We start from the raw sequence: 57,671 nt of genomic DNA on the forward strand, positions 1-57,671 counted from the left end.
TGGGGTATTTACGCAGCCATTGCATCCAGCTCTGTGTTGTTCAATTTACGTAAAAGTATACCTTTTCATCCGTGCAGAAAACAAAGCAATAATCCTCTATAAACCTCGAAAAAGTCAACTTTATAGAGTATTCTACAAATCTTTATCACGTTTAAAGACTTTTGAGGGTAGTATGCACTATGCCTATATCCGGGTGAGTTCGGTTGACCAGCACGTTGATCGCCAGAAAGAGGCGCTGTCTGCATCCGGTATTGAAATTGACAAAATCTATATCGAACAGGCCAATGCGAAAAACATCAACCGGCCACAGCTTCAGGACATGCTTCAACAGGTCAGAACCGGCGACACGATTGTCGTTCACTCCATCGATCGGTTATGCCGCAATATGATGGATATGTGTACTCTGACCCTGCGTTTACGCGAACAAGGTATTACACTGATCTTTCTGAAAGAGCCGCTCACTTTTAGTGCCAACGAGAGTACGCCTATGCAAGAGTTGCAACTGCATATGATGTCGGCCTTCAGTCAGTTTGAACGGGCACTCATTCGAGAGAGGCAAACCGAAGGGATCGCCGCGAAAAAGCAGCGTGGAGAACGAACGGGCAGACCGCCTGCGGAAATCAGTAAATTGCCTCAAATAGACGCGTTAAGAGCGAAAGGTATCAAGTTAAAGCTGGCTCGCGATAACGTGGGATTAGGTGTTTCTACGTATTATAAATTGCGTCACCAGCTAAAAAACGGGGAAATACGGTAGCTACAACCCCGGGAGGACAGCACCATGCAAATTAGGTGACGAAACGGAGCATTCTTGGACAGAAAAGATTGCTGCATAAATGTCCCACGGTTTTTTATGCTATCCTGAATGCCGTATTCAGAGTACAGGAGGGAAACAGGAATAAGACTATTAGAGATTTTTCTGACAGTAATTCAGATGATCTTATTGTTAGTTATACGCCATCGGAAGCGGTAAAGTCAGATCTTAGAAAGAGAAACCTTCTTTCAGAATTCCCATGCTTAACGTTAAGACTAATAAAGCATATTGACCGAAATGGTGAATATATTCTTGCCACTACTCTTGTTGAACAAGGATATTATGAAGTCGAAGCTTTTCATGATTTATATCACCTTAGATGGAATATAGAAGAGTTATATAAATTGTCCAAGTCAATCCTTTGCATTGAGGATTTCCATTCACAGAGTGAGAAAGGCGTAAAACAAGAAATCCAGGCGCATATATTATTACTGAACCTGGCAAGGATATCGGAAAATGATATTAATCACAGAGGCAACGATAGCGACTGCATTGATAGCAGAGAAAATAAACAGAAATTGAATTTCAAAAACTGTTTATTTCTCGTAGTAAGACACTTGTCTTTGCTGATTCAGGGGATAAAAAAACATTTAAAATCATTTTATTGTGCTCTTTCAGAGGGACTTGCCGGAATGACTCACCGGGTGAGGCCTGGGAGGCACTATCCACGAAAATCTATGCGTCCCAGAACCCGATGGAACTCTTTTGATGCCCCGGCAAGAGTTTAACCGAATGTCATTGATGGGCACGGAACCCCGAATACGTTCATGTAGTTACAAATTTGTATGGTACATTACCGGAGTTAAATCAAGGAGATTATGAAAAATTATGATTTCCACTCAATTATCTATATGATTATGGAAAATTTTCGGTAAAGGATGTGTTATGTTATTCGTCGCCATGCTTTTTATGTCAATTGTAACTTTTTTCTTTTTAACCATAATGGTTAGTTATTTCTTTATATTGGAAAGGAATGTAAAAAAAACAATATGGACGTCGTTATTAATGACATTTGTTTTTATATTAAGTCTACTTATTCCACAGTTTTCTTATCAATATTTATTTTATTTATTTTAATGGAGTATTCGCCCTTGGTTGCTCATTGCATGAGCAACCAAGGGATTGTTTTTTATCCTTACGGTTTTCTATTCTTAAGAAGTTGCATTAATCTATTTTCCTGAATTTGTCGGCTAACTGGAAAACTGACATTTTCTTTCCATTCCCCTGTGATATCAAATGGCTTTCCTCCCACATTAATATCCTCTTTCACCCAATTAAATGTGTCGTATGGGTCAGTAAATTTATCATATAGTTTATAATTTATTGTACCAGATACATTATATACATCACCCACTTTTTCAACACTCACATTTGTAAGACTGCCACTGACCGTTGCACCTCCAATACCCCAAAGCGGATCGTAAATCGGGACTTTTTTTCTAGACCAAAATTATACCTATTTTCAAAATCAACTCGTTCACCACTCTGAATCTGTGAAACAAAACGAGACTGAATACTGCCTTCTGGCCTGCCAAATGCACCTGGTTTCTGCATCAAGCCACGAACTTTATCATGTACACCGATTTCAGAGAGTGTCAGTTCTCGGCCTGATTTTCCGAAAAAATGTTGCAACATGCCGAATGAACTCATGCTGGGTTTGCTATTTTGAGCTTTATCGAAAAACCCTTCATTCGAACCAGGACCACCCCTACCAAAGTTTGCTTTTCTAAGCGGAAGCATTTTCAACACATGTAATTTTTTTACCTTCGTCATATCCCCTTGGGTGTACGCCTTCATTATGTCTTCAATTACTTTGCCCCCTCTTTTATCTCTTGGATATGGACAATCTTCTTCACCACATACTGGACAAATATTTTTCTCTAATCCTTTCAAAAAATCCATGTTAATTTCATTTTCTTTCGACATAAATATCCTTAATTAATGTTAATTAATTCCACTATTTTTACAGATGAAATGCTTTTTAATAAACTAATTTGTATCAATAAAAATTTTGTTAAATATGTGTTTTTATCGACATAAATTAATTTTACATTTTCATTTAATACATAAATACCGAAATAACATGTGTGGTTATTCTTACAGTTATATACCCGCTTAACTTGAAGATGCAAGATTCAAAACCTGGAAGTTGTCATTAATACAGCACGACAGGTTCCCGGCAAGTTCCGGTAATCTTTCCGTAAAAAAGCGATGGATTGCCTGCCTGAACAAGGCCGTCGAGGTGAAATAATGGTTATTTCTGACTTGTTCATTCATCACCTTCCACAGCCTTTCTATCGGGTTCAGATTCAGGCTGTATGGACCAGCGGTTGAGTAGACCCGCCGGTTACCCAGACGGGCCCCTCCTCAGAACCGGACGTGCGGAACTACCGCATCCGGCTCCCGACAGATCAGTGTCCCTACACATATTCAGCGAGTCCAGAGTATTGATCGGGTTTTCCATTTCGTTGGATAACCCAGCATTTTCAAGATCAGATTCAGCTTTTTCCACGTCAGTCGGCGACGACCACTTTTACGGTTGAACCATCTATAGATTATTCGCATACTTTGGTAGATAAACTGCCCAACTCGTCTCTAGGTTATCAGATATGCCGTGATAATTTATCCAGCCTCTGATCACTCTGATGACGGTATTCAGGATTTGCCGTTTGTCGGTACTCAGATTCTTCCATAGAAAGTCCCTGAGTCCCTTCAATTTAGCGGCGAAACGGTCTTTTCGGCTGGTAAATTTCAGTCGCCAGAAACCCTTTCGCGTTTTCCCCCAATAGCAGGTAAATCCCAGAAAATTGAACGTTGGCAAGCGTTTTCCTGACTGGTTAGCTCGCATTGCCGCAATGTGACCCGCAGGAATTAATTGCGATTTGTCTTCATGCAACTCCAAGCCGTACTTATTCAGTCTCTTAGGTAATACCTTGTAGAAACGTTTAGCTTCACTGGGATACTGGAAAGTAAACACCATGTCATCAGCATACCTCACCATCTCTGCCCGTCCATGTATATGGGAACGGCTGATTTCATCAAACCATTCGTCTATCACATGATGCAGGTAGATATTGGCCAGCACCGGCGACAGGATTGAACCTTGCGGACACCCACGCACATTGCTGGATGTCTCTTTACCCACTATGACGGGCGCCGTGATTAATACCTCGATCAATCTGAGGAAACGGCGATCTGATATTTTCTTCCGAAGTAAATTCATCAGCTCATCATGAGGTATCATGTTGAAATACTTATTCGCAAAATGAGATTATGAATATTCTCATCAAGGTGTTCACCGTAAGCGGCTTTTGTCATGCGATCAATACCCACAGCTTTACTCCCGTCAAGCCGCAGGAATTGCCCTTTCAGCATGTCACTGTTTAACAGGTGCCCCAAGTTATTGAACACCCGTTGTTTGTTACCTGCTGATTTCTCGCCTATACGCTCAAGTTTTGTTAACCATGATAGTCCGTCGTTGCTGTGTACGGTCATTGTTGCCCTCTTACGTTCGATCTGTCTGCCCGCCCTTCGCTCCACGGTCATTACTCGCTTCATTACTACTATGGCTGACTCCGACTTCCGGAAAGCCATTTCTGTGGCCTTGTGTTTGGCACTTGTGCCACAGATACCCAGTTCCTCAGGGAACCCTCCGGATCTCCTGTGTTCCGTCATTCATCTCTGCAAACTCGCTGACGCCTGCGCCCCCGGTGGTTGGTTTCCTTTGGCAATTTGCCAGTATGGCCTCCGGTAACCTGTTGCCTGCCAGGTGCTCCAACCTGTTGGCTCCCACAATTAGTTCATATTTCGGGGGTATCACGTTCACCCTTTGGTTTCGGCTCGAATGCTTCGCTGTCTACGCTTCACCCTCCAAGTTACCCAGGACGGCGCAAGACTCGCTATCCGGTGGCACTGGCTATGCCTTCCGGAGCAGGACTTTCACCTGCAAGATAAATGCAGCTTTTCACAGCGCACGGAGCATTTGAACAGAAACTTACGGTTTTGCCCTTTCGGTAGTCTCTGTACCGTAAGGTTCTCCATCAACAAAATAAGTGCCATTGGGTAATACGTGTTTATAGGGTAGTAAAGAGATATGGGCTAATACGTCATCATCTATGACTTCACCATTTTCACGTAACTCGTTAATAATATTTATTATTCTTGATGTGTTCCAGTACAGGATTGCATTGGATACCAGACTCAGGGCGCTGGCCTTATTCATGATTTCTTCGTAATCACCGGTTGTGAATTCGTCCTGGTTTGCAAAAAAGATCCATCGGGGCAACTTATGCCGGTATTCGCCTTTATTGAGCTGAAGCTGAACCGTACGACGTAAATCCTGGTCGGCCAGATAGCGCAGAATATATTCCGTCTTAATCAGTCGTCCCAGATTAGTGAACGCCTTAGAAAGACGATCAGATGGAAAACTGTTGGTGAGCTGTTCTACGATGACATGGGCCGGTGCTGTACGTTCTTTGAGAGATTGCGACACATGAATCATTGCATCCCATTGTTCCTCAATAATATCCAGATCTGCCGTTTTATTCAGTAATGGTGTGAAAACACCATAATTTACTGTGCGATCAACCCGATAGAGTTGCTGATCTTTTAAATCTCTTATCCGCGGCATAAAGTAATAGCCAAGCAGATAACACAGCGCAAAAATGATTTCGGTATAACCGTGAGTGTCTGTAGTATGTTCTCTGATCTTCAGAATCGTGTTAATTACAGGAAATCGCTTTGGTGCTGTACACCGAGTATTGATCTGATACGTGTGTATATATATCGCCTTTTCGTAATAGCCATAATAGCGGGGATAATAGGCTGCAAGGAGGCTGTCAGCCCTGATCCTGAAACGCTGCGCATCAGAAAACGACAATTGCCCTGAGCCGTGTACCTGACTGAAAGGAAGCTGATGATGCTGATTTACAATTTCCGCACTGGCGGCTTTAATCGTGTCTTCCCGGACGTAGAACTGCAATACATGCCGTAGCATATCGACGCTGATGTCGTTAACGCTGGTACTCATAGCAACCACGCCAAGATTGGTTGCCTGTGATATCAATGCGGATATGAGGGTCTTATAAAAGTGTTTTGGCCTGCTGTTGTGCTGCTGATCGGGAATGAAGTGTCTGCTGAAATGAGTTTGCTGATCAACTTCCATTAGTAATTGTTCTATGCGAATAGAGGGCATACTGGCATCTATGACCTTTTGCAATCGGGCGACGGCCTCAGGAATTTCGGCCTTATCATCCCGTTTAAGCCACAGACTACCCCCCTCTGATTTCAGCAAAAGAGTCAAGTTCAAACCGTTTTTCAGCCTCACCAGCTATCTGATGAAATTCAAGTATCAGTGCTGTCTTAACGTTTTCCTGAGTTGGCTGTTGCAGCTCGACATAAGCCGCTTCCCGGGTTGCCTGCCAGTGATGTTGATCCAGCATCAGCTCCCAGAACGAGACATGTTGTTTGCTCTGAGGGACAAAGAGATCGCCAGAACGAAGCGCATCTTTCATGGCGATGGCCACACCGAGTACCCATGCGTTTCGTTGTACTTTTCCATCCTTCCCTCTCAGTATCCGCTGTAGCTCGTATGGAACAAAATGTGTCGGGACATTGACTGGCAGTCTTTTTAAATGACGCGCTTTTTCAATTTACGCGGCTCGCTACACCGGTCACTACCCCTAATTGGTAGCTTATAGTTAATACATATATATTAACTATAAGGCGTCCAAAGGTAGTTCTGGTAGAGCTGTCAGGACTTGGCCGGGGGCCATTGCTGGGCAGCATGGAGCACGCGCAGCACAACAACCGTACCACTGTCCTTGATGCGATAGACAATCACATAATTATGCCGTACGACGATTTCACGTGTGCCGCGCATGCGGCCGGGGCGGTACAGTTTAGGCTGCTGCACAGCGAGTTCGATTTTAGTATCAAAGTCTGCGTCAAGCTCAAGCGCGGCGTTGGGGCTGTTTTGTGCGATGTAATCAAAGATACGTTCCCGATCTGCTTCCGCGATCTTTCGCCAAATGATTTTCATGCGCGACCCTGTACAATGCGTTTACGCAAGGCTTCACGTTTGGCGGCAAATTTGGCTTTGACATCAGAGTGAGGGATACCAGGTCCAGGTTCGTCTATGGCTTGCTGCACTTGTTCACGAAACCACGCATCATAGGCTGCGGCCTCGTGGGTACGCTTGAGCGCTTCGGCACGATCTGGCCTTGAGGTATTGGGGGTGTCGGGGGCGTAGTTTGATGAATCCACGTCGAAGCGGTCAATGCCAATTTTTTTTAAGTAGGAAACCAGCGTCTCGAACTTGCGAAACAGCCGTACATTACGGCTGCGCTGTGCGGCCAGTGGTCGCTCGTGCATTCCATAGCGCACCATTACGGCCCAGCCACCTGGCTGGCCTACTATGTGCGCTCCTCTTACGGCACCGGCCTCAACAAGATGGGAGAGGGTGCCGTGGTCGATAGTTTCAGCCATGTTGTTACCTCGCAGTTTCTGAATATTTCACAATAGGACTATTGTAATTTATAGTGCGAATTATAGTAAAATGCAATGTATTTAATTATTAATTTACTCAATGGCTGAACATAACGCCTGTTAGATATAGCTTGAAGTGTTAAATAAAGTGAGTTTGACTTATACTAAGAGTGGGTATTTTACCCTTCGTAAAGTTTTAACTAGAAACCCGTACGTTGCCGCGTCGGGTTTCTTCTCTATTTCAAAATGAAATAATTAGTAAAACTATAGTTGACAATGATTTGACATGATGATGGATTTGAATATAATTCAGAATTTGTAAAGTATTTTAAGAGGTAAATGTGAAGATTAGACGTATTTCACAATCAGATTGGGATCTTATTTATCCAGCATTAGAACATTTGTCTATAAAAACCATTAAAACAGCACATGATATATTAGTGTGTGGTAAGACACTATCTGATGTGTCAAAAGAGGAGAGCATAAAAAACCGTGGGGCACGATGTTAAATCGGCGATAGAATGAACAACTAAGTGCACTTATTAAGTCCGATATTTCACCATGAAAATTTATATCGTGAAAGTCGCCCTTCGGGGTATCAGTCCTATGGTCTGGTGCCGATTCAGATTATCAGGTGGGACTTCTTTAGCGACTTTTCACTATATCATTCAGATCTCTCAGGGATGGCAGGATGATCACCTTCACCAATTCCGTATTTATGGCAAATATTACGGCATTTCCTACTCTGGCGGGATTGCATTTCCTGATAACCCTGACAAAATCGCGCTGGATGACTTTGAATTTGATGCCGGTGATCGCTTTACTTATGAGTACAATTTTTTTGAGCACTGGCTTCACGATATCCGTATTGAAACTGTTCTCGAAAACTCTAATCTGAAGTCTCCTTTTTGTTTGGCCGGAAACAGAATGCCCGGGGCAACGTTGGCCGATGAAACCGCTAAAACACTGGCACTATTTAACGCGATTATTCATGCTGATGAAACAACAACAGTCAGAGAAATTCGTCCATTGATAGATGATCTTGATACTGTCAGATTCAACCGGCCAAAGGTTAACCGCCAATTAAATAGACTTAACCTTGATTCACCAGAACTTGAACCCATCGTGATATGGCTGTAGTAGATAGTGATGATCGATATCCATAAAGGTATACTTTTAGAGAGTCCAGTCTAAGCCTTGCGAATAGTTAGGCGTGTAAAAATCATAGTTTTTTAATAACTGATTGAGTCGATAGCAGTTAAACGTGACGCGATTGAACTCGTCGATGAATTCTTGGATGTCACCAAAAGTGGTATTGTCATCACTGTCAACAATAGCTTCTAAGAGTTTAATGGTCGCTTCTGTTTCATCATATTGGGTGACATCAGGCATACCTTGTTGGGCATAATTTTCCTTTCACCATGATGATAAAGCGCACGATCATACTAATTGATGAAAGGGGATACCCCACAGATTTTTATGCTCTCACCCCCCCCTCAAATGGTGACAGGTTAACGCAATTGCCCCTAATGATTTATGCTCTTGCATTGATTCAGATATTGATGCAATATTGCATCAATATCTGAATCAATGAGGTAATCAAATGCGAACTACTGTCACGATTGATGATGTGCTGTATGCACAGGCGCTGGAAATGGCCGATCCTAGCATGGACAAAGCTGATATTTTCCGGGAAGCGATGAAAACGTTTGTTCGGGTGCAGGCGGCAAAGCGGCTCGCTTCGCTCGGCGGTACATCGCCTGAAATGCAGATGATTCCCCGCCGCCGCGAGGAGCCATCCGCATAATGACTATTTTGGTTGATACATCCGTCTGGGTTGACCATTTCAAAAACCGGAATGACGGGTTGATTCAGTTGCTGAGCCGGGATCTGGTTCTGATTCATCCAATGGTATTGGCAGAGATAGCATGTGGTAACCCTCCGGCTCCAAGACTGCGAACACTTGGTGATCTAGGTCTCTTACCACCGAGCCATCAGGCCAGTATTGCCGAAGTGATGGCGTTTATTGAAAACGAAAAACTGTACGGGCTTGGATGTGGTTTTGTTGATATTACGTTGCTGGCATCAACCTTAATAACGCCAGGAGCAAGACTTTGGACATTGGATAAGCGACTTGAGAGATTGGCTAAACGTCTTAATGCGAGTTATCAGCCGATTCATTGACCGGAAACTTATAATTATTTTTTCAGCGGGGTTTGAGGAGTAACGGAACCATAAGTACTGATAAGTGGTTAAATAGAATGGCTAATATTCATAAAATCAAATAATTATGAGTTTTACATTACCTGTTATGAATATACGTCCAAGATGAGTATAGGTTATTTGGCTATCGTAGATAGGCAGGCTAAAAATAGCAATTCACGATGTAAGTTGGCTACCCAATTTTTGGCTATTTAAATTGACCGCTTAACGGTGTTTACTGCTCCACTGCTCCCGAAACCCCGAGTCAGCTCCTAGGGGCTGTTGACGTTTTGAGAGGAATTATTGAACAGCATGATGATTTGGTATAATCGTTTTCGCCAAAAAATAACCAGACCTCACCATCATGCTGCGAACTACGTTAACAGATACACAATGGAATAAGCTATCTGCATTCATGCACCATACTGGATTTATTTACCACAAAACAAAACATCGTCAGGCGCTTGAAGGCATTCTTTATCGTATGAGAACAGGCATTCCGTGGCGCGACCTGCCTTCCGAATTCGGAAAATGGTTAAGCTAAGATTTTTTGCGGAAAGAACAACATATGAGAGAGTATGTCGATGATTACGCTATTAAGCATAAAGAAGAAATTAGCCAGAATACGCGTCTTGCCGTGTTATCAATAAGGGCTTTAGGTGAAAAATCCCAGTGTAAAGCATTTTTCAGATCGTCGGAATACTCCTACATTCGATGGAAGTTAACAGCGTTTTGAAAGGAACCCATCAGGGTTCCTTTCTTGATGAGACAAAATCATGCCTTTACATGATCAATCCGGCTGTAACGTTGACCATCCGGGCTGACAGAACGGATCAACACATTTCCTTTTACCTTCGGACGTTTATGATTGTCATAAATTTTCCAGCTATTACCGCCATCAGTTGAGTACTGAATAACCAATCCTGGCAAAGCAATATTGGCTTTCAGAACACCGCGTTTTACTTTGGCTCCAGGTACTGGTAAACGGTAAGCAATTCCTGCCCTATCCAGTTTAACAAGCTCACGCTGCCCTATCAGGTTAGCAAACCGTACCCAGTCACGATTCAGTGCATCTATATCAACTTTATGCGTTTCTCCTCGCTTATATTCCTGGCCTGGAACATAATCCTGTTCCCAACCAGCCCGGTGCCATGCCCGTTCTGCCAGCGGTAATAAACGAGGATAAAGCATATATTCCATCTGCTCATCAGTACGGACCGTTTCACTCCATGCTTGCCCCGACAGCCCATAAGCGCCCGGCCACGGTTTGTCACTTTTCGCACGGAATGCATTACCATCACGGTCAACGGATGTTTCAGCATTTTGCGGCATATTATTTGGCGCAAAACCAAAGATCTTGGCTTCATCATTAAAACGGGTTGCCCAATAATATCCACGTTCCTGCGGATGAACTTCATATGGCATATCCAGATAAACATAATCCGGGTTGGATATAACCACTTCATAGCCCTTGTTCGCCCAATCATTGACTGAATCAAAGCCACCCCAGTAGAGAGCATCCCAGAAGTTCACACCCACGCGTTTGGTCGCAAAATCTTTAGCGCTGTCAGCATGTTTAAGACCATCCTGCCACGCCTGCATCTTCTCGATACCATTAGTATTCACAATTTTGCTCACTTCAATGGCGAAGTAGCTGGCAAGATGCTCAATATCTTTCACCACGCCCTGCTCCACCAACTTCTGGCAAACCTGAGATTTAGCCCACGGCTTATCTTCTATACTCTTATCAATGATGCCTTTACCCGGTACTATAGGGCCATTCTTATCCTGGAACCCTTCTCCCAAACGAATATTCTTCGCTTCATCACCACCGAAATGCCAGGTCTCCAATGGCAAGCCAGCTTCTTTATGCATAGCGGCAATTTCACCAATAACTTTCTCAACAAATCGTTTTGAAGAATCCATACATGGATTCAAATAACTGCGACGGTCATAGAGCTGCACAGAGGTTGCCCTGGTGGTATCCGTTGGGTCCAGCAAGCGGTATTCATTCGCGCCTTTCACATTACCCTGATCCATCAACTTCTTATAACGGGCTTCCATAGAAACCACTGCGGCACGAGCATGAGCCGGCATATCAATTTCAGGAATAACGTCAATATAGCGGGCTTTGGCATATTTCAGAATGTCGATGTAGTCCTGACGACTGAAGAATCCACTCCCCATATTGTTGTTATCAGGGCCAGACCCCAGTTGTGGTAACAAGCATTTGGTTTCACTCAAATCATGACAACGCTGGCTACCCACTTCCGTTAGCTCAGGTAATCCGGGAATTTCCAAACGCCAGCCTTCATCATCGCTCAGGTGGAAATGGAATTTATTCAGTTTGTAACTTGCCATTTGGTCAAGCAAACGCAGGACCGCCTGTTTACTGTGGAAATTACGCCCGACATCCAAGATAGCGCCACGATACTCAAAACGTGGGGCATCTTTTACCGTCAGAGTAGCAATCTTTCCACTGCCATCGACAGGAATCAATGACAGCAGAGATTGAAGACCGTAAAACACACCAGCTTGATCAAAAGCAACAATTTGAGCGCCATTCTGGGTAACATTCAGGCGGTAAGCCCCTTTAACCTTCCACTCTCCGGTAAAATCTGAAGAGACAATCTGAGTCGCAACCAAATAGCCACTATTCTCTAATTTAATGCCTTGATCGGTAAAACGTTTTCTCGCAAGAATAACCGCCTCGTCATTCAAACCGCCAAATTCCAGTCTGACCCCCCCAGATAAATCAGCATCCTCTGAATAAATCTGAATTTCTTTTGGCGTCGGGATTATTTGCCCACGTAATTTTTCTGACTCGACTTTTTTAACCTGCAAATTCTTCACATAACGATTTTCAGGCGTCATCAGAATGTTGTTATCCGCTGTTGTGCGTTTCCATTGATCACCGGTGAAAGCAGATAAAAATTGGCTCAGATCTTCTGTATCCGTATTCACAAGGACTTTAGGTTTCGCATCGCCTGACGTTACATACCAGCGCGGCAAAAAGTCAGTGCTGTAAATCTGCCAGTACTCTCCGGTAATAGGCAGTTTTACCTGCTGATTCGCTTTAATACCGGTGAATTTCTCAGTTGGTTCCAGTTTATGTAAATCACCCGTGATACGCGTAATTTTAAACTGCTCATTATCGACACTCAGGACCTGGCGGATACTGTGGAAATAAATCGCCCAATCAGATGAGTTAATGGCCTGGTTACCATTGGTTAAAGTAATATCGACCCGATTACAAGTGGCCCAATCCGCCCCCAATACCGCACAATTAACACCATGATCTCCAGCCTGATTATCAACAACCTTATAATTAACTTTCAATTGACTCAGTGAATCAACCAATTGCTGCGCTGTATTATTGGCATAGACAGACCCCATCAGGCCAACAGTCGCTGTTAGCGCCGCCAGTGTGCACAATTTAAATTTCTTCATTGTCGCCTCTTTCAAACACAAATGTTATGTAAGGTAAGCCACTGCCCAGAAATATAAAAACAGCGGCAACAAGCCATTAGAAGACAATAAATGGCATGATGATGTTGAATTTAATCTCTTTCTCATCCCGGAAAAATTCCAGGCAAATCCTTGAAAACACACACTCTGGTCATAGATTGGATTAGTGCTGATTTTTGTACTATGTGTAACCATAAAATTAATTACTTTTTAATTAAAATAAATCACGACCAAAAATGTAAATCTATCCGTAAAATAAAAATTTCAATTGAAAAAGAAAATTAAAATCATCTGATCAACATATACACAGATTATTTTTCACATCACGAATTATCAATGGTAAAAAAGGGATTTTTTACAAAACATGACAAAGAACACATTACAAGAAAAATACATTAATAGTTATACATCATATTGATATTAAAAAGAACAATACGACCATAAAAACTTAACAATATAAAATACACATTAAAAAATAGATTGATTAATATAAATGTTTTTCAACTAAAATAGATGCAAAATTATTTATCAATGATAATATTTTAGAAACTATCCTGGTAGTCATAATTATTGCTAGTCGTTCTTTGAATAAAACGGTGAACACGGACAACGCGAAAAACCTGGGCATACACGTAGTGCGTAAATAGCTTGTATAGGAAAAACATGATAAAATATAATAAATTAAACAAAAATCCCTATCATAATAGTTCATAAACAAATTACCGGGGTATTGCCAATAGGCTTTTTACCCCGGTTAGATAATTATCTGTTTTTAAATACAATCGACAAAACCCACATCATATGTATCTAAACATTAATCATACCGCCATCAACAATAATGTCAGTTCCCAACAAAAATCTCGATTCATCTGAAGCAAAGAAAACAGCCGTATCGGCAACGTCAGCTGGGGTTCCCAGACGTCCAACTGGGATCTTCAAAGTTCTTCACGAACTGCCAGCCCCAGGTTTTGCAACATGGGTGCATTCTCACATGCAATATAGAATGCTTCATCAGTGGTACTGCTATTTGTATGTTGATGCCATGCCCATACAGGCACATATATTGCGTCACCTGCTTTCCATAAAACATGTTGTTCACCAATGAGTGAATACCCCTCACCATTGACGATATATATTATGGTTTCATAACTGTGCCTGTGTTTACGCGTGGATTGTCCAGGCTGTAATCCCCCCAGAGTCATACTGAGAACTTTACTGGGTAAATTAACCATAGCGACCTTATGGCGCCTTTCATTTGAGAAACTTACATCTTGACTGACTTCAGAATTCAATACATTTTCATGAATTAATTGAGTCGGCTTATCTTCAATTAACTCTCCTGGAACTCTACTGAAATCGCCAGATGAAAAGAAAGTCTTTTTCATTATCATCACCTCTAATATCACACCTTATTTTACGGTTTGTATTTTCTAACTATTTTAAAATAACGTTCAAGATATTTTATCTTAAAAGTATTTTAATCATCGCTTCTGCCGAAAGTTTTTCATGTTCTTTATTATCCCGACAATACCATGTATTCATGCGGATTTATCCTGGTATTACTTTGATATAGCTCATTTAGCATCGCCATGCGAAAACGCACCATCTCTTCACCAACGGCAATAACATCTGCCCTTCGGTGAGGGTTTTCTTCAATCATTCGATCAATAATTTTCCTCATCACTATTGCATGATCTTCGTCCTCCTCAACATGAATTTTGAAGAAATATAATGCGTCGTCAGAAGCTTTTATTGATCGCAATGCATCTAAAATGGGACCATAAACCAGAGGTACAATTGCCTCAGCACCTAAACACAAAGCCGCCAGCCCTCTTAGAGAATCATCACTCCGGCAGTGGCGAAACATAGCGTTAATCAATTGCTGAGTACTTTTAAGTATCGCGTCACTTTTAGGAACAGCATCGATAGCTGCCATCGCCTTTTTATATAACTCTGCATGAGAGATCTTTGCAGCATCAGTTCCTGTTAGCTCTTCCAGCAAATTATGAGAAAGCGATACAAAATCTTTTTGATCTGCTAAACCTCCCATTAATGAACACAAATATCGAGTAAAATATTGTGAATAGTAATGGTGCTGAATCATGAACTTTCTCAGTAAACTCTGGTTGGCCTGCCCAGAACGACAAGCCACCAGAAATATATTCGAATTAAGTTCTTCCAGTAACCCTTTAGAAAAAATGTCTTCCCACAACGGTGATAAGAAATAACCAGTTTCTTTTTTAGGTTCGTTTTGAGTGTTGATAGCGAGTTCCATGATAAACCCTTTTAGTAACATTCAACTGATGAGATCTATGATATACAGGCTCTTATCAAGCCAAAGATATTAGCTCTGCGTTTATGCACTCATATAAATTTTTCAACAGAGATTGCGGATTTAGATTTTGAAAAACATTTCTGCCAATACATAATCCGCTAGCCCCAGCTGAAATAGCAATATCCTCTTCTTTAAATTTTCTCAAAGTGATAATATCATTAGAGTAGATATATTTATTTTGATTTGTATCTAAAAATTTGAATAAAGCTAAATATTCACTTTCTCGAAATTTAATAAGCTCTTCAGATGTCTTAACCCTCAGAATTATCTGCATTATTTTAGGTATTGCATCAATGAAAGCTGAGATATTATTTAGATATAAAATTATACCACTATAAAAAGAATTTATTACCGTGATGAAAATAATGTCATCTGGCCTTTGATCTGACAGTTTGTCTATATCAAACCAAATCACCGGACCATTTAAAGTTTCACGTTTAGAACTTTTATTTTTACTTGAATTGTTTAATCTTACAGATGTTCTCTTGGTAACTATTTCGGCTGTTTCAAAATTATCGGGTGGGATAGTGACTGCTTCCTTTTGCACGCTAATTATATTTTTACTCATATTCACAATCCCCTAAAAAATAAAGAATAGTTTTTCAATTGGTAATTTTTCTTAATTAATATCAATTTATTATTATCATATCCTATTTTTTCGTATCTATAAGACATCCAGACTGTAATTTTTTATTTCATAACCCCAAGAATCAGTATAGTGATATTTCACAAAACACATTGTTTATTATTTTTCTAAAATGAATAAATGTGTGAAAAAACCATACCATCGCACAAGCACAATAGATAACTTCAATTACTATCATAATTATGAAATAAAAATCCACAAATCAAAAGATAATCGATATTCAATAGTTATGTAATTAATGTCAATCCTTCAAGTTTCATTGCCAATCCATTTTTCTGCTACCGAAGGACGGTTATCTATATTATTAATATGATTAGTAAATAAAAAAGCCATTACTTTGAATCTATTATTTTTATTTGCTTTCGCGGTGGGATTTTACTTTCCTCAACAAAATAAATACTAAGATTGTGGTAATGGCTGCCGCTACTGCAAACACAATAAATTGATATCGAAATGCCTCTTCATATACTTTATAAGGCAATGATTTATCTAATAAAGGATGAATCGCAACCGTGTTATTTAAATTACTCGATCTATCTCCTTTCATCCGTCAGTAAAAGCATATCCCGATTCGAAGAGAAATTAGGTGTACGTCTTTATCCGCTTTTGCGACTTGTTATCCACAGATAGAACTGGAACTAGACTTTAGTGATCGATTAGTTGATCTCATTAATAAAGGTTTCAATACCGTGAATAGCAATATTTAGCAAAAAAACTGCACCTCAACTTGTTGGCCTCATGTCCAACTCGTTGGGTACAGTTCATTTTCTCAATTAATCCTGAGAAATTTTTGTCCAGGTATCACGCAGACCAACAGTACGGTTAAATACCAGGCTTTCTGCACTGGAATAACAACTATCAGCACAGAAATAACCTTCACGCTCAAACTGATACGTTTTTTCTGACTTGGCATTCGCTAAACTTGGCTCAACAAAGCCCTGACGGACCACCAGTGATTCTGGGTTAATTGTCGCCAGAAAATCATCCTCTGCACCAGGATTTGGTACACTGAATAGACGATCATACAGACGGAATTCAGCAGGAACAGCATGGGACGCACTGATCCAATGAATAACACCTTTCACTTTACGGCCATCTGCTGGATCTTTATTCAGCGTCTGCTCATCATAGCTGCAATAGATTGTCGTGATATTGCCGTCAGCATCTTTTTCAACACGCTCTGCTTTGATGATATAAGCATTACGCAGACGAACTTCTTTACCCAAAACTAAGCGTTTATATTGACGGTTAGCTTCTTCACGGAAATCTGCCCGGTCAATATAGATCTCACGGCTGAATGGCACTTCACGGCTGCCCATCTCCGGTTTATTTGGATGATTAGGCATGTTCAGTATCTGCTCCCCTTCCGGCCTGTTTTCAATCACCAGCCTGACCGGATCGAGAACAGCCATTGCACGAGGGGCATTTTCGTTCAGATCATCACGGATACAGGACTCCAATGCAGCCATTTCCACATTATTGTCTTGCTTAGTTACACCAATACGACGGCAGAATTCACGAATGGAAGCGGCAGTATAACCACGACGACGCAAACCTGAGATAGTCGGCATCCGTGGATCATCCCAACCTTCAACAATCTTGTCGGTCACCAATAGGTTCAGCTTACGCTTGGACATCACCGTGTATTCAAGATTCAGACGCGAGAATTCATACTGACGCGGATGACAATCAATGGTGATGTTATCCAGCACCCAGTCGTACAAACGACGATTATCCTGGAATTCCAATGTACACAGCGAATGTGTAATACCTTCCAGCGCATCAGAAATACAGTGAGTAAAATCGTACATCGGATAGATGCACCATTTGTTACCAGACTGATGATGTTCTGCAAATTTAATACGGTACAAAACCGGATCGCGCATCACAATAAAAGGTGATGCCATATCAATTTTGGCTCGCAGGCAAGCTTTACCTTCACCAAACTCACCGGCACGCATTTTTTCAAACAGGGCCAGGTTTTCACCAATACTACGGTCACGATACGGGCTGTTTTTACCTGGCTCTTTCAATGTGCCGCGATATTCACGGATCTCTTCCGGGCTCAATTCATCAACATAAGCCAGACCTTTATTGATCAATTCAATCGCATACTGATACAGCGTATCAAAATAATTGGAAGAGTAGCGAATATCACCACTCCACCCAAAACCTAACCACTGAACGTCATTTTTAATAGAATCAACGTACTCAACATCTTCCTTAACCGGATTGGTATCGTCAAAACGCAGATTGCACAGGCCCTGATAGTCCTCTGCAATCCCAAAGTTCAGGCAGATAGATTTTGCATGACCAATATGCAGATAACCATTGGGTTCAGGCGGGAAGCGAGTATGTACGGATGTATGTTTACCAATTGCCAAATCTTCATCAATTATTTGACGAATAAAGTTTGTCGGGCGGGCATCTGCCTCACTCATTGTTTTATACCTCAATAATGCCAAAAGCGCGTCACATAACCGCCTATAATCCAACAAGCAGTGCTGAGAAACAACCGTTTGTTACTGCCAAATGGCGATTCAGGGCAAAGTTGAAGCGAAAAACGAGAAAAGCAGTACTCTTCCCGTTTTTCATTTATTGAAAAATTTTTATCAACTTTTACGGACTTGTCTGTTGTTTATCTCAGCACATCAAATAATTTTGTCTGTCCTGCTTTTACCTGACCTTTTGCCAAAATATTAACACCAATATAATCATCAATATTGCTGACGATAACTGGGCTAATCATAGATTTGGCATTAGCATTCAGGTAATCAAGATCCAAATTCAATACAGGCTCCCCAACTTTCACCATTGCTCCTTCATTCACCAACCGTTTAAAACCTTTACCGTTAAGGGAAACCGTATCAATACCCAAATGTACAATCAGTTCCAAACCTTCATCAGTTTCAATACAGAAAGCGTGATTGGTGTCGAAAATTTTCACGATCGTACCAGACACAGGTGCAAGCACAGTATTTGATGTTGGTTTGATAGCAATACCATCACCAACAACTTTACTGGAGAAGGCTTCATCAGGCACGTCTGCCAAATCGATTAACTCACCACTGACCGGAGCAATCAGAGTCAGCAAGATTTTACGTTCGCCTTCAGGCTTCGCTTTCTGTGCTGTCTGATGTTGATAGTTTGCAGTCGCAGCAGCAACTGGACCTTTTGCCAAAACATCACGCATAGCACTGGCAATCAGTTCTGCACGAGTACCAACAATAACCTGCACACTCTGTTTATTCAGGCGGATAATACCGGAGGCACCCAGGCGTTTAACCAGATTGTCATTGACCTGATCGACATTTTTTACCGACAGACGCAGACGAGTAATACAAGCATCAATAGCAGTCAGGTTATCTGAACCACCCACTGCGGCAAGATATTGATAAGCTTCATTGTGGATGTTATTCGCTGTTGCTTTACCATTTTTGTCCACATCAACATCATAGCCATCAATTTCACCATCAGCAGCCAATTCACGCCCTGGAGTCATCAGGTTGAATTTTTTGATAGTAAAACTAAATACGAAATAATACAGGCAAAAGAATACCAGACCTTGCGGGATCAACATGTACCAATGTGTCGCCAATGGGTTACGGGAAGAGAGTACCATATCCACCAAACCGGCACTGAAACCAAAACCCGCAATCCACTGCATTGTCGCTGCGATAAACACTGAAATACCGGTCAAGATCGCGTGCAGCACATAAAGCACTGGCGCAACAAACATGAAGGCGAACTCCAGAGGCTCAGTAATACCCGTGAAAAATGCAGCGAATGAACCCGCAATCATAATACCAGCCATTTTGGCCTTATTTTCGGGACGCGCGCAGCGATACATCGCTAATGCCGCACCCGGTAGACCAAACATCATAATAGGGAAAAAACCCGCCTGATAACGGCCGGTAATACCAACTATTGCGCTACCATCGACTATGGATTTCTGACCACCGAGGAAATTAGGAATATCGTTGATACCCGCCACATCAAACCAGAATACAGAGTTCAGGGCATGATGCAGGCCAACAGGAATCAGCAAGCGGTTAAAGAAGGCATAGATACCGGCGCCTGTCGCACCAAGATCTTTAATACTTTCACCGAAAGTAACCAATGCATTATAAATCACCGGCCACACATACATCAGGATGAAAGCAACCAGAATCATCAGGAAAGAGATCAAGATGGGCACCAAACGACGACCGCTGAAGAATGACAATGCTTTCGGCAGTTCAACACCACTAAAGCGGTTATACAGTTCAGCAGACACAACACCCACCAAAATACCAACAAATTGGTTATCAATTTTACTAAAGGCTTTTGGTATATCGCCAACCGAAATACCCTGGATCATAGATACCGCTGCCGGAGAACAAAGTGTCGTTACGACTAAAAAACCGACAAAACCTGTCAGTGCTGCCGCACCATCCTTATCTTTAGACATGCCATAAGCCACACCAATAGCAAATAACATTGGCATGTTCTTAATAATGGCTTCACCCGATTTAATCAGCAAAGCTGCCAGTGCATTATCTGCTCCCCAGCCTACCGGATCGATCCAGTAACCTATCCCCATTAGTATTGCAGCAGCAGGCAATGTGGCTACCGGTACCATTAATGCTCGCCCCACTCTTTGCAAATAATTCAGAATATTCACCTTGCTCCCCCTTATATCCTCAATTACCAGAGTCTCTTACTGCTTATAACTGCATTATTATCAAAGTAAGCAATAAGGACATCTATTCTACAATTTCAGTGTAGAAAATTTATTTTTCGTCGCAAATTAATTCCTCATTATATGTGATGAATATCACCATAAACACCAAGTGTTTGGTCAAAATGCTAGCTAACACACAAATCTTATTTTATCATATAAAATATCATAACGCGCAGAGTGTCTCTGACAATGAAAATGATTTAGTATTCAGGTTATAGAAGATTAATTAAGAGAATAATGTATAACTCTATTTTAACTATAATAATTTATTGTTTTAAGAGGTAATTATGAGACTGATCCCCCTAACGAATGCAAGTGATGTCGGTAAATGGTCTGCACACTATATCGTTAGCAAAATCAATGCATTTAATCCAACCGCAGAGCGTCCTTTCGTTTTGGGACTACCAACAGGCAGCACGCCACTGGCAACTTACAAGGAATTGATTACTCAGCATAAAGCAGGAAAAATCAGTTTTGAACATGTCGTTACATTCAATATGGATGAATATGTCGGTATCCCCGAAAATCATCCACAAAGTTACCATAGTTTTATGCACCATAACTTCTTTGATCACATTGATATCCAAAAGGAAAATATCAATCTGCTCAATGGTAATGCTGCTGATATTGATGCAGAATGCCAACGTTATGAAGACAAAATTAAGTCTTATGGTCAGATTCATCTGTTTATGGGGGGCGTGGGTAATGACGGCCATATTGCGTTCAATGAACCAGCATCATCCCTGACTTCCCGTACCCGCATCAAGACGCTGACTGTAGAAACCCGTACTGCCAACTCCCGCTTCTTTGATAATGATATTAATCAGGTGCCTAAATACGCCTTAACCGTAGGTGTAGGTACCTTGATGGATGCAAAAGAAATTATGATCCTGGCTACCGGTTTGAATAAAGCCTTGGCAATCCAGGCTGCTATTGAGGGCAATATCAATCATATGTGGACAGTAAGCTGTCTGCAAATGCACCCTAAATCCATCATTGTCTGTGACGAACCAGCAACAATGGAATTGAAAGTAAAAACAGTTAAGTATTTCCATCAATTGGAAGCAGACATTATCAGCATATTTGCCAGCAAAAAATAAGAATCCACACAGCCTGAGGCTTATCTCAGACTGATTATTGTCATTATCCTCAATCATCATCTCCAGATCCCATAGGAGGCTAAGATGTATGCTTTAACCAACTGCATTATTTATACCGGTCATGACAGACTGGATAATCATGCTGTTATCATTGCTGACGGCTTAATTAAACGGGTTTGCCTAACACAAGAGTTACCCGAACAGATTGAAAAACATGATCTGAATGGTGCCATTCTTTCCCCCGGCTTTATCGACCTGCAAGTTAACGGTTGTGGTGGTGTTCAATTTAATGAGCGGCTGGAAGATATTTCAGAAAAAACGCTGGATATCATGCAAAAAGCCAATGAACGCTCAGGCTGCACCAGCTACTTGCCGACTCTGATTACCAGTACAGATGAATTGATGATAGCCTCTGTTGAGGTGATGCGTACTTATCTGAAGCATAATAAGTATCAGGCCTTAGGCCTGCATTTGGAAGGGCCTTACCTCAATCCGGTAAAAAAAGGCACTCACAATCCAGACATTATCCGTAAACCTACACCTGAAATGATAAATTTCCTGTGCGATAATGCTGATGTCATTACCAAACTGACCCTCGCACCAGAAATGGTGGAACAGAAATACATTCACCAGTTGATTGAATCAGGGATTGTAGTTTCTGCCGGTCACTCCAATGCCAGTTATGAAGAAGCCCGACAGGGATTTCGGAATGGCATAACCCTCTCAACCCATCTCTATAATGCGATGCCATATATTTCTGGTCGCCAGCCTGGTCTGATGGGCGCTATTTTTGATACGCCAGAAGTTTACGCGGGCATTATTCCCGATGGTTTGCATGTTTCATGGCCAAATATTCGCAATGCTAAACGGCTGAAAAAAGATAAGTTGATTCTGGTAACGGATGCCATACTTCCCGCCGGGATGGATACTTCTATCAATAAAATGGAGAATTTCACCTTTGCCGGTAAAACCATATACTATCGAGATGGATTGTGTGTCGATGAAAACGGCACTTTAAGCGGTTCTTCTATCACTATGATAGACGCCGTTAAAAATAGCGTTGAACACGTTGGTATTGCTCTGGATGAAACACTGAGGATGGCGGCACTCTACCCAGCCCGTGCGATTGGTGTTGATCAATATCTCGGCACTATTGAAGCCGGTAAAATTGCTAACCTCACCATTCTCAGTCACGACTTTAAAATCTGCAAGACCATTGTTAACGGAAAAGAAACTGACCTTTGAGGGACGAAATAACCGATGAGTTACAGCAGCACACAAAAGCAAATTGGTAATATTGACCTTGTAAAGCAACTTAACGGCGCTGTGGTATACCGGTTAATTGATCAACAAGGGCCAATATCCCGGATTCAAATTGCAGAGCAAAGTCAACTTGCACCCGCCAGCGTGACTAAAATTACTCGTCAGTTACTTGAACGCGGCTTGATTAAAGAGGTCGATCAACAAGCCTCTACCGGAGGCCGCCGCGCAATTTCAATCGTTACAGAAAATCGTAATTTCCATACTATCGGTGTCCGCCTTGGCCGCCATGATGCCACTCTCGCGCTTTATGACATGAGTGGCAAGGCATTGGTTGAAGAACATTATCCACTACTTGAAACCACCCAGCAAAAAGTCGAAAACTTGCTTATCCGCGCAATAGAAAACTTTATTCAACAGAATCAGCACAGGATCCGTGAATTAATCGCCATTTCAGTTATCCTGCCCGGCTTAGTTGATCCAAATAGCGGCATCGTCCGTTATATGCCTCACATTAAAGTGACTAACTGGACTCTGGTCGATAACCTGAAAAAACATTTCAACATGACCTGTTTCGTTGGTCATGATATCCGCAGTTTAGCACTGGCCGAACGCTATTTTGGCGCCACCCGTGATTGTGAAGACTCGATATTGGTACGTATCCATCGGGGTGCCGGTGCCGGGGTGATTATAAACAGCCAGATATTCCTCAATAATAGAGGGAATTTAGGTGAAATTGGTCATATTCAAATTGATCCCCTCGGTGAACGTTGTCATTGCGGCAATTTTGGTTGTCTGGAAACTATCGCCTCTAACTCAGCAATTGAAGCGCGGGTTCAACATCAATTAAAGCAAGGTTTTCCAAGCCAGCTAACATTGAATAACTGCAATATCAGAGCTATCTGCCAGGCCGCTAATCAAAATGACCCATTAGCATCTGAAGTGATAAAAAATGTCGGCCATCATCTTGGTAAGGCCATTTCCATCGCCATTAATTTATTTAACCCACAGAAAGTTGTTCTGGCGGGGGAAATTACTGAAGCGCAAAACGTGCTCTTACCCGCTATTCAAAGTTGTATCAATACTCAGGTTTTAAAAGAATTTCGCGAAGATCTGCCAATCGTTGTGTCTGAATTAGTTCACTGTTCCGCTATTGGCGCCTTCGCTCTGACTAAACGTGCTATGCTTAATGGTGTACTGTTACAACGCTTACTCGAAGGGTAATATTCATTTTTTGTTGGTTTTGCCATCAAAATGCTTATAAGCCAAACAAACAAGCGACCTTAAGCAGATTTCAAGAAAAAAGCAGTTGACGCATTTAGCTGATATACGCATAATGCGCCCCGCAACGCCGATGAAGGTAATGCAAAAAAGATGGCTACGTAGCTCAGCTGGTTAGAGCACAGCACTCATAATGCTGGGGTCACAGGTTCGATTCCCGTCGTAGCCACCATCTTTGCGGGAGTGGCGAAATTGGTAGACGCACCAGATTTAGGTTCTGGCGCCGCAAGGTGTGCGAGTTCAAGTCTCGCCTCCCGCACCATTTCTTTCATCAAGTTGTTATCATGCAGATGGGGTATCGCCAAGCGGTAAGGCACCAGGTTTTGATCCTGGCATACCCAGGTTCGAATCCTGGTACCCCAGCCATCATTTTGATAATACAATGCGTTGTGCAGTGAATACTTTCAGTTGGGGTATCGCCAAGCGGTAAGGCACCAGGTTTTGATCCTGGCATACCCAGGTTCGAATCCTGGTACCCCAGCCATTAGATGAATGTTGTCCACTGATATTTTGCGATAAAGTCTCTTGCATCGTAAATAAAATGGCTACGTAGCTCAGCTGGTTAGAGCACAGCACTCATAATGCTGGGGTCACAGGTTCGATTCCCGTCGTAGCCACCATTTTTGGGGTATCGCCAAGCGGTAAGGCACTGGATTCTGATTCCAGCATTCCGAGGTTCGAATCCTCGTACCCCAGCCAGTTAAATCAATGTGTTGCAACAAGCAACATGTTGGCAAAGAATATCAAAAGAATATTCTTTGCAGTGAAGCGCCGCCTTTCGGGATGGCGTTTTTGCTTTTATGCCTATAGTTCCCCATCCGGCTCACCCAATTTTCTTTAATCGCTGTTTATTGCACATCCCACACTTGTCTCATCGCTCTTTCACCGGTCCGGTTGGCTCACGCCTTTCCTATTCCTAATTGCGCAAAGTTCCAACATTAACAGAAATCAACTTGGCAAAACCCGTTTGACTTAAGCCCGTCGCTTGGCGAATACTCTTTACTTTTATCGCCTCAACGTTAGTTTCACGAGAGGGCGCACGTTCACCGTTAATGATCTCATTCATCTGTGTCATGCTTTCAGTCAGCTTGGAAAACAGTTTACTATCCATCTTTACCACCCCTCATTTAACTCTCTCAGAATTTTCTTCTCTGATTCACTCAGGTCGTCCTTAATACCTTTTTTATAAATCAGCAGCAACCTGGTGATTGAATTTGATGAAGTAATTTCCGTTGTCGGTGCAATTACGTTTATTTTATCTGCTAATACCAATCTATACATTACAATCCCAACGCATATTTAAGCGCCGCTTTTTTCATTACTCCAGCTCGTTGAGCTGCCATCAATGCCAGATTACGTGCAACTTTCAGCCCCGGTAACTCATTACTGAACACGGTGTAAAACAGATCCATTCCAGCTTGCATCATCAGGTTATCCGGCATTCTGTGACGCTGATAACGCATAAGCACTTCCAGTGAATCCCATTTTTCTGTTAATTCTCTGGCCTTCACCAAAACATTAAGCAATGTATCCACATCCCGATAACCAAGATTTACTCCCTGCCCTGCCAATGGATTAATGGTATGAGCCGCATCGCCCAGCAATACTAATCCTTCACACACATAACTGTTAGCGTGATGGCGAGCCAAAGGAAATGAGCCGGCGGCAACAGGAGTCACTTTACCTAACCGCACAGGAAAGGCCTGAAAAATCTCCTGTTCAAGTTGAGCCATTGGCATTGCCTGTAACTGCCGTATACGTGCCGGTTTGTCATACCACACCAGCGAAGCCCATTGGTCAAATAGCGGAAGAAATGCTCTTGGGCCAGAAGGGAAAAACTGCTGCCAGGTAATATCTTGCTGTGGCTGCTCGGTTTTTACTGTAATCAACATACAAGCCTGTCTGTATTGCCAACCACGGCTACCAATCCCTGCCATTTGCCGAACCTGAGAGCGAGCACCATCAGCCCCGGCAATCAAACGGGTATTAATTTCAATTCCATTATCCAGAGTGACCAACCAACCCGCTTTCTGTCTCTGCATTGATTGCATTACCGCAGGGCACAGCAAAGTCAAATTAGGATATTTCTCAAACTGCCGCCACAGCGCCAGCTGCAAAATACGGTTTTCAACCATATAGCCCAGCTCAGGCAGACCCAGATTTTGTGCATCAAACACCAAATTGGAATCATTTTGCTCCCAAGTCTCCAATTTGCGATACAGCGCACTGCGCATCTGTAATACCGCATCCCATGCACCAAGTTGTTTGAGCAAATCTACAGAAGCACAACTGATTGCCGATACGCGCACATCAGGATAACTCTGTGCATCATAAGATTGTGGTGGCTGATGATCCAACAAAGCGACTGTCCAGCCTTCTTGCGCCAGTCCCAATGCTGTCGCAGCACCGATCATGCCAGCACCAACCACCACTACATCAAAAATCTGTTGCGAATTATTCATATCAGTCATGCTATTAACTCATTGATTGGCACAGTGTACCGGATTTTTAATCCTTCGGTAGAGAATATCCTGTTTAACAGTCTGGTCACTGCTCCCTCAAATGACTACAATATCCGGCAACTTTATGCCTAATACACAACTGCTTTTGCAGTGCAATAATCTCCTTAAGCACTGTAGAAAGCCCGGATGCACAAGAAAATGTCGACGATAAAAAAACTGTATATTAAAACTTGGGGCTGTCAGATGAATGAATATGATTCATCTAAAATGGCCGACCTGCTCGAAAGTACTCACGGTTATCAGTTAACCAATGTCGCCGAAGAAGCAGACATTTTACTATTGAATACCTGTTCAATCCGTGAAAAAGCACAAGAAAAAGTTTTCCATCAGTTAGGCCGCTGGAAAAATTTGAAAGACACCAATCCAGATATCATTATTGGCGTTGGTGGCTGCGTCGCTTCTCAGGAAGGGGATTTCATCCGTCAGCGCGCCCAGTGTGTAGATATTATTTTTGGGCCACAAACACTGCACCGTTTACCTGAAATGATCAACCAGGTGAAAGGCACCCGCAGCCCGGTTGTTGATATCAGCTTCCCGGAAATTGAGAAATTTGACCGTCTGCCTGAACCACGTGCTGACGGCCCATCTGCATTCGTTTCCATTATGGAGGGTTGCAACAAATACTGTACTTTCTGTGTTGTACCTTATACCCGCGGTGAAGAAGTCAGCCGCCCAAGTGATGATGTTTTGTTTGAAATCGCCCAGCTTGCCGCACAGGGTGTACGTGAAGTTAATCTTCTCGGTCAGAACGTGAATGCTTATCGTGGTGCAACTTATGATGGTGATATCTGCTCTTTCGCTGAATTAATCCGTCTGGTCGCCGCTATAGATGGCATTGATCGTATTCGTTTTACCACCAGCCATCCTATTGAATTCACAGACGATATTATCGCTGTTTATGAAGATACACCGGAGTTGGTTAGCTTCCTGCATTTGCCGGTACAAAGTGGTTCTGATCGCATTCTGACTCTGATGAAACGTGCGCACACTGCCCTTGAATATAAAAGTATTATCCGCAAACTGCGTAAAGCACGACCAGAGATCCTAATAAGCTCTGATTTTATCATCGGCTTCCCAGGTGAAACCCAGGACGACTTTGAGAGAACAATGAAACTGATCGCTGATGTCAATTTCGATATGAGCTACAGCTTCATCTATTCCGCCCGTCCCGGAACGCCAGCAGCGGATCTGCCTGATGACGTCAGCGAAGAAGAGAAAAAACAGCGTCTTTATTTACTGCAACAGCGCATCAATCAACAAGCTATGAGCTATAGCCGTGCTATGTTAGGTAGTGTGCAACGTATTCTGGTAGAAGGAACTTCCCGTAAAAACGTGATGGAACTTTCCGGCCGTACTGAAAACAATCGGGTCGTCAACTTTGAAGGCCAACCGGATATGATTGGCAAATTCGTTGATGTTGAAATTGTTGATGTCTACGCCAACTCACTACGCGGTAAAGTTATCCGTACCGAAGATCAGATGGATCTTCGCATACACGAATCACCTGAATCCGTCATAGCCCGTACCCGCAAAGAAGATGAAATCGGGGTCGGCACTTATCAGCCTTAAATATAGAGATAATCAGTGATTCAACAAACTCATTCACAAGTCGCAACCCAGGAAATTTTCCTCGAACCGGCCGACAATCAGCGCCTGATGAGCCTGTGTGGCCCGTTTGATGACAATTTGAAGCAGCTTGAGCGCCGGCTGGGCATTGAAATCAGCCGTCGTGACAACCGTTTTAAATTGATGGGCAAACCGTTAAGCGTTAGTGCCGCCACCAATATCCTACGCCATTTATATGCGCAAACGGCCCCTGTCCGTAGTGTTATCCCTGATATCAAACCAGAGCAAATTCACCTGGCGATTACAGAGAGCCGGGTTCTAGAGCAAGCTGCCGAAAACATACCTGAGTACGGTAAAGCCGTTAATATTCGAACCAAACGTGGCATGGTGAAACCACGCACACCTAATCAGGCACAGTATATTGCCAATATTCTTAGCCATGATATTACGTTCGGAGTTGGTCCTGCCGGCACAGGAAAAACTTATTTGGCTGTTGCCGCAGCAGTTGATGCACTGGAACGTCAGGAAATTCGCCGTATCCTTCTAACCCGCCCGGCAGTAGAAGCGGGCGAAAAACTGGGTTTCCTGCCTGGCGACCTGAGCCAGAAAGTTGATCCATATTTGCGCCCACTCTACGACGCCTTGTTTGAAATGCTGGGTTTTGAAAAAGTTGAGAAGCTGATCGAACGAAACGTTATTGAAGTTGCCCCATTAGCTTATATGCGTGGACGAACGCTGAATGACGCGTTTATTATTCTAGATGAGAGCCAGAACACAACCATCGAGCAGATGAAGATGTTCCTGACTCGTATCGGCTTCAACTCCAAAGCGGTTGTCACAGGCGACGTTACACAGATTGACCTACCTCGTGGACAGAAATCCGGCCTGCGCCACGCGATTGAAGTTCTGTCAGGGGTCAGCGAATTGAGTTTTAACTTTTTCCACAGTGATGATGTTGTCCGTCACCCGGTTGTTGCCAAAGTGGTCATCGCTTATGAAGAGTGGGAAGCCACGGAGCAAAAACGTAAGCAGACACTCAGTGAACAACGCAAACAGGAAGCACAATGAGTTCAGTAATACTTGATTTACAAATTGCCTGTGAGAACTCACAAAGCCTTCCTGAGGAAACCCTGTTCCAGCACTGGCTGAATGGGGTTTTACCTCAATTTCAATCTGAAAGTGAAGTCACAATCCGCATTGTTGATGAGGCAGAAAGCCACGACTTAAATTTGACTTATCGCGGTAAAGATAAGCCAACAAATGTGCTATCTTTTCCATTTGAAGCACCACCAGAGGTTGATTTACCCCTGCTTGGCGATCTAATTATCTGTCGCCAGGTAGTTGAAAAAGAAGCGGAGGAGCAACAAAAAACAGTAGAAGAACATTGGGCACATATGGTTGTGCACGGCTGCCTGCATCTGCTGGGCTATGACCATATCGAAGATGATGAAGCAGAAGAAATGGAGTCTTTGGAGACAGAAATTATGCAAAAGCTAGGTTATGCTGATCCCTATCTTGCAGAAAAAGAGTAACCACTCTCACCATTTTTATGCTAAAAAATACCAACAACAACTTATTTAATGGGAAATTTTCATTAAAACGCCATGAGCGACGACCATCCTTCAAGTAACGATAACCCTGGCCCTAAGAAAGGGTTTTTTACTCTTCTTCTTAACCAGCTCTTTCACGGTGAGCCAAAAAGCCGTGATGAACTGGTGGAACTGATCCGTGACTCTGAACAAAACGATCTGATTGATCCTGATACCCGCGATATGCTCGAAGGGGTCATGGATATTTCCGATCAACGTGTCCGCGATATCATGATCCCCCGTTCCCAAATCGTTACCTTAAAACGTAATCAAACCCTGGACGAATGTCTGGATGTGATTATCGATTCGGCTCATTCACGTTTCCCTGTGATCAGCGAAGACAAAGATCACATTGAAGGGATTTTAATGGCAAAAGACTTGTTGCCATTTATGCGCACCGATGCCCCACCATTCAGCATAGATAAAGTTCTACGTCAGGCTGTCGTTGTACCTGAAAGTAAGCGGGTTGACCGCATGCTGAAAGAGTTCCGTTCTCTGCGTTATCATATGGCAATCGTCATTGATGAATTTGGTGGTGTATCGGGTCTGGTCACTATCGAAGATATTCTTGAACTGATCGTCGGTGAAATTGAAGACGAATACGATGAAGAAGAAGATGTCGATATTCGAGCTCTGAGCCGTCATACCTATACGGTGCGAGCGCTAACTCAGATTGAAGACTTTAATGAAGCCTTTGGTACCCAATTCAGCGATGAGGAGGTAGATACTATTGGTGGTCTGGTTATGCAGGCATTCGGTCACTTACCCGCCAGAGGGGAGTCTGTTGATATCAACGGTTATCTCTTCAAAGTTGCAATGTCCGATAGCCGGAGAATCATTCAGGTTCATGTTACGATACCGGACGATGCGCCAATGCCTAACCTCGAAGAAGAATAGGATCGGGATGAACAAAGTCTCATTATTAAATTGCCAGCGGCTTCGCGCTTTGCTGGCACTATCTTTCGGAGCCAGTGGAACACTGGCTTTTTCACCTTTTGGCTTCTGGCCTGCTGCCATTATCTCCTTATTTGGGCTACAACTTCTGACTTTAAACAGAACAGTCCGGCAAGCAGCATTTATTGCTTTTTTCTGGGGGCTTGGCCTGTTTGGCACAGGTATAAACTGGGTGTATGTCAGCATTGCCAATTTTGGCGGCATGCCAACCGCTGTTAATATTCTGCTGGTCATATTACTTGCTGCCTATCTCTCACTCTATCCTGCTTTATTTGCTGGCTTACTCAACCGTTTTTTCGCAAAAACGAACGGGTTGAGACTCGCAGTAGCAGCACCTGCATTATGGCAACTCACCGAATTCCTGCGTGGTTGGGTTCTGACCGGTTTTCCCTGGCTACAATTCGGCTATAGCCAATTAGATGGCCCAATGGAAGCCATTGCACCTATCTTAGGTGTTGAAGCCATCACATTCCTGTTAATGGCTATCAGCGGGTTATTAGTTCTGGCTGTCACGCACCGAAAAATTGTCGCGGGTATTATCGCTATCACCATTTTGCTATTACCGTGGTCAATGCGCCATTATCAGTGGTACAACCTGTTGCCTGAAAAAGCCGTTGATGTGGCACTGGTTCAGGGAAATATCCCACAATCCCTGAAATGGGACCCAAAAATGCTCAGTGAAACCCTAGACATCTATATGGGTAATAGCCTGCCATATATCGGTAAAATACCGATAATCATCTGGCCGGAATCTGCAATTCCTTCACTGGAAAGTTACCAACGTAATTTTCTGGCAAAATTGGATATGCTATTACGCAATCAGCACACCAGCCTTATTACCGGCATTGTTGATGAAAGAGCAGTTGATAGTAGCTATAAGACCTACAACAGTTTGATTGTTCTGGGTGATAAAATACCTTATCAATATCCCGCGGCCATTCGCTACGATAAATATCATCTGGTACCATTCGGCGAGTTTGTTCCTCTGGAATCTCTGCTCCGGCCTCTGGCGCCGTTCTTCAATTTGCCAATGTCTTCATTCAGCCGTGGTAACTACACTCAACCACAACTTTCTGTTGCCGGATATAATCTGACCGCCGCCATTTGTTATGAAATTATACTTGGTGAGCAAGTTCGTGCTAATTTCAAACCGGATACTGAATTCTTGCTGACTGTTTCCAATGATGCCTGGTTTGGTCACTCAATCGGCCCCTGGCAGCATTTCCAGATGGCACGTATGCGTTCCCTCGAATTAGGACGCCCATTGTTGCGTGGTACAAATAATGGCATTACAGCCGTTATCAGCCCAGATGGGAAAGTGCAGGCAGTACTCCCACAATTTACCCGTAATGTTTTAGAAGCTAAGGTGACACCCGCAACCGGGATGACTCCGTATGCACGCTGGGGTAACTGGCCTGTGTGGGGAATCACGGTATTGTTTACCCTATTTGCACTGTTCTATAACCGTCGGCAATCTTGACCCAAATATCCATACAAACAAAAGGGAGCGAAATGGCTCCCTATATCATGCAGAAACAAATTAACTTTCAATCCATTTTTTCATTCAATCGATAGAAAAAACAAAGGAGTAACAAGTTATGCAAGCAAACCGTCCGCGGCCAGCGGAAATTTCACCAGAACTTTATAGCGCGGTAGCCAAGGTCGATGAATTAACTTACAAATCAACCCTCGGTAAAGAGCTTATCGAACTCGTCAAGGTAAGAGCTTCTCAAATCAATGGCTGTGCCTTTTGTCTTAATATGCATTCCAAAGCGGCCCGTAAAGCAGGAAGCAGCGAACAAAAACTCTACCTCCTGAGCGCCTGGAAAGAAACTACTATTTTCACATCACGGGAACGTGCCGCTTTAGGCTGGACAGATGTTTTATCCCGGATTGCCGAAATTGAGGCAAATGATGAACATTACACCCCATTATTGGCTGAATTTGATGAAAAAGAGATTGTTGATTTGACGTTATTAATCGGTCTTATCAATCTCTGGAATCGTCTGGCAATTGGTATGAAATATACTTTGCCCAATCCCACCATTGACCCCTCCTGACACAGTTTGGCATGGTTATTCTGTGATAACGACAAAATGACTGTTATTGATAATTAACCATGCCAATCCTCAATGACTAATATTACACAAATAACCTGCTTAAATGATTCATTGGTATTAATTTTAGCCCTCCTTACTACTTTGGCACGTTAATTGCTATTATCTCCATGAATGAAAAGGGAAATACCTGTTTCACTAATAAAAACGGGAAAGTGCACCAAAAAAGTGATAATCACACGCATTGATTGTGCAAAATAAGTAGGATTGTTCATTTATAGTGCGAGACAGCTCCCGAAATAGAAACAATTCATTTTCATTGCCTAACCCTTTTGTACTATTTTTTAACACTATATATACATATAACAGCAAATGATCCTTGATTAAAAACAAATCACAGAGAGACTTTTGCAAACACATGACATCGCAAACGATAATCACATCGAAGGAGTTGTATATGCGAATGCGTAACCTAGTATTAACCATAATGTTACTTGGCGCAGCAAGTGCTGCTCAAGCCGAAGAATTAACAGGGACACTGAAAAAGATTAAAGATGATGGCGTGATCATTGTGGGGCACCGTGAATCCTCTGTACCTTTTTCTTACTACGATAATCAACAAAAAGTCGTCGGCTACTCACAGGATTATTCCAATCTGATTGTTGAAGCCGTGAAGAAGAAACTGGACATGCCAAATCTTCAAGTAAAATTGATACCAGTGACTTCTCAAAACCGTATTCCACTGCTACAAAATGGGACTTATGATTTCGAATGTGGTTCCACTACCAATAACCTTGAGCGCCAGAAACAAGCTACCTTCTCTAATTCCATCTTTATTGTTGGTACTCGTTTGCTGACTAAAAAAGATTCCGGCGTAAAAGATTTCCCAGATTTAGTTGGTAAAAACGTTGTTGTCACCTCCGGTACGACTTCTGAAATATTGCTGAATAAACTCAATGATGAGAAAAACATGAAAATGCGTATCATCAGCGCAAAAGATCATGGTGACGCATTCCGTACTTTGGAATCCGGCCGCGCAGTAGCCTTTATGATGGATGATGCTCTATTAGCTGGTGAACGCGCGAAAGCGAAAAAGCCCGCTCAGTGGGAGATCGTGGGTAAAGCTCAATCTAAAGAAGCTTACGGTTGCATATTACGCAAAGACGATCTTGAGTTTAAAAAGCTGATCGATGAAACCATTATTCAGGCACAAGCCTCCGGCACAGCAGAGAAATCATTTGAGCGCTGGTTCAAACACCCGATTCCGCCCAAGAATCTGAACTTGAACTTCTCTTTGTCTGATGAAATGAAAACACTATTTGAATCGCCGAATGATAAGGCACTTAACTAAAAATATAATTAAAAAAATGACAATTTGATTGGCATCACAGGGTGCGAGGTGGCCGTTCCCTACCTCGCTTTTTTTTCTCGGCCAATCAAGTGTTTTCAAGGGATCAAGCCATACCCTTGCAGGGAGTATTATTATGTCAATTAATTGGAACTGGGACATCTTTTTGCAAGCTGCCCCTTTTGGTAATACCACTTATCTCGGCTGGTTGATAGCCGGATTTCAAGTGACAATTGCCTTGTCTATCTGCGCCTGGATTATCGCTTTCGTTGTCGGTTCATTCTTCGGCATCTTACGCACTGTTCCCAATAAAATATTATCTGGGATAGGTACCTGTTATGTTGAACTTTTTCGTAACGTACCATTGATTGTTCAATTTTTCACCTGGTATCTGGTTATGCCTGAGCTGTTGCCGGAAAAAATCAGTATATGGTTTAAAATTGAACTGGATCCTAACATCCAGTTTTTTATTTCGTCCACTATCTGTTTAGGTCTTTTCACCGCAGCACGTGTGTGTGAGCAGGTTCGGGCTGCTATACAATCATTACCACGCGGTCAGAAAGCGGCGGGGTTGGCAATGGGGTTAACCCTGCCACAAACCTATCGCTACGTCCTGCTGCCAAATGCTTACCGGGTCATCATTCCACCAATGACTTCAGAAATGATGAATCTGGTAAAAAATTCCGCTATCGCCTCCACTATTGGCCTCGTGGATATGGCGGCACAGGCAGGTAAATTACTCGACTACTCAGCACATGCTTATGAATCATTTACTGCTATCACACTGGCCTATATCGGAATCAATCTGGTGATTATGCTTGCCATGCACTTGCTTGAGAAGAAAGTGCGTTTACCGGGTAATATTGGAGGTCAATAAATGTACGAGTTTGACTGGAGTTCTATTGTTCCCAGTATCCCTTTTCTGCTGCAAGGCTTAGTCATTACAGCAAAAATCACCATTATTGCTATCGTTATCGGTATCCTTTGGGGAACCATACTAGCCGTTATGCGCCTCTCTTCTGTAAAAGCCCTGAGCTGGTTTGCAACTTTATATGTCAATCTGTTCCGTTCTGTACCATTGGTCATGGTACTGTTATGGTTCTATCTGATTGTGCCTAGCCTGTTGCAAGATGTTTTGGGGATTTCACCCAAAACAGATATTCGCTTAATTTCAGCAATGGTCGCGTTTGCATTTTTCGAAGCGGCTTACTATTCAGAAATTATTCGGGCAGGCATTCAGAGTATTTCCCGCGGGCAATCTTCAGCGGCATTGGCATTGGGTATGACGTCAATGCAAAGTATGAGACTAGTGATCTTGCCTCAGGCATTCCGTGCAATGACCCCGCTATTACTGACACAGGGGATTGTGCTGTTTCAAGACACCTCACTGGTGTATGTACTCAGCCTGGCGGACTTTTTCCGTACTGCGGCAAATATCGGTGAGCGTGATGGTACTCAGGTTGAAATGATCCTGTTTGCTGGTTTTATCTATTTTATTATTAGTTTTGCCGCATCTATGCTGGTTAACTATTTGAAGAAAAGGACTGTTTGATGATCTCCCTGAAAAATGTATCCAAATGGTATGGCCAATTTCAGGTTCTTGCTGACTGCTCAACTGAAGTTAAAAAAGGTGAAGTCGTTGTGGTCTGTGGCCCATCTGGCTCCGGCAAATCCACCCTGATAAAGACGGTCAATGGTCTGGAATCCATCCAACAGGGTGAAATTCTGGTTAATGACATTAAAGTCAATGACAAAAACACCAATCTGGCGCAATTACGTTCAAAAGTCGGTATGGTGTTCCAGCACTTTGAGCTGTTCCCGCACCTCTCCATCATTGAGAATCTTACTCTGGCTCAGGTTAAAGTGCTTAACCGTGATAAAAAAGCGGCAGAAGAAAAAGGGCTGAAACTGCTTGAACGTGTCGGGCTTACCAGTCAGGCCAACAAATTCCCATCACAACTTTCCGGTGGTCAGCAACAACGCGTGGCAATCGCCCGTGCACTTTGTATGGACCCTATTGCCATGCTGTTCGACGAACCCACTTCCGCACTCGACCCTGAAATGATCAATGAAGTGCTCGACGTCATGGTTAAGCTGGCGGACGAAGGTATGACCATGATGGTTGTTACCCACGAAATGGGTTTTGCCCGTAAGGTAGCCAATCGGGTTATCTTTATGGATGAAGGCAAAATTGTTGAAGACAGCAAGAAAGAAGATTTCTTTGCCAATCCAAAATCGGATCGCGCCAAAGAGTTTCTGGCTAAAATTCTTCATTAGTATTATCTCACTTCCGGTGGTGGCGCCTGTCGCCACCGGATTTTCCCTCAGAACCCCTGTTGCTTGCGTATCAAATCAGATATGCTATGCCGACCTCATATTTCACCAACTAAATGATTGCTACAAGCGTAGCTTTTTACTCACCATAGGATCATCGGTGTCATGCAAGAACAATACCGTCCAGAAGATATAGAGCCGCAAGTTCAGCTTCACTGGCAAGAGAAGCAAACTTTTAAAGTGACAGAAGACAACAGCAAAGAAAAATATTACTGCCTGTCCATGCTACCTTACCCTTCTGGCCGACTACACATGGGTCACGTACGTAACTACACTATTGGTGATGTTATCTCCCGTTACCAGCGTATGCTTGGCAAAAATGTCCTGCAACCTATTGGCTGGGATGCATTTGGCCTGCCCGCAGAAGGCGCGGCGGTAAAAAATAACACCGCACCGGCGCCATGGACCTATGCCAACATCGAATATATGAAAGGCCAGTTGAAAACACTGGGTTTTGGTTACGACTGGGATCGTGAAGTCACTACCTGTACGCCTGAATATTACCGTTGGGAACAGTGGTTTTTCACCAAACTGTATGAAAAGGGCCTAGTTTATAAAAAAACCTCCGCAGTTAACTGGTGCCCCCACGATCTGACCGTTCTGGCAAATGAGCAAGTGGTTGACGGCTGCTGCTGGCGTTGTGACACCAAAGTTGAACGTAAAGAGATTCCACAGTGGTTTATCAAAATCACTGATTACGCCGAAGAGTTGCTAAACGATTTGGATACGCTGGAAGAGTGGCCTGAGCAAGTCAAGACCATGCAACGCAACTGGATTGGTCGCTCTGAAGGTGTAGAAATTACTTTTAATGTGGCTGACAGTCAGGAGAAACTGACCGTCTATACCACCCGTCCTGATACATTCCTGGGTGCCACTTATGTCGCAGTTGCCGCAGGTCATCCTTTGGCAAAACAAGCAACAGAAAATAACCCTGAGCTGACCGCTTTCATTGATGAGTGCCGTAACACCAAAGTTGCTGAAGCAGATATGGCAACAATGGAGAAGAAAGGCATGGCAACCGGCATGTTTGCTATTCATCCATTAACCAAAGAGAAAGTGGCAATCTGGGTTGCAAACTTCGTTTTGATGGAATACAGCACTGGTGCTGTCATGGCAGTTCCTGGTCACGACCAACGCGACTGGGAATTTGCGACAAAATATAACCTGCCAATCAAAGCCGTTATTCTGGACAGTGAAGGCAACGAACCGAATGTTCATGAAGCGCCAGTGACAGACAAAAATGTCCTGTTCAACTCCGGAGAATTCAGCGGCCTGAATCACGAAGCTGGTTTCAACGCCATTGCTGATAAACTGGTCGAAATGGGCGTAGGTAAACGTAAAGTCAACTATCGTCTGCGTGATTGGGGAGTTTCCCGTCAACGTTATTGGGGTGCCCCTATTCCAATGGCAACGCTGGAAGATGGTACCGTTGTTCCGGTACCAGAAGATCAACTGCCGGTTATTCTGCCGGAAGATGTCACCATGAATGGTATCACCAGCCCGATTAAAGCTGATCCTGAGTGGGCGAAAACCACTATCAACGGTCAGCCAGCGCTGCGTGAAACAGATACCTTCGATACCTTTATGGAATCTTCCTGGTACTACGCTCGTTACACCTGTCCAGAATATGACAAAGGTATGCTTGATCCAGCTGCGGCTAACTACTGGCTGCCAGTTGATCAATATATCGGTGGTATCGAACACGCTATCATGCACCTGATGTATTTCCGTTTCTTCCACAAACTGATGCGTGACGCTGGTATGGTCAATTCTAATGAGCCAGCAAAACGTCTGCTGTGTCAGGGAATGGTTCTGGCCGATGCTTTCTATCATATCGGCGAAAATGGCGAAAAAGTTTGGGTTTCCCCAGCTGACGCTCTTATTGAACGTGATGATAAAGGTCGTATCATCAAGGCGACAGACAAAGAAGGCCATAAGCTGGTTTACACCGGTATGAGCAAAATGTCTAAATCCAAAAACAACGGTGTTGATCCACAATTGATGGTGGACAAATACGGCGCCGATACCGTCCGCCTGTTTATGATGTTCGCTGCTCCACCAGAATTGACTCTGGAATGGCAAGAGTCCAGTGTTGAAGGAGCAAACCGCTTCCTGAAACGTGTATGGCGCCTAGTTTATGAACATAGCAGTAAAGGAACAACTCAACCGCTGGAGATCACAAATCTGACCGTGGAACAGAAAGATCTGTTTCGTGATCTGCACAAAACCATCGCTAAAGTTACCGATGATGTCGGTCGCCGTCAGGCATTCAACACGGCCATCGCTGCCGTGATGGAATTGATGAATAAACTGACTCGCGCACCACAGGAAACGGAGCAGGATCGCGCTCTGATGCAGGAAACGCTGTTGGCGGTTGTCCGTATGTTGTCACCAATCACGCCTCATGCTTGTTTTACTATGTGGCAAGCTCTGGGCGGTGAAGGCGATATCGATACGGCTGACTGGCCGCAAGCTGATGAGCAGGCAATGGTTGATGACACCAAACTGGTAGTCATTCAAGTTAACGGTAAAGTACGTGGTCGTGTTACCGTACCGGCAGATTCTACTAAAGAATATGTTCATGATATGGCAGTAAAAGAACATGGAGTGGCGAGATACCTTGAAAACGTCACCATTCGTAAGGTCATTTATGTACCAGGCAAACTGCTGAATCTGGTCGTCAGCTGATAAAGGAGGCAATGTGCGGCATCGTATTTTAACGTTGTTGCTGGGGTTAGCGGTGCTGGTCACCGCTGGCTGCGGTTTTCATCTGCGCGGTACCACTCAGGTACCACCGGAGCTCAAAAAGCTGCAATTAACAGGCAGTGATCCATATGGACCTCTGACCCGTTCTGTTCGCCAACAACTTCGTCTGAATAACGTCACTATCCTTGAGAATGGTAGCGCCGAAATCCCTATTCTGAGGCTAATCCGTTCTTCTGAAAACAAAGACACCGTTTCCGTTTTCCAGGATGGTAAGGCTGCTGAACGCCAACTGACACTGTATGTCGATGCACAGGTTATTATGCCAAACGGTAGCATTTACCCGCTTCGATCCAGAGTTGACCGTTCTTTCTTCGACAACCCGTTAGAGGCACTGGCAAAAGATGCTGAAAACGAGATGATCAATCAAGAAATGCGCGAACAGGCTGCACGTCAGTTAGTTCGCCAGTTACTGACTGTTCACAGTGCAGAAAAACAGAAAGCCAGAGAAAAACAAGCGGAACAGCAAGCTGCGCCAGCACAATGATCAAACTCTATCCCGAACAACTGATTTCGCAGCTCAATGAAGGGCTGCGAAACCGTTATCTGATATGGGGCAATGAACCCCTGCTATTACAGGAAAGCCAGGATCATATTCGCAAGGCGGCTGAACAACGCTCTTTCACTGAACACTTCACTTATACTCTGGATAATCATACCGAATGGGGTGAAGTGTTCAGTGTTTGCCAGTCATTAAGCCTGTTTGCCAGTCGTCAAACACTCACTTTACTGTTGCCGGAAAATGGCCCTAACACAGTAATGGCTGAACAACTGGTAAAACTGGCGGAACTACTTCATCCGGATATGCTGCTGATATTGCGCGGTTTGAAATTAACCAAAGCTCAGGAAAACAGTAGCTGGTTTAAAACATTAGGGAAAAATGGTGTTTACATCAGTTGTCAAACGCCCGAATTGAACCGCCTGCCTCAATGGGTCGCGCAACGGGCCAAAGTCATGAAACTGACTCTGGAAGAGCAAGCCAATCAACTGCTGTGTTACTGCTATGAAGGAAATTTATTGGCGCTGACTCAGGCTCTTGAACGGCTCTCCCTGCTATATCCAGATGGTAAACTGACCTTACACCGTATTGAAAATGCGGTGAATGATGCGGCTCACTTTACACCTTATCACTGGGTAGACTCTCTATTATCAGGTAAGGCAAAACGAGCCTGGCATATTCTAAAACAGTTACAACAGGAAGATTGTGAGGCCGTTATTTTGTTACGTACCATACAGCGTGAATTGCTGCTGCTACTTACACTAAAGCGCCAAAGTACCACAATTCCCATAAAAACTCTGTTAGATCAATATCGGATATGGCAAAACCGCCGTCCGTTACTAACAAATGCACTGCAACGCTTAACTCAGCATGATTTACAGCTGGCAGTCCATTTACTTGTACAAATGGAACTCCGGGTGAAACAAGATTACGGTCAATCCGTTTGGCCAGATTTAGAAACAATTTCCATGTTGTTATGTGGGAAAACATTACCTGAGAGCTTTTTTAATGTCTCACGCCATTGATTCTCTTTGCCCGACACATCCCGTTATTCAGGCATTATTTGGTGGAACATTTGACCCAATTCATTATGGGCACCTGCATCCAGTTGAAGCTCTGGCACATCAAACTGGCCTAAAGCAAGTGATTCTACTGCCAAATCACGTCCCTCCCCACCGCCCACAACCAGAAGCCACCGCGCAACAACGGCTTGAAATGGTTCGGCTGGCAGTACAGGGCAATCCACTATTCACCATTGATACCCGTGAACTGGAGCGTACCACCCCATCGTACACAATTGATACGTTGGAATCATTCCGTCAAGAGTTTGGTGAAAATCAACCACTGGCATTTATAATCGGCCAGGACGCTTTGTTATCACTACATACCTGGCATCGCTGGCAAGAGTTGCTGAATATCTGCCATTTGCTGGTTTGTGCTCGTCCCAGTTATCAAACCCGGCTTTCTACAATCGAAATGCGGCAATGGCTTACACAACATCAAATCGACGATCCCGCTCTGCTTAGTAGCAAACCCAACGGTTATATCTATCTGGCAGATACACCATTGTTACGTATCTCAGCAACAGATATCCGGCAACGTCACCAGCAAGGGCTAAGTTGTGATGATTTGTTATCCCCTTCAGTACAAAAGTATATAGATTCACAGGGGTTATATCGCCAATAGCGAAATCTGCCCCGATTAGTCACTTAGTTGGCTTACCCTTGGGTGACCTGGCATGCTATTATCCCGCACTATTTGATCAATTTTGATAAAAAATAAGGATGAACCTTTTGCAAGGTAAAGAACTCCAACAGTTTGTTATTGATAAACTTGAAGACTCCAAAGCACAGGATATTATTTCTCTGGATGTTCACGGCAAATCCAGCATTACCGATTGCATGATTATCTGCACCGGAACCTCCAACCGCCATCTGATGTCTGTCGCAGATAATCTGGTTGATGACTGTCGTGCGAGTGGTTTGACTCCACTTGGTGTTGAAGGACAGGGCATATCTGACTGGATTGTCGTAGACCTCGGTGAAGTTATTGTACATGTGATGCAAGAAGAGAGTCGCCGCATGTATGAACTTGAAAAGCTTTGGAGCTGAGTTTGAAGCTGCAATTAGTCGCTGTAGGTACAAAAATGCCGGACTGGATACAGGCCGGCTTTATGGATTATTTGCGCCGTTTTCCAAAAGACATGTCATTTGATCTGGTAGAAATTCCGGCTGGAAAACGAGGCAAAAACGCGGATATTAAACGCATTCTGGAAAAAGAAGGCGAACAAATGCTGGCTGCTGTCGGCAAAAGCAACCGTATTATTACTCTGGATATTCCTGGTTCCCGTTGGGAAACACCTCAACTGGCGCAACAGCTTGAACATTGGAAACAGGATGGCAGAGATGTCAGTTTGCTGATCGGCGGACCAGAAGGTCTTGCGCCGGCATGTAAAGCCGCCGCAGAACAGAGCTGGTCACTGTCGCCACTGACCTTGCCCCATCCTTTGGTCCGGGTTTTAGTTGCAGAAAGCCTGTACCGGGCATGGAGTATTACCACCAATCATCCCTATCATCGGGAATAATTTGGTTACCAACGGATAAAGCGAATTCTGGCAATGGGATGAAAAATAAACGTACCCCTTTTCGTGATTACACGGCTGAATCAGCCCTGTTTGCCCGCCGCGCATTGGTGGCGTTTATTGTTATCCTGGTACTGACTGGTGTCTTGGTTGCCAATCTTTATCATTTACAAATCACCCGCCACGAAGACTACCAAACCCGCTCAAACGAAAACCGCATTAAACTGGTTCCAATCGCGCCAAGCCGGGGTATTATTTATGACCGTAAAGGCACACCATTGGCGCTTAACCGAACAATTTACCAGTTGGAAATTGTACCTGAAAAGGTAGAGCATCTTGAGCAAACGCTAAATGATTTACGGGATGTTATCGATCTGACTGACGAAGACATTGCCAACTTTGAAAAAGAACGTAAGCGCTCACGCCGCTTTACCTCTATCCCATTGAAAACGTCGCTTGATCATATTCAAGTGGCGCGTTTTGCTGTTAACCAGTACCGTTTCCCCGGCCTTGAAATAAAAGGCTATCAACGCCGTTTCTACCCTTATGGTTCAGCATTGACTCATATCATTGGCTATGTCGCTAAAATTAACGATAAAGATGTAGAACGGTTAGATAAGGAAGGTATTTTACCCAATTATGCAGCCACCCATGATATCGGCAAGCTGGGTATTGAACGTTATTATGAGTCTGTTTTACACGGCAGAACCGGTTATGAAGAAGTCGAAGTCAATAATCGCGGCCGTGTGATACGTCAATTACATGAACAACCGCCGCAAGCCGGACAGGATATTTACCTGACTATCGATCTTGAATTGCAGATCTATATTGAGAAACTTCTCACAACCAGCCGGGCCGCTGTCGTTGTCAGTGATCCACGGAATGGGGAAATTCTGGCCCTGGTATCTAATCCAAGTTATGACCCAAACCTGTTCGTAAACGGTATCTCCAATAAGAACTATCAGGAATTATTAAACAACCCTGACCGACCGCTTATTAATCGTGCGACTCAAGGGATCTATCCTCCTGCTTCAACGGTTAAACCTTTCATTACCGTTGCAGCACTCAGCACAAGCGTTATCAATAAAAATACAACCATTTTTGATCCAGGCTGGTGGCAATTGCCAGGTTCAGAAAAACGCTACCGTGACTGGAAACGCTGGGGGCATGGTAGTCTCAATGCATATAGAGCCATTGTGGAATCTTCGGATACTTTCTTCTATCAAGTTGCCTATGATATGGGCATTGATCGTCTGTCTGAATGGATGACCAAATTTGGTTATGGAGAATACACCGGAATCGACCTGGCTGAAGAACGTACAGGGATCATGCCAACCCGAGAGTGGAAGCAAAGAAAACATAAAAAACCCTGGTATCAGGGAGATACTATTCCTGTAGGTATCGGCCAGGGATATTGGACAGCAACCCCCATTCAAATGGTCAAGTCGCTGACAACCTTAATTAACGACGGTAATGTGAAAACGCCGCATCTGTTACTGGGTAAAAAGTTGAAAGGTGAGATGATCCCTTATCAGCAAACGGAAAATATTCAGATCGGTGATATCCATTCAGGGTACTGGGAACTGGCGAAAAGTGGCATGTATGGTGTTGCTAACCTGCCAAATGGCACCGGGCACAAGAGTTTTATCGGCACACCGTATAAAGCAGCCGTTAAATCAGGAACAGCACAGGTCTATAGTTATGAAACTTACAATGCCAGTAAAATTGCTGAACATTTGCGGGATCACAAACTGATGATTGCTTTCGCCCCTTATGAGAATCCAACAGTAGCCCTTTCCATTATTTTAGAAAATGGTGGTGCAGGTCCGGCAGTGGGAACCCTTGTTCGCCAAATCCTCGACCATGTACTGTTAGGGGATAACAATACAATATTACCGGATGCTGTCCCAACACCACCCGGAACAGAAAGTGACTGAATAACACCATGACAGAAAACCAGAAAAAGGTTCCTCTCTGGACCAGATTACATATCGACCCACCATTGCTGTTGTGCATTCTGGCACTACTGGTATACAGCGCTTTTGTTATGTGGAGCGCCAGCGGTCAAGATATGGGGATGATGGAGCGCAGAATCGGCCAAATTGGCGCCGGATTTGTTGTCATGATCATTATGGCGCAGATCCCACCAAGAGTTTATGAAAGCTGGGCGCCTTATCTATATATTGTTTGTGTCATTTTACTGATTTTTGTCGATGCTTTCGGGCAGATCAGTAAAGGGGCTCAACGCTGGCTTGATCTGGGGATCATCCGTTTCCAGCCTTCTGAAATTGCCAAAATCGCAGTACCACTGATGATTGCCCGTTTTATGAACCGCGATTTATGTCCGCCATCGCTGAAAAATACCACTCTCGCTTTAATGCTGATTTTTCTACCGACTTTATTGGTCGCCGCCCAACCAGACCTGGGTACTTCAATTCTGGTCGCGGCTTCGGGTCTGTTTGTCCTGTTCCTTGCAGGAATGAGCTGGCGGCTGATTGGTATTGCAGCTCTGCTATTGGCCTGCTTTATCCCTATTTTGTGGTTCTTTCTGATGCATGGATACCAGCGTGATCGCGTAATGATGTTACTTGATCCGGAAACTGATCCATTGGGTAAGGGCTACCATATCATTCAATCGAAAATCGCTATTGGCTCCGGTGGCTTATCAGGTAAAGGCTGGTTATTGGGGACACAATCTCAGCTGGAATTTCTCCCTGAACGCCATACTGACTTCATATTTGCCGTGCTATCAGAAGAGCTTGGTCTGGTTGGCGTGCTACTGTTATTAACATTATATTTGTTATTAATTATGCGCGGACTGGTTATCGCAACCAGAGCACAGAATACTTTTGGCCGGGTCATGGTTGGCGGCCTAATGCTGATCTTGTTTGTGTATATCTTCGTAAATATCGGCATGGTGAGCGGTATCCTGCCTGTGGTAGGGGTTCCTCTGCCATTTGTCAGTTATGGCGGTTCAGCATTGATCGTCTTAATGGCTGGTTTCGGAATTATAATGTCGATTCACACTCACAGAAAATTATTATCTAAAAGTTTATAGAGAAGAGGTTTCAATGCGTCAACACTGGCTTATACTCGGCATGATTGTGGCTTCATTATCCGGCTGTACCACTCCTGACGAGCAAAAATCTTCCCCGTTACCGGCAGTACCAACGCAAGATGTTCTGGGCGCGGAGCCTCATTATGAGCCTTATCACCCCAGCGCCAATAATGATTATCAGATGAACGGACATATTTATCATATTGTTCAAGACCCATCTCAGTTTAGTGAAACAGGTTATGCCAGCTGGTATGGCGCAGAATCCAGTGGCAAAATGACAGCGATTGGTGAGCGTTTCAATCCTTATGCTCTGACGGCAGCCCACCCCACTCTGCCAATTCCGAGTTATGTCCGAGTGACCAACTTGAGTAATGGCCGTATGATGGTTGTCAGAATCAATGACCGTGGTCCTTATAAACAGGGACGGATTATCGATCTGTCAAAAGCTTCTGCTGAACGTCTGAACCTGACTCAAAGTACCAAAGTTAAGATTGATTTTATTCAGGTTGCCCAAGATGGTTCTTTATCTGGTCCCGGTACTGTCGGCAGCCAGATAGTTAAACAGAGTTATGCACTACCCGGCAGGCCAGTTCTAACAACAGGGCCACTGGGAACACCAACAATGGAGAATATTCCCGATCAAACGGGCAGCCAGCCTTTGGCAAATCAACCAGTGGAGCAGACACAACCGTTGACGATACAGCCGGAAGTCACTGGGCAACTGCCGGCAATGAAGTTACAACCGTCTAAACTTGTAACAAACAGTATGTCAACAACGGCTGCATCATCCCCTCCAACAAGTGGTTTTATGGTCCAGGTTGGTGCAGTTAGCAGTGAACAACGGGCAAAGGAGTGGCAACAAACCCTAGAACAACGCTTTAATGTTCAAGGACGAATAACCCAATATAGCAACGTTTACCGAGTACAATTGGGGCCATTCAACAATCGCCAGCAAGCCACCGATTTACAACAGAAGCTGGCTGATCAAATACAACAATCTTCCTTTATCGTCAGCCCTTAATTGTTCGCTTGCTGATATCTGGCTTTAATACTGATATCAGCAAGCGAGGTAAAAAAATGTAAACCTGTTGCTTGTTAAAATTTGCCAATGTCAGTATTTTTTTTCATTTGCTATGATGTGGCCCGATATCAACCTTTTCTCACGGATGTTGTCCAACCGACCATGAAATATACAACCACTTCTCGTTTTATAAAAAGTGCCACCCTAGGTATTGCGCTGGCAATAAGTGCTTCTGCCTTTGCCGATGGGAACGATGTAAATCTGAAAACGATGATCCCAGGTGTGCCTCAGATTGATGCTGAAGCTTATATTCTTATCGACTATAACTCAGGCAAAGTTCTGGCTGAAATGAACGCGGACGCACACCGTGATCCTGCCAGTTTGACAAAAATGATGACCAGTTACGTTATTGGTCAGACAATCAAATCAGGCAAAATCGGCCCAAATGATATGGTCACTGTTGGCACTGATGCATGGGCAACAGGTAATCCGGTATTTAAAGGCTCTTCCCTGATGTTCCTCAAACCAGGAGATCAGGTCTCAGTTTCTATGTTATCTCGCGGTATAAACCTGCAATCCGGGAATGATGCCTGTGTTGCAATGGCGGATTATGTTGCCGGCAGCCAAGAGTCTTTCGTTAATCTAATGAACGGCTATGTAAAATCCCTTGGCTTACAGAATACACATTTCAAAACTGTTCATGGTCTGGATGCGGAAGGCCAATACAGCTCTGCCCGTGATATGGCGTTGATTGGTCAGGCCCTGATCCGCGATGTCCCTGAAGAGTATGCTATCTATAAAGAGAAAGAATTTACCTATAATAATATCCGTCAAACAAACCGAAACGGCTTATTGTGGGATAAAAGCCTGAATGTAGATGGTATAAAAACCGGCCACACGAATGCCGCAGGCTATAATCTGGTCGCTTCCGCAACGGAAGGCGATATGCGTCTGATTTCTGCGGTATTAGGCGGCCATACTTATAAGGGCCGTGAAACAGAGAGCAAGAAACTGCTGACCTGGGGATTCCGTTTCTTTGAAACCGTCGCGCCACTGAAAGCTGGCAAAGAATTCGCTTCTGAACCGGTTTGGTTTGGAGACAACGATAGGGTCCAGCTAGGCGTTGATAAAGATGTTTATCTGACTATTCCCCGCGGTCGTCTGAAAGATTTGAAAGCCAGCTATGTCATGAATAATACTGAACTACATGCACCGCTAGCGAAAAATCAGGTCGTCGGTACCATCAATTTTCAACTTGATGGCAAGACTGTCGAACAGCGCTCATTAGTCGTTATGAACGAAGTGAAAGAAGGCAGTATCTTCAGTCGTTTTATCGATTACATCAAACTGCTATTTCATCATTGGTTTGGCTAATCCCTGAAATAGTTAAACTACAAAAAAACAAAACCCAAGAAGCGAGCCAGGCTACAGCCTAACCGCAATAAAAATCCCCGCGATTTAAAGCGGGGAAGATATCGAATTTTACAGAAGAGACTGACCGTACGTATTGCGGAAAGCAAAACAGGAGCGCCCATGAAAACAAAATTAAATGAACTGCTTGAGTTCCCTTGTTCATTCACTTACAAAGTGATGGGCTTGGCTGAACCTGAGTTAGTCAATCAGGTCGTTGAAGTAGTTCAGCGCCATGCGCCGGGCGATTACTCTCCACAAGTGAAACCAAGCAGCAAAGGCAACTACCACTCAGTATCCATTACTATTAATGCAACTCATATTGAACAGGTAGAAACTCTGTATGAAGAGTTAGGTAACCTTGAACTGGTACGAGTCGTGTTGTAATACAAACCAGAAAAATCCCCTGTAATTTCACGGGGGATCCTTTATCTATCAGTTTCAAGTGGACTAAACTGGTGAGAATCTCCTCTGAGGGTTATACTGACCAAATCTTATAGCTATCAAATGATGTTTCAATTGCAACATAAAACGATCTTCTTACGCCAATTAGGAATACAACCCTACAAGCCGATTTCTGATGCAATGCACTTGTTTACTGAGCAGCGAGATACTGATACACCCGATGAAATCTGGCTGGTACAGCATCCAAAAGTATTTACTCAGGGGCAAGCAGGTAAATCTGAGCACCTGCTATCTCTCGGTGATATCCCGGTTATTCAATCCGATCGCGGTGGGCAAGTCACTTATCATGGTCCTGGCCAGCAGGTTATGTATATCATGATTAACATCAAACGCGCCAAAATTGGTGTACGGCAACTGGTTACAGCAATAGAGGATACCGTGGTTAAAACACTTGCTCACTTTGGTGTACAAGCTTATGCCCGTCCGGATGCTCCAGGTGTTTATGTCGAGGAAGCTAAAATCTGCTCTCTAGGATTACGAATACGTAAAGGCTGCTCTTTCCACGGACTGGCACTTAATATCGCAATGGATTTAGAACCCTTCTTGCGTATTAATCCCTGTGGCTATGCCGGCATGAGAATGATTCAACTCAGTGATTTAATCCCTGGAATTACTGTTGAGCAAGTACACCCCATTTTGGTAGAAGAATTTTGCCAACAGTTAGGATTTAAACTGAATAGTTAAAGATGCTATAATTTTTTAACATTTTTCAAAAAAATTTTAATGGATTTATTATACAGTAGGCTGAATGATAAATCTCAACCTGATGAATTTAACACTGGAACCAGCACGATTATGAGTAAACCAATTCAGATGGAACGCGGAGTTAAGTACCGTGACGCAGACAAAATGGCGCTGATCCCTGTCAAAACAGTGATGACCGAACGTACAGAAATCTTGCGTAAACCTGAGTGGATGAAAATCAAACTTCCTGCGGATTCCAGCCGCATTCAGGGTATCAAATCGGCCATGCGCAAAAATGGTCTGCATTCCGTCTGTGAAGAAGCTTCCTGCCCTAACCTAGCTGAATGTTTCAATCACGGTACAGCAACTTTCATGATCCTTGGCGCAATCTGTACCCGCCGTTGCCCTTTCTGTGATGTAGCCCACGGGCGCCCAATGGCACCCGATACCAACGAACCGGTAAAACTGGCACAAACCATCAAAGATATGGCACTGCGCTACGTTGTCATCACTTCCGTTGACCGTGATGACCTGCGCGATGGCGGGGCTCAACACTTTGCTGACTGCATCTCTGCTATTCGTGAAAAAAATCCATCCATTAAAATTGAAACCTTGGTTCCTGATTTCCGTGGACGTATGGATCGTGCCCTTGAAATATTGACAGCGACACCTCCCGACGTTTTTAACCATAACCTGGAAAACGTACCACGGGTTTACCGTCAGGTACGCCCCGGCGCAAACTATGAGTGGTCACTGAAATTGCTCGAAAAGTTCAAAGAAGCCCACCCCGATATTCCGACCAAATCTGGCCTGATGGTGGGTCTTGGTGAGACCAACGAAGAAATTATCGATGTCATGCGTGATCTGCGCCGCCATGGTGTCACCATGCTAACTCTGGGCCAATATCTACAACCCAGCCGTCATCATTTACCGGTACAGCGCTACGTTAGCCCACAGGAATTTGATGAAATGAAAGAAGAAGCTATGGCTATGGGATTCAGCCATGCTGCCTGCGGACCATTCGTCCGTTCTTCTTACCATGCTGATTTGCAAGCCAGAGGCGAAGAAGTCAAATAGTCATAAGATTTACTATGATTAATATTATTTTAGCTGTATTTATTGGTGGTGGCTTAGGCAGTGTATTACGCTGGTTTATCAGCCTCCGCCTTAATAGTATCTCTACTAACATCGCAGTTGGCACCCTTACCGTTAACTGTATCGGTGCATTGATCATTGGGCTGGGGTTAGCCTATTTTAATAAATCCCCCCATATTGATCCGGCCTGGAAACTCATGCTAACCACCGGTTTTTGCGGCGGCTTAACAACCTTTTCCACGTTTTCTGTTGAAGTCGCTTATTTGTTGCTGGATGGAAAACTGGGATGGGCATTAGGAACAGTTCTACTTAATCTTTTCGGTTCACTACTGATGACAATTTTAGCTTTCGCACTAATGAACGAGCTTTAAAATTACACACACATCATAAAAATCAAAAAAAACCCGTTATATCAACGGGTTTTTCAAAATACGGAGTTAAAATCAGATAGCGACAACGTTTACAGCAGATGGACCTTTAGCGCCGTCAGTGATTTCAAACTCTACCTTTTGACCTTCTGCCAGAGTTTTAAATCCGTTGCTCTGAATAGCAGAGAAATGCACAAATACGTCTTTGCTACCATCTTCTGGAGTGATAAACCCGAATCCTTTAGATTCATTAAACCACTTAACGTTACCTTTAATTTTTGACATCAAACTTACCTTTAACGTGAAAATAAGACACAAAACCTGTGTCGTATACAGTACAGCAAATAAATTGGTTGATTGTCTACAACCAAGATCACGAAAAGCATAATAAAATACAATAGATCTTATCTTTTATTTAGTTTTGCTGCCAAATAATGCACATATGTAAATATTCTATCACCTTCCCTGGTCTTTTATCAGGCAATTTATCAAACAAGCAAACTGTTATGCTTTTTCATGTTCCAGTAACCAGCTTTTAATATTCAGGCCACCGGTATATCCCACCAATTTACCATCATGTCCAATAACACGGTGGCAAGGCACAATTAATGAGATCGGATTACGAGAATTAGCCATTCCTACCGCACGACAATAATTGACTGAACCTAACGCTAATGATAGCTGCTTATAACTCCACACTTCGCCAAACGGGATCTTACATAACTGCGACCAGACACGCTGCTGGAATTCAGTTCCTGCCGGATTGAGTGGAACAGAAAACTCAGTACGTTTACCCGTAAAATACCCCCGTAACTCTTTCACGCACTGTTTAGTGATATCATTTTTCACTTCAGGCGCTGTTTTTTCATCAACAAAATACAGACTGGTTACTCCCTTATCATCCGCAGTGATATGCACATACGGTTTCGGAAATCCTTTAGGTGTATCAAAATACTGATGATACATAGCCACCTCCTCCATTGAAAAAATATCAATTATTATAGGGATTAGAGTAAATCGTCTTTTCAATAAATTGCAATGATGAATTCAGTTGCTCCCTTACCACCGACTAGAAAACTGAAATTTTCCCAATAGGGAAAAAGTCTCCCAGCAAATAGAGAATAAACAACACCGTAATTTTGATGATAATCACTCAATGTAAAATTAACACCATATATAGTATGGTTGAAATAAAATTTCACTACATATAGTATAAGCCAAGTTGTAGCCTTTTGGAAAACTGTCACCTGTGAACCAAATTTCGTCATTACACACCCACAAACTGAAAAAGGAGTCATTAATGAGCATTACTATTTATAGCAAACCTGACTGCGTACAATGCGACGCGACCTACCGGGCTCTAAACCAAAGAAATATTCCTTATCAGATTATTGATTTAACCGAAAACCAACAGGCTTTAGCGACTATCCGCACTATGGGTTACCAACAAGTTCCCGTAGTCATCGCAGGTACACAGCATTGGTCAGGGTTCCGCCCTGATAAAATCAATGCGTTATCTGAGAATTTGTAGGTTTATTATGAATATGAATCCGCTGGTCTACTTCTCCAGTTCATCTGGAAATAGCTACAGATTTGTCCAAAAACTAAAGATGCCAGCTCTCCGTATTCCGATAAACCAATCAGGTAGTCTGCTCAATGTAACCTCACCTTACATTTTACTGATACCAAGTTATGGTGGTGGTAGTGCTAAAGGCGCAGTTCCACCACAAGTGATCCAGTTTCTAAATGTTGCCGAAAACCGTGCACTGATTCGGGGAGTCATCGCCGCCGGGAATACAAACTTTGGCGAAGCTTACGGTATCGCAGGACGGATAATTTCAGAAAAATGTCAGATACCACTCCTATACCGTTTTGAACTATTGGGTACTGAAAAAGATGTACATCAAGTACGCCAGGGTATCCAAAGATTCTGGCAACATGACTCACCAGAGAATATGTAATCATGACTTTCCAAATTAACGAGCAGCAGGATTATCATGCTCTCAATGCTATGCTCAATCTGTACGATAGTGAAGGAAATATTCGGTTTGATAAAGACAAACTGGCCATTCATCACTATTTCCACCAACATGTAAATCAAAACACGGTCTTTTTTCATGATCTGAAAGAAAAACTCGATTTCCTTCAGCAAAAAGGATATTACGAAACTGAAGTACTAAAACAATACGATTTTACTTTTATTAAGAAGCTTTTTCAGCAAGCCTATAGTAAAAAATTTCGCTTTCAAACTTTTCTGGGTGCATTCAAGTATTACACCAGCTATACACTGAAAACCTTCGATAATAAACACTACCTGGAACGCTATGAAGATCGGGTGTGCATGGTAGCGTTGACCTTAGCTCAAGGCGATCAGATACTGGCTAACCGGCTGGTCGATGAAATTATCAGTGGCCGTTTTCAACCAGCAACGCCAACTTTCCTTAATTGTGGTAAGAAGCAGCGTGGAGAACTGGTTTCCTGCTTCCTGCTGCGAATTGAGGACAATATGGAATCCATCGGGCGTTCAATCAATTCAGCATTACAGCTTTCAAAACGTGGCGGCGGTGTCGCCTGCTTACTAAGTAATCTAAGGGAAACCGGCGCACCAATAAAAATGATTGAAAATCAGTCATCGGGTGTCGTTCCAGTGATGAAAATGCTGGAAGATGCGTTTTCATATGCCAATCAACTGGGTGCGCGCCAGGGTGCAGGCGCCGTTTATCTCAATGCTCATCACCCTGATATTCTTCGTTTTCTGGATACAAAACGGGAAAATGCCGACGAAAAGATCCGTATAAAAACACTCTCCATTGGGGTCGTCATTCCGGATATCACTTTTAAATTGGCTAAACACAATGAAGAAATGTATCTATTCTCACCTTATGATATTCAGCGGGTTTATGGCGTGCCAATGTCTGAAATTAGCATTACAGAAAAATATGCTGAAATGGTAAATAACAAACAAATTCGCAAATCAAAAATCAATGCCCGTGAATTTTTCCTGACGTTAGCTGAAATCCAATTCGAATCTGGTTATCCCTATATTATGTATGAAGATACCGTGAATCATGCTAACCCAATTAAAGGCCGGATCAATATGAGTAATTTGTGTTCCGAAATTTTACAGGTTAACAGTGCCAGTGAATATAACGATGATTTAAATTACTGCCATATCGGGAAAGATATTAGTTGTAATCTGGGATCGATGAATATCGCTCATACAATGGACTCACCTGATTTTGCCCTTTCTATTGAAACAGCTGTTCGCGCCTTAACTGCCGTATCAGATATGAGCCATATTGGTTCAGTTCCTTCTATCGAGAAAGGAAATCAAGATTCTCATGCGATTGGTTTGGGTCAAATGAATCTTCACGGCTATTTAGCAAGGGAAAGCATTCATTATGGTTCTGAAGAAGGAATTGATTTCACAAACATCTATTTCTATATTATCGCTTATCATGCTTTGCGTACTTCAAATCAGATCGCAATTGAACGAAATATCTACTTTAAAGGTTTTAAAGATTCCCGTTATGCCAATGGTGAATTCTTCAATAAATATACGGAAAGATCATGGCAACCTCAGACAAAAAAAGTCCGTCAACTATTTGAACAAGCAGGAATAACTATTCCCAGTCAACAAGACTGGCTTGAATTAAAAACCTCAGTTATGGCTCATGGTATTTACAATCAGAATCTTCAGGCTGTTCCTCCCACAGGTTCTATTTCATATATCAACAATTCAACCTCAAGTATTCACCCGATTGTATCCCGTATTGAGATCCGTAAAGATGGCAAAACAGGACGAGTATATTACCCTGCCCCGTTTATGACCAATAATAATCTTGAGTATTACAAAGATGCTTATGAAATAGGGCCGGAAAAGATTATTGATACTTATGCCGCAGCAACTCAACATGTCGATCAGGGATTATCCCTAACCCTCTTCTTTAAAGATGGTGCTACTACACGCGACATTAACAAAGCTCAAATTTATGCCTGGCGTAAAGGGATCAAAACACTTTATTACATTCGTCTGAGACAAACCGCTTTAGAAGGTACAGAAATACAAGGCTGTGTTTCATGCTCACTGTAAAATTAATGCTGGAAATTTATTATGATTAGTAACCCTATATGTGCAATTAACTGGAATCGAATTGAAGACGACAAAGATCTGGAAGTCTGGAACCGGCTGACAACTAACTTTTGGTTACCGGAAAAAATTCCGTTATCTAATGATATTCCATCATGGAATACACTGACGGCAGAAGAGAAAAAACTGACTATCCGGGTATTTACCGGGTTGACCCTATTGGACACCATCCAAAACACAGTAGGCGCTCCGGCATTAATGGAAGATGCACTGACACCCCACGAAGAAGCGGTTATGTCCAATATTAGTTTTATGGAAGCCGTTCACGCACGTTCTTACAGTTCCATCTTTTCAACATTATGCCTGACTACTGATGTAGATGACGCCTATCGCTGGAGTGAAAGGAGTTTTTCATTGCAGAATAAAGCTAAAATTATCTTAAATTATTATTGTGATAACCATCCATTAAAGAAAAAGGTCGCCAGTGTTTTTCTGGAATCATTTTTATTTTATTCAGGCTTCTATTTACCGATGTATTGGTCAAGTCGAGGAAAATTAACAAATACAGCCGATTTAATCCGACTTATTATCCGAGATGAAGCTATTCACGGTTATTATATTGGATATAAATTCCAAAAATCATTGGATAAATACGCTGAACCAGATAAAAAAGAAATTAAAGACTTTGCCTTTTCATTGTTATTAGATTTATACGAAAATGAAGTAAAATATACAGAAGAGCTTTATGGTATTGTTGGCTGGACTGAAGATGTCAAAAAATTCTTACATTATAATGCCAATAAAGCATTAATGAATCTCGGATATGAAGCCCTATTCCCCTCAGAAACGACGAATGTCAGCCCGGCAATACTCTCCGCATTATCACCTGGAGCAAATGAAAACCATGATTTCTTTTCTGGTTCAGGCTCATCGTATGTTATTGGTAAAGTAATTAACACAGAGGATGAAGATTGGGATTTCTGAAGAAAATGACTTTATTTTATATAGAATATTTCGAACGTCAGATAACCATAGTACGATAATATTCAAAAATAATATCATTAAGCCTGTTTTTTAAACGATAAAATGCCATAAAATCCTTATATTTTTTATGGTGTTTTTACAGTTGCAACGATTCCTGTGAACATTCTCTGCCAGAAACAACCATTCCCCTCATATCAAACGATAGAAAACATTAATAAGTCTAATTAATTGTAAATTAAATTTCATTCTAATCAGATATAATCAACATTATAAATTAATAACCAATTCCATCTAAAATACAATTGCTGGATTATTACTTATACTTCACAAAAATATATTAATAACAATAACATAGAAACAAATCATCCTTTCAGCAATAGAATCAATTCATAGAAAATAATTTGCTAATAATAATGAAATAACGCCAAATATATTGACTCCAATTAATTTAATATCACTATTTTTTACATTAATTAACATTAACATAGGGTTGTCAGGCTCTCTCAGTATGTTAGGGTATATATCTTCAAAGAATCATGCAGAGATGAATAATGCATAAAACCATTAAATAACCATTGAAAGGAAAGTAACTATTTCATGGCAATTAAACTCGAAGTTAAAAACCTCTATAAAATATTTGGCAATCATCCAGAATATGCATTCAAATTACTGAATTCTGGCTTGAATAAAGATCAGATATTTGAAAAGACAAGTCTGACTGTTGGTATACAAAATGCCAATCTGGCCATTGAAGAAGGCGAAATATTTGTCATCATGGGATTATCAGGCTCCGGAAAATCCACAATGGTACGCCTTCTCAATCGTCTGATAAAACCGACTCGCGGTCAGGTATTAATTGATGGTGAAGATATTTCTGAGATTTCAGAAACAGCGTTAAGAGACGTTCGCCGTAACAAAATCAGTATGGTTTTCCAATCATTCGCACTGATGCCGCATTTGAACGTAATGGAAAATACGGCTTTTGGTATGGAACTTGCCGGGATCCCCAAACAAGAACGCCATAAAAAAGCGTTGGATGCACTGAAACAAGTAAGTCTGGAAAATTATGCACAATCCTACCCTGATGAACTTTCAGGCGGAATGCGCCAGCGTATCGGGCTTGCCAGAGCACTGGCTAATAACCCGGATATTTTGCTGATGGATGAAGCATTTTCTGCCCTTGACCCATTAATTCGGACAGAAATGCAGGACGAGTTACTCAGTCTGCAAGGTAATCAGCCACGAACCATCGTCTTTATCTCTCATGATTTGGATGAAGCAATGCGTATCGGGGATCGAATTGCCATTATGCAAGGCGGTGTTGTTGTACAGGTCGGGACACCTGATGAAATCCTAAACAACCCGGCAAACGACTATGTGAAAACCTTTTTCCGTGGCGTAGATATCAGCCATGTATTCAGCGCCAAAGATATCGCTCGTCGTCGCCCAGACTCTCTTCTTCATGTTGCGCCAGGTTTTGGACCTCTTTCCGCATTGAAGGTCCTGGATGATGAGAACAGGAATTATGGTTATCTGATCGAACGTGGGCAAAAGTTCGCGGGTGTGGTTTCCGTAAATTCATTGGAAAAAGCATTACGGGAAAAAAAACCGATCGAACACGCCATACTGACAGAGCCAACCGCCGTTGCCGCGGATATGCCTCTCAATGAATTGATTTCCGTTGTAGCACAATCACCTTGTGCGGTTCCGGTTGTTGGGGATAACGACAAATACATCGGCGTTATTTCCAAAGGGATGTTGTTGCAGGCTTTAGATAAGGAGACACCAAATGGGTAATCAAAACGAACATCAAACTCAACCTGCACAGGATACGAGGGATCCCCATCCCTCCTCAGCTGATAGCATAGATCCCTGGGGTAGCGAAGCCAGTGTTGACAATTCAGCCGGCTCTGACTGGCTGGATGCACCAGCAGCAACCGTACAGCCTGAACATTTCAATATCATGGATCC

General features: G+C 43.0%; 54 protein-coding genes, 6 tRNA genes and 7 pseudogenes (1 of these 67 running past the window's edge). 45 read left to right on the top strand and 22 right to left on the bottom strand.

The features are described 5' to 3' along the window. Positions 1-172: 172 nt before the first annotated feature. Both LGZ99_RS12715 and LGZ99_RS12720 read left to right on the top strand, forming a co-directional pair. Positions 173-754 (top strand): recombinase family protein, encoded by a 582-nt coding sequence (locus tag LGZ99_RS12715; RefSeq protein ID WP_023046651.1) that lies wholly within the window; start codon positions 173-175, stop codon positions 752-754. Between the two features lie 68 nt (positions 755-822). Further along, on the top strand, positions 823-1,539 hold the full coding sequence (locus tag LGZ99_RS12720; RefSeq protein ID WP_262979167.1) for a transposase: 717 nt from the start codon (positions 823-825) through the stop codon (positions 1,537-1,539). A gap of 407 nt (positions 1,540-1,946) precedes the next feature. Here the strand turns inward: LGZ99_RS12720 and LGZ99_RS12725 are convergent, their stop codons facing one another. The 8 genes and pseudogenes from LGZ99_RS12725 to LGZ99_RS12760 all read right to left on the bottom strand — a co-directional run bounded on the left by LGZ99_RS12725 (position 1,947) and on the right by LGZ99_RS12760 (position 7,297). Further along, positions 1,947-2,180 (bottom strand): hypothetical protein, encoded by a 234-nt coding sequence (locus LGZ99_RS12725; protein WP_051769075.1) that lies wholly within the window; start codon positions 2,178-2,180, stop codon positions 1,947-1,949. Beyond that, entirely contained in the window at positions 2,177-2,737 is a 561-nt protein-coding gene (locus LGZ99_RS12730; RefSeq protein ID WP_051769078.1) for a hypothetical protein, read from the bottom strand. The genes LGZ99_RS12725 and LGZ99_RS12730 overlap by 4 nt, the downstream gene beginning before the upstream one ends. Positions 2,738-2,926: 189 nt before the next feature. Continuing rightward, positions 2,927-3,133 (bottom strand): annotated as a pseudogene (locus LGZ99_RS12735) (IS630 family transposase); the annotation flags it as partial. 108 nt (positions 3,134-3,241) lie between these two features. Beyond that, positions 3,242-4,306: pseudogene (locus LGZ99_RS12740) on the bottom strand (reverse transcriptase domain-containing protein). A gap of 499 nt (positions 4,307-4,805) precedes the next feature. Then, positions 4,806-6,119 carry a Tn3 family transposase gene (locus tag LGZ99_RS12745; RefSeq protein WP_262979168.1) on the bottom strand — a complete coding sequence of 438 codons (1,314 nt, stop codon included), beginning with the start codon at positions 6,117-6,119 and terminating at the stop codon, positions 4,806-4,808. Further along, positions 6,082-6,324 (bottom strand): hypothetical protein, encoded by a 243-nt coding sequence (locus LGZ99_RS12750; RefSeq protein WP_051769083.1) that lies wholly within the window; start codon positions 6,322-6,324, stop codon positions 6,082-6,084. The genes LGZ99_RS12745 and LGZ99_RS12750 overlap by 38 nt, the downstream gene beginning before the upstream one ends. 239 nt (positions 6,325-6,563) lie before the next feature. Beyond that, positions 6,564-6,851 carry a type II toxin-antitoxin system RelE/ParE family toxin gene (locus LGZ99_RS12755; RefSeq protein ID WP_021323028.1) on the bottom strand — a complete coding sequence of 96 codons (288 nt, stop codon included), beginning with the start codon at positions 6,849-6,851 and terminating at the stop codon, positions 6,564-6,566. After that, positions 6,848-7,297, bottom strand: coding sequence for a ParC-related protein (locus LGZ99_RS12760; protein WP_262979169.1), 450 nt, complete (start codon positions 7,295-7,297; stop codon positions 6,848-6,850). Before LGZ99_RS12760 ends, LGZ99_RS12755 begins: the two co-directional genes overlap by 4 nt. 561 nt (positions 7,298-7,858) lie before the next feature. On the opposite strand from LGZ99_RS12760, the gene LGZ99_RS12765 reads away from it, so the two are divergent. From LGZ99_RS12765 to LGZ99_RS12780, 4 genes and pseudogenes are all read left to right on the top strand, one after another. Continuing rightward, the gene (locus tag LGZ99_RS12765; protein WP_036836799.1) at positions 7,859-8,437 is read left to right on the top strand and encodes a plasmid pRiA4b ORF-3 family protein; all 579 of its coding nucleotides are present in this window, start codon (positions 7,859-7,861) and stop codon (positions 8,435-8,437) included. A 463-nt stretch (positions 8,438-8,900) separates the two neighbouring features. Continuing rightward, on the top strand, positions 8,901-9,104 hold the full coding sequence (locus LGZ99_RS12770) for a type II toxin-antitoxin system VapB family antitoxin (protein WP_021323031.1): 204 nt from the start codon (positions 8,901-8,903) through the stop codon (positions 9,102-9,104). Next, positions 9,104-9,481 (top strand): type II toxin-antitoxin system VapC family toxin, encoded by a 378-nt coding sequence (locus LGZ99_RS12775; protein ID WP_021323032.1) that lies wholly within the window; start codon positions 9,104-9,106, stop codon positions 9,479-9,481. Before LGZ99_RS12770 ends, LGZ99_RS12775 begins: the two co-directional genes overlap by 1 nt. Positions 9,482-9,863: 382 nt before the next feature. After that, positions 9,864-10,034, top strand: a pseudogene (locus LGZ99_RS12780) (transposase); the annotation flags it as partial. A gap of 239 nt (positions 10,035-10,273) precedes the next feature. Here the strand turns inward: LGZ99_RS12780 and LGZ99_RS12785 are convergent. From LGZ99_RS12785 to nagE, 8 genes and pseudogenes are all read right to left on the bottom strand, one after another. Beyond that, positions 10,274-12,949, bottom strand: coding sequence for a beta-N-acetylhexosaminidase (locus LGZ99_RS12785; protein ID WP_262979170.1), 2,676 nt, complete (start codon positions 12,947-12,949; stop codon positions 10,274-10,276). Between the two features lie 825 nt (positions 12,950-13,774). Further along, complete coding sequence (locus LGZ99_RS24835; RefSeq protein WP_390894014.1) at positions 13,775-13,906, bottom strand: SDR family oxidoreductase; 132 nt, start codon at positions 13,904-13,906, stop codon at positions 13,775-13,777. After that, complete coding sequence (locus LGZ99_RS12790) at positions 13,903-14,352, bottom strand: cupin domain-containing protein (RefSeq protein ID WP_262979171.1); 450 nt, start codon at positions 14,350-14,352, stop codon at positions 13,903-13,905. Before LGZ99_RS12790 ends, LGZ99_RS24835 begins: the two co-directional genes overlap by 4 nt. 131 nt (positions 14,353-14,483) lie before the next feature. Beyond that, complete coding sequence (locus LGZ99_RS12795; RefSeq protein WP_262979172.1) at positions 14,484-15,242, bottom strand: iron-containing redox enzyme family protein; 759 nt, start codon at positions 15,240-15,242, stop codon at positions 14,484-14,486. A 55-nt stretch (positions 15,243-15,297) separates the two neighbouring features. Then, complete coding sequence (locus LGZ99_RS12800; protein ID WP_262979173.1) at positions 15,298-15,870, bottom strand: hypothetical protein; 573 nt, start codon at positions 15,868-15,870, stop codon at positions 15,298-15,300. Between the two features lie 851 nt (positions 15,871-16,721). Further along, a complete protein-coding gene (gene glnS, locus LGZ99_RS12810; RefSeq protein ID WP_262979174.1) occupies positions 16,722-18,389 on the bottom strand; it encodes a glutamine--tRNA ligase in 1,668 nt (555 codons plus the stop codon). 197 nt (positions 18,390-18,586) lie between these two features. Beyond that, positions 18,587-19,039 (bottom strand): annotated as a pseudogene (locus tag LGZ99_RS24840) (glucose PTS transporter subunit IIA); the annotation flags it as partial. 53 nt (positions 19,040-19,092) lie between these two features. Further along, positions 19,093-20,611: pseudogene (gene nagE / locus LGZ99_RS12815) on the bottom strand (N-acetylglucosamine-specific PTS transporter subunit IIBC); the annotation flags it as partial. Between the two features lie 347 nt (positions 20,612-20,958). Between nagE and nagB the strand changes: the two are divergent. From nagB to LGZ99_RS12860, 9 genes are all read left to right on the top strand, one after another. After that, on the top strand, positions 20,959-21,771 hold the full coding sequence (gene nagB / locus LGZ99_RS12820) for a glucosamine-6-phosphate deaminase (protein WP_021323048.1): 813 nt from the start codon (positions 20,959-20,961) through the stop codon (positions 21,769-21,771). 84 nt (positions 21,772-21,855) lie between these two features. Further along, positions 21,856-23,016 (top strand): N-acetylglucosamine-6-phosphate deacetylase, encoded by a 1,161-nt coding sequence (gene nagA, locus LGZ99_RS12825; RefSeq protein ID WP_036836811.1) that lies wholly within the window; start codon positions 21,856-21,858, stop codon positions 23,014-23,016. A 15-nt stretch (positions 23,017-23,031) separates the two neighbouring features. After that, on the top strand, positions 23,032-24,255 hold the full coding sequence (nagC, locus tag LGZ99_RS12830; RefSeq protein ID WP_036836813.1) for a DNA-binding transcriptional regulator NagC: 1,224 nt from the start codon (positions 23,032-23,034) through the stop codon (positions 24,253-24,255). A 152-nt stretch (positions 24,256-24,407) separates the two neighbouring features. Further along, positions 24,408-24,484 (top strand) — tRNA-Met (locus LGZ99_RS12835). A 5-nt stretch (positions 24,485-24,489) separates the two neighbouring features. Continuing rightward, a tRNA-Leu gene (locus tag LGZ99_RS12840) sits at positions 24,490-24,574 on the top strand. A 29-nt stretch (positions 24,575-24,603) separates the two neighbouring features. Beyond that, positions 24,604-24,678: transfer RNA gene (locus tag LGZ99_RS12845), tRNA-Gln, on the top strand. 43 nt (positions 24,679-24,721) lie between these two features. Next, a tRNA-Gln gene (locus LGZ99_RS12850) sits at positions 24,722-24,796 on the top strand. A 59-nt stretch (positions 24,797-24,855) separates the two neighbouring features. Then, positions 24,856-24,932 (top strand) — tRNA-Met (locus tag LGZ99_RS12855). Positions 24,933-24,936: 4 nt separating this feature from the next. Next, positions 24,937-25,011: transfer RNA gene (locus LGZ99_RS12860), tRNA-Gln, on the top strand. Between the two features lie 220 nt (positions 25,012-25,231). On the opposite strand, the pseudogene LGZ99_RS12865 reads toward LGZ99_RS12860, so the two are convergent. From LGZ99_RS12865 to ubiF, 3 genes and pseudogenes are all read right to left on the bottom strand, one after another. Then, positions 25,232-25,423, bottom strand: a pseudogene (locus LGZ99_RS12865) (helix-turn-helix domain-containing protein); the annotation flags it as partial. A 2-nt stretch (positions 25,424-25,425) separates the two neighbouring features. Continuing rightward, positions 25,426-25,515 (bottom strand): annotated as a pseudogene (locus LGZ99_RS12870) (type II toxin-antitoxin system RelE/ParE family toxin); the annotation flags it as partial. A gap of 77 nt (positions 25,516-25,592) precedes the next feature. Continuing rightward, a complete protein-coding gene (gene ubiF, locus LGZ99_RS12875; RefSeq protein WP_081858247.1) occupies positions 25,593-26,774 on the bottom strand; it encodes a 3-demethoxyubiquinol 3-hydroxylase in 1,182 nt (393 codons plus the stop codon). A 198-nt stretch (positions 26,775-26,972) separates the two neighbouring features. On the opposite strand from ubiF, the gene miaB reads away from it, so the two are divergent. The 24 genes from miaB to crcB all read left to right on the top strand — a co-directional run bounded on the left by miaB (position 26,973) and on the right by crcB (position 50,629). Beyond that, on the top strand, positions 26,973-28,403 hold the full coding sequence (gene miaB / locus LGZ99_RS12880; protein WP_036836827.1) for a tRNA (N6-isopentenyl adenosine(37)-C2)-methylthiotransferase MiaB: 1,431 nt from the start codon (positions 26,973-26,975) through the stop codon (positions 28,401-28,403). A gap of 87 nt (positions 28,404-28,490) precedes the next feature. After that, complete coding sequence (locus tag LGZ99_RS12885) at positions 28,491-29,468, top strand: PhoH family protein (protein ID WP_196815153.1); 978 nt, start codon at positions 28,491-28,493, stop codon at positions 29,466-29,468. Beyond that, complete coding sequence (gene ybeY, locus LGZ99_RS12890; RefSeq protein ID WP_036836828.1) at positions 29,465-29,932, top strand: rRNA maturation RNase YbeY; 468 nt, start codon at positions 29,465-29,467, stop codon at positions 29,930-29,932. Before LGZ99_RS12885 ends, ybeY begins: the two co-directional genes overlap by 4 nt. A gap of 72 nt (positions 29,933-30,004) precedes the next feature. Next, positions 30,005-30,886 carry a CNNM family magnesium/cobalt transport protein CorC gene (corC, locus tag LGZ99_RS12895; protein WP_021323053.1) on the top strand — a complete coding sequence of 294 codons (882 nt, stop codon included), beginning with the start codon at positions 30,005-30,007 and terminating at the stop codon, positions 30,884-30,886. A gap of 7 nt (positions 30,887-30,893) precedes the next feature. Continuing rightward, positions 30,894-32,423: an apolipoprotein N-acyltransferase gene (gene lnt / locus LGZ99_RS12900; RefSeq protein ID WP_036836830.1), complete on the top strand. Its 1,530-nt coding sequence runs from the start codon at positions 30,894-30,896 to the stop codon at positions 32,421-32,423. A 118-nt stretch (positions 32,424-32,541) separates the two neighbouring features. Next, positions 32,542-33,003, top strand: coding sequence for a carboxymuconolactone decarboxylase family protein (locus LGZ99_RS12905; protein WP_036836831.1), 462 nt, complete (start codon positions 32,542-32,544; stop codon positions 33,001-33,003). Positions 33,004-33,457: 454 nt separating this feature from the next. Beyond that, positions 33,458-34,351: an amino acid ABC transporter substrate-binding protein gene (locus tag LGZ99_RS12910; protein ID WP_036836832.1), complete on the top strand. Its 894-nt coding sequence runs from the start codon at positions 33,458-33,460 to the stop codon at positions 34,349-34,351. Between the two features lie 133 nt (positions 34,352-34,484). Then, positions 34,485-35,225, top strand: coding sequence for an amino acid ABC transporter permease (locus tag LGZ99_RS12915; RefSeq protein ID WP_021323056.1), 741 nt, complete (start codon positions 34,485-34,487; stop codon positions 35,223-35,225). Further along, entirely contained in the window at positions 35,226-35,900 is a 675-nt protein-coding gene (gene gltK, locus LGZ99_RS12920) for a glutamate/aspartate ABC transporter permease GltK (protein WP_036836834.1), read from the top strand. It begins immediately after the preceding gene. After that, complete coding sequence (locus LGZ99_RS12925; protein ID WP_021323058.1) at positions 35,900-36,625, top strand: amino acid ABC transporter ATP-binding protein; 726 nt, start codon at positions 35,900-35,902, stop codon at positions 36,623-36,625. Before gltK ends, LGZ99_RS12925 begins: the two co-directional genes overlap by 1 nt. Positions 36,626-36,787: 162 nt before the next feature. Continuing rightward, a complete protein-coding gene (gene leuS, locus LGZ99_RS12930; protein WP_262979175.1) occupies positions 36,788-39,370 on the top strand; it encodes a leucine--tRNA ligase in 2,583 nt (860 codons plus the stop codon). Positions 39,371-39,383: 13 nt separating this feature from the next. After that, a complete protein-coding gene (gene lptE, locus LGZ99_RS12935) occupies positions 39,384-39,932 on the top strand; it encodes an LPS assembly lipoprotein LptE (RefSeq protein ID WP_023044459.1) in 549 nt (182 codons plus the stop codon). Continuing rightward, the gene (gene holA, locus LGZ99_RS12940) at positions 39,929-40,969 is read left to right on the top strand and encodes a DNA polymerase III subunit delta (protein WP_036836838.1); all 1,041 of its coding nucleotides are present in this window, start codon (positions 39,929-39,931) and stop codon (positions 40,967-40,969) included. The genes lptE and holA overlap by 4 nt, the downstream gene beginning before the upstream one ends. Continuing rightward, on the top strand, positions 40,953-41,630 hold the full coding sequence (gene nadD, locus LGZ99_RS12945; protein WP_046973653.1) for a nicotinate-nucleotide adenylyltransferase: 678 nt from the start codon (positions 40,953-40,955) through the stop codon (positions 41,628-41,630). Before holA ends, nadD begins: the two co-directional genes overlap by 17 nt. Positions 41,631-41,728: 98 nt before the next feature. Then, positions 41,729-42,055 (top strand): ribosome silencing factor, encoded by a 327-nt coding sequence (rsfS, locus tag LGZ99_RS12950; protein ID WP_081704199.1) that lies wholly within the window; start codon positions 41,729-41,731, stop codon positions 42,053-42,055. A gap of 2 nt (positions 42,056-42,057) precedes the next feature. Then, complete coding sequence (gene rlmH, locus LGZ99_RS12955; protein ID WP_031280715.1) at positions 42,058-42,528, top strand: 23S rRNA (pseudouridine(1915)-N(3))-methyltransferase RlmH; 471 nt, start codon at positions 42,058-42,060, stop codon at positions 42,526-42,528. A gap of 38 nt (positions 42,529-42,566) precedes the next feature. Beyond that, complete coding sequence (gene mrdA / locus LGZ99_RS12960) at positions 42,567-44,462, top strand: peptidoglycan DD-transpeptidase MrdA (protein ID WP_021323063.1); 1,896 nt, start codon at positions 42,567-42,569, stop codon at positions 44,460-44,462. An 8-nt stretch (positions 44,463-44,470) separates the two neighbouring features. After that, a complete protein-coding gene (gene mrdB, locus LGZ99_RS12965) occupies positions 44,471-45,583 on the top strand; it encodes a peptidoglycan glycosyltransferase MrdB (RefSeq protein ID WP_021323064.1) in 1,113 nt (370 codons plus the stop codon). 13 nt (positions 45,584-45,596) lie between these two features. Beyond that, a complete protein-coding gene (gene rlpA / locus LGZ99_RS12970) occupies positions 45,597-46,604 on the top strand; it encodes an endolytic peptidoglycan transglycosylase RlpA (RefSeq protein WP_262979176.1) in 1,008 nt (335 codons plus the stop codon). 162 nt (positions 46,605-46,766) lie between these two features. Then, positions 46,767-47,978: a D-alanyl-D-alanine carboxypeptidase DacA gene (gene dacA, locus LGZ99_RS12975; protein WP_021323066.1), complete on the top strand. Its 1,212-nt coding sequence runs from the start codon at positions 46,767-46,769 to the stop codon at positions 47,976-47,978. A 159-nt stretch (positions 47,979-48,137) separates the two neighbouring features. Next, positions 48,138-48,401, top strand: coding sequence for a DUF493 family protein YbeD (gene ybeD / locus LGZ99_RS12980; RefSeq protein WP_011145617.1), 264 nt, complete (start codon positions 48,138-48,140; stop codon positions 48,399-48,401). Between the two features lie 120 nt (positions 48,402-48,521). After that, positions 48,522-49,163 (top strand): lipoyl(octanoyl) transferase LipB, encoded by a 642-nt coding sequence (gene lipB, locus LGZ99_RS12985; RefSeq protein WP_023044453.1) that lies wholly within the window; start codon positions 48,522-48,524, stop codon positions 49,161-49,163. Between the two features lie 111 nt (positions 49,164-49,274). After that, positions 49,275-50,240 carry a lipoyl synthase gene (gene lipA / locus LGZ99_RS12990; RefSeq protein ID WP_021323069.1) on the top strand — a complete coding sequence of 322 codons (966 nt, stop codon included), beginning with the start codon at positions 49,275-49,277 and terminating at the stop codon, positions 50,238-50,240. A 14-nt stretch (positions 50,241-50,254) separates the two neighbouring features. Then, positions 50,255-50,629, top strand: a complete 375-nt coding sequence (crcB, locus tag LGZ99_RS12995; protein WP_021323070.1) for a fluoride efflux transporter CrcB — start codon at positions 50,255-50,257, stop codon at positions 50,627-50,629. A 72-nt stretch (positions 50,630-50,701) separates the two neighbouring features. Here the strand turns inward: crcB and cspE are convergent, their stop codons facing one another. From cspE to LGZ99_RS13010, 3 genes are all read right to left on the bottom strand, one after another. After that, positions 50,702-50,911: a transcription antiterminator/RNA stability regulator CspE gene (gene cspE / locus LGZ99_RS13000; protein ID WP_021323071.1), complete on the bottom strand. Its 210-nt coding sequence runs from the start codon at positions 50,909-50,911 to the stop codon at positions 50,702-50,704. A gap of 219 nt (positions 50,912-51,130) precedes the next feature. Then, on the bottom strand, positions 51,131-51,592 hold the full coding sequence (locus LGZ99_RS13005) for a methylated-DNA--[protein]-cysteine S-methyltransferase (protein ID WP_021323072.1): 462 nt from the start codon (positions 51,590-51,592) through the stop codon (positions 51,131-51,133). 59 nt (positions 51,593-51,651) lie between these two features. After that, positions 51,652-51,894 carry a hypothetical protein gene (locus LGZ99_RS13010; protein WP_023044451.1) on the bottom strand — a complete coding sequence of 81 codons (243 nt, stop codon included), beginning with the start codon at positions 51,892-51,894 and terminating at the stop codon, positions 51,652-51,654. A 32-nt stretch (positions 51,895-51,926) separates the two neighbouring features. Between LGZ99_RS13010 and nrdH the strand changes: the two genes are divergently transcribed. The 6 genes from nrdH to proW all read left to right on the top strand — a co-directional run. Continuing rightward, complete coding sequence (nrdH, locus tag LGZ99_RS13015; protein WP_021323073.1) at positions 51,927-52,157, top strand: glutaredoxin-like protein NrdH; 231 nt, start codon at positions 51,927-51,929, stop codon at positions 52,155-52,157. 13 nt (positions 52,158-52,170) lie between these two features. Beyond that, positions 52,171-52,587 (top strand): class Ib ribonucleoside-diphosphate reductase assembly flavoprotein NrdI, encoded by a 417-nt coding sequence (gene nrdI, locus LGZ99_RS13020; protein WP_036836855.1) that lies wholly within the window; start codon positions 52,171-52,173, stop codon positions 52,585-52,587. Between the two features lie 2 nt (positions 52,588-52,589). Further along, positions 52,590-54,719 carry a class 1b ribonucleoside-diphosphate reductase subunit alpha gene (gene nrdE, locus LGZ99_RS13025; RefSeq protein WP_051769094.1) on the top strand — a complete coding sequence of 710 codons (2,130 nt, stop codon included), beginning with the start codon at positions 52,590-52,592 and terminating at the stop codon, positions 54,717-54,719. A 21-nt stretch (positions 54,720-54,740) separates the two neighbouring features. Further along, positions 54,741-55,700: a class 1b ribonucleoside-diphosphate reductase subunit beta gene (nrdF, locus tag LGZ99_RS13030; RefSeq protein ID WP_023044447.1), complete on the top strand. Its 960-nt coding sequence runs from the start codon at positions 54,741-54,743 to the stop codon at positions 55,698-55,700. Between the two features lie 597 nt (positions 55,701-56,297). Next, complete coding sequence (proV, locus tag LGZ99_RS13035) at positions 56,298-57,497, top strand: glycine betaine/L-proline ABC transporter ATP-binding protein ProV (RefSeq protein ID WP_023044446.1); 1,200 nt, start codon at positions 56,298-56,300, stop codon at positions 57,495-57,497. Next, positions 57,490-57,671, top strand: partial view of a glycine betaine/L-proline ABC transporter permease ProW gene (gene proW / locus LGZ99_RS13040; protein WP_021323076.1) — the beginning only. It continues 904 nt past the right edge of the window; the window shows 182 of its 1,086 coding nt (coding positions 1-182); the start codon lies at positions 57,490-57,492; its stop codon lies beyond the right edge, outside the window. The genes proV and proW overlap by 8 nt, the downstream gene beginning before the upstream one ends.

The organism is Photorhabdus temperata (genome assembly GCF_025384845.1).
GTDB lineage: Bacteria > Pseudomonadota > Gammaproteobacteria > Enterobacterales > Enterobacteriaceae > Photorhabdus > Photorhabdus temperata.

Coding starts and splice junctions, on each gene's coding strand:
- miaB (WP_036836827.1), top strand. CDS start 26,973: ATGTCGACGATAAAAAAACTGTATATTAAAACTTGGGGCTGTCAGATG.
- lipB (WP_023044453.1), top strand. CDS start 48,522: ATGATGTTTCAATTGCAACATAAAACGATCTTCTTACGCCAATTAGGA.
- LGZ99_RS13005 (WP_021323072.1), bottom strand. CDS start 51,592: ATGTATCATCAGTATTTTGATACACCTAAAGGATTTCCGAAACCGTAT.
- crcB (WP_021323070.1), top strand. CDS start 50,255: ATGATTAATATTATTTTAGCTGTATTTATTGGTGGTGGCTTAGGCAGT.
- glnS (WP_262979174.1), bottom strand. CDS start 18,389: ATGAGTGAGGCAGATGCCCGCCCGACAAACTTTATTCGTCAAATAATT.
- LGZ99_RS12715 (WP_023046651.1), top strand. CDS start 173: ATGCACTATGCCTATATCCGGGTGAGTTCGGTTGACCAGCACGTTGAT.
- LGZ99_RS12750 (WP_051769083.1), bottom strand. CDS start 6,324: ATGAAAGATGCGCTTCGTTCTGGCGATCTCTTTGTCCCTCAGAGCAAA.
- LGZ99_RS12885 (WP_196815153.1), top strand. CDS start 28,491: ATGAGCCTGTGTGGCCCGTTTGATGACAATTTGAAGCAGCTTGAGCGC.
- nadD (WP_046973653.1), top strand. CDS start 40,953: ATGTCTCACGCCATTGATTCTCTTTGCCCGACACATCCCGTTATTCAG.
- proV (WP_023044446.1), top strand. CDS start 56,298: ATGGCAATTAAACTCGAAGTTAAAAACCTCTATAAAATATTTGGCAAT.
- LGZ99_RS12775 (WP_021323032.1), top strand. CDS start 9,104: ATGACTATTTTGGTTGATACATCCGTCTGGGTTGACCATTTCAAAAAC.
- LGZ99_RS12790 (WP_262979171.1), bottom strand. CDS start 14,352: ATGAAAAAGACTTTCTTTTCATCTGGCGATTTCAGTAGAGTTCCAGGA.
- LGZ99_RS12905 (WP_036836831.1), top strand. CDS start 32,542: ATGCAAGCAAACCGTCCGCGGCCAGCGGAAATTTCACCAGAACTTTAT.
- leuS (WP_262979175.1), top strand. CDS start 36,788: ATGCAAGAACAATACCGTCCAGAAGATATAGAGCCGCAAGTTCAGCTT.
- nagB (WP_021323048.1), top strand. CDS start 20,959: ATGAGACTGATCCCCCTAACGAATGCAAGTGATGTCGGTAAATGGTCT.
- nrdF (WP_023044447.1), top strand. CDS start 54,741: ATGATTAGTAACCCTATATGTGCAATTAACTGGAATCGAATTGAAGAC.
- LGZ99_RS12760 (WP_262979169.1), bottom strand. CDS start 7,297: ATGGCTGAAACTATCGACCACGGCACCCTCTCCCATCTTGTTGAGGCC.
- ubiF (WP_081858247.1), bottom strand. CDS start 26,774: ATGAATAATTCGCAACAGATTTTTGATGTAGTGGTGGTTGGTGCTGGC.
- LGZ99_RS12925 (WP_021323058.1), top strand. CDS start 35,900: ATGATCTCCCTGAAAAATGTATCCAAATGGTATGGCCAATTTCAGGTT.
- LGZ99_RS12755 (WP_021323028.1), bottom strand. CDS start 6,851: ATGAAAATCATTTGGCGAAAGATCGCGGAAGCAGATCGGGAACGTATC.
- nagA (WP_036836811.1), top strand. CDS start 21,856: ATGTATGCTTTAACCAACTGCATTATTTATACCGGTCATGACAGACTG.
- LGZ99_RS12910 (WP_036836832.1), top strand. CDS start 33,458: ATGCGAATGCGTAACCTAGTATTAACCATAATGTTACTTGGCGCAGCA.
- mrdA (WP_021323063.1), top strand. CDS start 42,567: ATGAAAAATAAACGTACCCCTTTTCGTGATTACACGGCTGAATCAGCC.
- LGZ99_RS12915 (WP_021323056.1), top strand. CDS start 34,485: ATGTCAATTAATTGGAACTGGGACATCTTTTTGCAAGCTGCCCCTTTT.
- ybeY (WP_036836828.1), top strand. CDS start 29,465: ATGAGTTCAGTAATACTTGATTTACAAATTGCCTGTGAGAACTCACAA.
- LGZ99_RS12730 (WP_051769078.1), bottom strand. CDS start 2,737: ATGTCGAAAGAAAATGAAATTAACATGGATTTTTTGAAAGGATTAGAG.
- nrdI (WP_036836855.1), top strand. CDS start 52,171: ATGAATCCGCTGGTCTACTTCTCCAGTTCATCTGGAAATAGCTACAGA.
- gltK (WP_036836834.1), top strand. CDS start 35,226: ATGTACGAGTTTGACTGGAGTTCTATTGTTCCCAGTATCCCTTTTCTG.
- ybeD (WP_011145617.1), top strand. CDS start 48,138: ATGAAAACAAAATTAAATGAACTGCTTGAGTTCCCTTGTTCATTCACT.
- LGZ99_RS12770 (WP_021323031.1), top strand. CDS start 8,901: ATGCGAACTACTGTCACGATTGATGATGTGCTGTATGCACAGGCGCTG.
- holA (WP_036836838.1), top strand. CDS start 39,929: ATGATCAAACTCTATCCCGAACAACTGATTTCGCAGCTCAATGAAGGG.
- LGZ99_RS12765 (WP_036836799.1), top strand. CDS start 7,859: ATGAAAATTTATATCGTGAAAGTCGCCCTTCGGGGTATCAGTCCTATG.
- LGZ99_RS13010 (WP_023044451.1), bottom strand. CDS start 51,894: ATGACGAAATTTGGTTCACAGGTGACAGTTTTCCAAAAGGCTACAACT.
- lnt (WP_036836830.1), top strand. CDS start 30,894: ATGAACAAAGTCTCATTATTAAATTGCCAGCGGCTTCGCGCTTTGCTG.
- nrdE (WP_051769094.1), top strand. CDS start 52,590: ATGACTTTCCAAATTAACGAGCAGCAGGATTATCATGCTCTCAATGCT.
- mrdB (WP_021323064.1), top strand. CDS start 44,471: ATGACAGAAAACCAGAAAAAGGTTCCTCTCTGGACCAGATTACATATC.
- corC (WP_021323053.1), top strand. CDS start 30,005: ATGAGCGACGACCATCCTTCAAGTAACGATAACCCTGGCCCTAAGAAA.
- LGZ99_RS12785 (WP_262979170.1), bottom strand. CDS start 12,949: ATGAAGAAATTTAAATTGTGCACACTGGCGGCGCTAACAGCGACTGTT.
- rsfS (WP_081704199.1), top strand. CDS start 41,729: ATGAACCTTTTGCAAGGTAAAGAACTCCAACAGTTTGTTATTGATAAA.
- cspE (WP_021323071.1), bottom strand. CDS start 50,911: ATGTCAAAAATTAAAGGTAACGTTAAGTGGTTTAATGAATCTAAAGGA.
- nagC (WP_036836813.1), top strand. CDS start 23,032: ATGAGTTACAGCAGCACACAAAAGCAAATTGGTAATATTGACCTTGTA.
- LGZ99_RS12800 (WP_262979173.1), bottom strand. CDS start 15,870: ATGAGTAAAAATATAATTAGCGTGCAAAAGGAAGCAGTCACTATCCCA.
- dacA (WP_021323066.1), top strand. CDS start 46,767: ATGAAATATACAACCACTTCTCGTTTTATAAAAAGTGCCACCCTAGGT.
- nrdH (WP_021323073.1), top strand. CDS start 51,927: ATGAGCATTACTATTTATAGCAAACCTGACTGCGTACAATGCGACGCG.
- rlpA (WP_262979176.1), top strand. CDS start 45,597: ATGCGTCAACACTGGCTTATACTCGGCATGATTGTGGCTTCATTATCC.
- LGZ99_RS12795 (WP_262979172.1), bottom strand. CDS start 15,242: ATGGAACTCGCTATCAACACTCAAAACGAACCTAAAAAAGAAACTGGT.
- lipA (WP_021323069.1), top strand. CDS start 49,275: ATGAGTAAACCAATTCAGATGGAACGCGGAGTTAAGTACCGTGACGCA.